Annotated in this window: 35 protein-coding genes (2 of these 35 cut by a window edge); 26 read left to right on the top strand and 9 right to left on the bottom strand. The window is 53.4% G+C overall.

Annotated features, from left to right (window positions below):
* The 7 genes from FRY98_RS07415 to FRY98_RS07385 all read left to right on the top strand — a co-directional run.
* Positions 1-689, top strand: partial view of a non-ribosomal peptide synthetase gene (locus tag FRY98_RS07415; RefSeq protein ID WP_148451034.1) — the 3' portion only. Its footprint begins 7,087 nt before the window's first position; the window shows 689 of its 7,776 coding nt (coding positions 7,088-7,776); its start codon lies off the left edge, out of view; the stop codon is at positions 687-689.
* A gap of 23 nt (positions 690-712) precedes the next feature.
* Positions 713-11,788, top strand: coding sequence for a non-ribosomal peptide synthetase (locus FRY98_RS07410; RefSeq protein WP_170287051.1), 11,076 nt, complete (start codon positions 713-715; stop codon positions 11,786-11,788).
* A gap of 14 nt (positions 11,789-11,802) precedes the next feature.
* On the top strand, positions 11,803-13,083 hold the full coding sequence (locus tag FRY98_RS07405) for an MFS transporter (RefSeq protein ID WP_148451031.1): 1,281 nt from the start codon (positions 11,803-11,805) through the stop codon (positions 13,081-13,083).
* 38 nt (positions 13,084-13,121) lie between these two features.
* Positions 13,122-14,381, top strand: a complete 1,260-nt coding sequence (ectB, locus tag FRY98_RS07400) for a diaminobutyrate--2-oxoglutarate transaminase (protein ID WP_148451029.1) — start codon at positions 13,122-13,124, stop codon at positions 14,379-14,381.
* A 588-nt stretch (positions 14,382-14,969) separates the two neighbouring features.
* Positions 14,970-16,070, top strand: a complete 1,101-nt coding sequence (locus FRY98_RS07395) for a hypothetical protein (protein ID WP_148451028.1) — start codon at positions 14,970-14,972, stop codon at positions 16,068-16,070.
* Positions 16,071-16,109: 39 nt separating this feature from the next.
* The gene (locus FRY98_RS07390) at positions 16,110-16,298 is read left to right on the top strand and encodes a hypothetical protein (RefSeq protein WP_148451027.1); all 189 of its coding nucleotides are present in this window, start codon (positions 16,110-16,112) and stop codon (positions 16,296-16,298) included.
* Positions 16,299-16,339: 41 nt separating this feature from the next.
* On the top strand, positions 16,340-17,164 hold the full coding sequence (locus FRY98_RS07385; RefSeq protein ID WP_148451026.1) for a tetratricopeptide repeat protein: 825 nt from the start codon (positions 16,340-16,342) through the stop codon (positions 17,162-17,164).
* A 55-nt stretch (positions 17,165-17,219) separates the two neighbouring features.
* Here FRY98_RS07385 and FRY98_RS07380 read toward each other — a convergent pair whose 3' ends face one another.
* Positions 17,220-17,861 carry a DUF1266 domain-containing protein gene (locus tag FRY98_RS07380; protein WP_148451025.1) on the bottom strand — a complete coding sequence of 214 codons (642 nt, stop codon included), beginning with the start codon at positions 17,859-17,861 and terminating at the stop codon, positions 17,220-17,222.
* A gap of 28 nt (positions 17,862-17,889) precedes the next feature.
* Complete coding sequence (locus FRY98_RS07375) at positions 17,890-19,866, bottom strand: J domain-containing protein (RefSeq protein ID WP_148451024.1); 1,977 nt, start codon at positions 19,864-19,866, stop codon at positions 17,890-17,892.
* Positions 19,867-20,230: 364 nt separating this feature from the next.
* On the opposite strand from FRY98_RS07375, the gene FRY98_RS07370 reads away from it, so the two are divergent.
* The 5 genes from FRY98_RS07370 to FRY98_RS07350 all read left to right on the top strand — a co-directional run bounded on the left by FRY98_RS07370 (position 20,231) and on the right by FRY98_RS07350 (position 26,193).
* Entirely contained in the window at positions 20,231-21,421 is a 1,191-nt protein-coding gene (locus tag FRY98_RS07370; protein ID WP_170286984.1) for an IS4 family transposase, read from the top strand.
* 565 nt (positions 21,422-21,986) lie between these two features.
* Entirely contained in the window at positions 21,987-22,304 is a 318-nt protein-coding gene (locus FRY98_RS07365) for a transposase (RefSeq protein ID WP_148451023.1), read from the top strand.
* On the top strand, positions 22,232-23,179 hold the full coding sequence (locus tag FRY98_RS07360) for an IS3 family transposase (protein WP_148451022.1): 948 nt from the start codon (positions 22,232-22,234) through the stop codon (positions 23,177-23,179). The genes FRY98_RS07365 and FRY98_RS07360 overlap by 73 nt, the downstream gene beginning before the upstream one ends.
* Before the next feature lie 373 nt (positions 23,180-23,552).
* Positions 23,553-25,541 carry a J domain-containing protein gene (locus FRY98_RS07355; RefSeq protein ID WP_148451021.1) on the top strand — a complete coding sequence of 663 codons (1,989 nt, stop codon included), beginning with the start codon at positions 23,553-23,555 and terminating at the stop codon, positions 25,539-25,541.
* 1 nt (position 25,542) lies between these two features.
* On the top strand, positions 25,543-26,193 hold the full coding sequence (locus FRY98_RS07350) for a DUF1266 domain-containing protein (RefSeq protein WP_170287050.1): 651 nt from the start codon (positions 25,543-25,545) through the stop codon (positions 26,191-26,193).
* Between the two features lie 46 nt (positions 26,194-26,239).
* Here FRY98_RS07350 and FRY98_RS07345 read toward each other — a convergent pair whose 3' ends face one another.
* Positions 26,240-27,178, bottom strand: a complete 939-nt coding sequence (locus FRY98_RS07345) for an ROK family protein (protein ID WP_148451019.1) — start codon at positions 27,176-27,178, stop codon at positions 26,240-26,242.
* Positions 27,175-27,879 (bottom strand): N-acetylmannosamine-6-phosphate 2-epimerase, encoded by a 705-nt coding sequence (locus FRY98_RS07340; RefSeq protein ID WP_148451018.1) that lies wholly within the window; start codon positions 27,877-27,879, stop codon positions 27,175-27,177. The genes FRY98_RS07345 and FRY98_RS07340 overlap by 4 nt, the downstream gene beginning before the upstream one ends.
* A gap of 222 nt (positions 27,880-28,101) precedes the next feature.
* Here FRY98_RS07340 and FRY98_RS07335 point away from each other — a divergent pair, with 222 nt between their 5' ends.
* The 5 genes from FRY98_RS07335 (at position 28,102) to FRY98_RS07315 (ending at position 34,705) form a co-directional block, all read left to right on the top strand.
* Positions 28,102-29,451, top strand: a complete 1,350-nt coding sequence (locus tag FRY98_RS07335) for an FAD-dependent oxidoreductase (RefSeq protein WP_148451017.1) — start codon at positions 28,102-28,104, stop codon at positions 29,449-29,451.
* 102 nt (positions 29,452-29,553) lie between these two features.
* On the top strand, positions 29,554-30,849 hold the full coding sequence (locus FRY98_RS07330) for a transporter permease (RefSeq protein ID WP_148451016.1): 1,296 nt from the start codon (positions 29,554-29,556) through the stop codon (positions 30,847-30,849).
* A 45-nt stretch (positions 30,850-30,894) separates the two neighbouring features.
* Positions 30,895-33,039 carry a hydantoinase/oxoprolinase family protein gene (locus tag FRY98_RS07325; protein ID WP_148451015.1) on the top strand — a complete coding sequence of 715 codons (2,145 nt, stop codon included), beginning with the start codon at positions 30,895-30,897 and terminating at the stop codon, positions 33,037-33,039.
* Between the two features lie 29 nt (positions 33,040-33,068).
* Entirely contained in the window at positions 33,069-33,776 is a 708-nt protein-coding gene (locus tag FRY98_RS07320; protein WP_148451014.1) for a hypothetical protein, read from the top strand.
* Between the two features lie 71 nt (positions 33,777-33,847).
* Complete coding sequence (locus FRY98_RS07315; protein ID WP_148451013.1) at positions 33,848-34,705, top strand: MurR/RpiR family transcriptional regulator; 858 nt, start codon at positions 33,848-33,850, stop codon at positions 34,703-34,705.
* Between the two features lie 681 nt (positions 34,706-35,386).
* Here FRY98_RS07315 and FRY98_RS07310 read toward each other — a convergent pair.
* A complete protein-coding gene (locus FRY98_RS07310) occupies positions 35,387-37,288 on the bottom strand; it encodes a serine hydrolase domain-containing protein (RefSeq protein WP_148451012.1) in 1,902 nt (633 codons plus the stop codon).
* 198 nt (positions 37,289-37,486) lie between these two features.
* On the opposite strand from FRY98_RS07310, the gene FRY98_RS07305 reads away from it, so the two are divergent.
* Together FRY98_RS07305 and FRY98_RS07300 are read left to right on the top strand one after the other, a co-directional pair.
* Positions 37,487-38,212, top strand: coding sequence for a response regulator transcription factor (locus FRY98_RS07305; protein WP_148451011.1), 726 nt, complete (start codon positions 37,487-37,489; stop codon positions 38,210-38,212).
* A complete protein-coding gene (locus FRY98_RS07300; RefSeq protein ID WP_249043346.1) occupies positions 38,209-39,261 on the top strand; it encodes a sensor histidine kinase in 1,053 nt (350 codons plus the stop codon). Before FRY98_RS07305 ends, FRY98_RS07300 begins: the two co-directional genes overlap by 4 nt.
* A gap of 327 nt (positions 39,262-39,588) precedes the next feature.
* On the opposite strand, the gene FRY98_RS07295 is transcribed toward FRY98_RS07300, so the two are convergent.
* Positions 39,589-41,595: a serine hydrolase domain-containing protein gene (locus FRY98_RS07295; protein WP_170287049.1), complete on the bottom strand. Its 2,007-nt coding sequence runs from the start codon at positions 41,593-41,595 to the stop codon at positions 39,589-39,591.
* Positions 41,596-41,787: 192 nt separating this feature from the next.
* On the opposite strand from FRY98_RS07295, the gene FRY98_RS07290 reads away from it, so the two are divergent.
* Together FRY98_RS07290 and FRY98_RS07285 are read left to right on the top strand one after the other, a co-directional pair.
* Positions 41,788-43,278, top strand: a complete 1,491-nt coding sequence (locus FRY98_RS07290) for a serine hydrolase domain-containing protein (protein ID WP_170287048.1) — start codon at positions 41,788-41,790, stop codon at positions 43,276-43,278.
* A gap of 64 nt (positions 43,279-43,342) precedes the next feature.
* Positions 43,343-44,701: a hypothetical protein gene (locus tag FRY98_RS07285; RefSeq protein WP_148451008.1), complete on the top strand. Its 1,359-nt coding sequence runs from the start codon at positions 43,343-43,345 to the stop codon at positions 44,699-44,701.
* A 998-nt stretch (positions 44,702-45,699) separates the two neighbouring features.
* On the opposite strand, the gene FRY98_RS07280 is transcribed toward FRY98_RS07285, so the two are convergent.
* Both FRY98_RS07280 and FRY98_RS07275 read right to left on the bottom strand, forming a co-directional pair.
* Positions 45,700-47,421, bottom strand: coding sequence for a M14 family metallopeptidase (locus FRY98_RS07280; protein WP_148451007.1), 1,722 nt, complete (start codon positions 47,419-47,421; stop codon positions 45,700-45,702).
* Between the two features lie 173 nt (positions 47,422-47,594).
* On the bottom strand, positions 47,595-48,344 hold the full coding sequence (locus tag FRY98_RS07275) for a GTP pyrophosphokinase (RefSeq protein ID WP_148451006.1): 750 nt from the start codon (positions 48,342-48,344) through the stop codon (positions 47,595-47,597).
* Positions 48,345-48,538: 194 nt separating this feature from the next.
* Between FRY98_RS07275 and FRY98_RS07270 the strand changes: the two genes are divergently transcribed.
* The 5 genes from FRY98_RS07270 (at position 48,539) to FRY98_RS07250 (ending at position 56,767) form a co-directional block, all read left to right on the top strand.
* Positions 48,539-48,850, top strand: a complete 312-nt coding sequence (locus tag FRY98_RS07270) for a DUF1806 family protein (protein WP_420819693.1) — start codon at positions 48,539-48,541, stop codon at positions 48,848-48,850.
* Positions 48,847-49,563 (top strand): PIG-L family deacetylase, encoded by a 717-nt coding sequence (locus tag FRY98_RS07265; protein ID WP_249043345.1) that lies wholly within the window; start codon positions 48,847-48,849, stop codon positions 49,561-49,563. Before FRY98_RS07270 ends, FRY98_RS07265 begins: the two co-directional genes overlap by 4 nt.
* A 163-nt stretch (positions 49,564-49,726) precedes the next feature.
* Complete coding sequence (locus FRY98_RS07260) at positions 49,727-54,595, top strand: S8 family serine peptidase (protein ID WP_170287047.1); 4,869 nt, start codon at positions 49,727-49,729, stop codon at positions 54,593-54,595.
* 440 nt (positions 54,596-55,035) lie between these two features.
* Entirely contained in the window at positions 55,036-55,635 is a 600-nt protein-coding gene (locus FRY98_RS07255) for an RNA polymerase sigma factor (RefSeq protein ID WP_249043344.1), read from the top strand.
* Positions 55,598-56,767 (top strand): DUF4179 domain-containing protein, encoded by a 1,170-nt coding sequence (locus FRY98_RS07250; RefSeq protein WP_170287046.1) that lies wholly within the window; start codon positions 55,598-55,600, stop codon positions 56,765-56,767. The genes FRY98_RS07255 and FRY98_RS07250 overlap by 38 nt, the downstream gene beginning before the upstream one ends.
* 112 nt (positions 56,768-56,879) lie before the next feature.
* On the opposite strand, the gene FRY98_RS07245 is transcribed toward FRY98_RS07250, so the two are convergent.
* Positions 56,880-57,671: the 3' portion of a LacI family DNA-binding transcriptional regulator gene (locus tag FRY98_RS07245; protein WP_148451001.1), read on the bottom strand. It continues 255 nt past the right edge of the window; only the last 792 of its 1,047 coding nucleotides appear in the window; its start codon lies beyond the right edge, outside the window; it ends in the stop codon at positions 56,880-56,882.

The following is a 57,671-nucleotide window of genomic DNA, read 5'->3' as shown; positions in this document are numbered from 1 at the left end:
ACAAGGTCTATAACACCGAAATCAACGACCTTCTGCTTGCCGCCCTAGGGCGGGCCGTATCGTTATGGACCGGGGAGGAGGACGTCCTTATCTGCCTGGAGGGCCACGGCAGGGAAGAAATTTTGAAAAATGTAAATATCAGCAGGACGGTCGGGTGGTTTACTTCCGTTTATCCCGTCGTCTTGAACGTTCCAAGCTCGGCGGATGTATCCTACCATATTAAATCGGTCAAGGAGGAGATCCGGCGGATCCCGAACAAAGGCGTCGGGCACGGAATCCTGAAATACCTGGCCGGGAGTCAAGACCTTGGCGATCTGCAGTTCAGGCTGGAGCCCGAGATCAAATTCAATTACCTGGGGCAATTCGACAACGACGTCAACACGGACCTGTTCCGGGCGTCCGACCTGTCTTACGGACAAACGGTCAGCCCGGAGGCCGAACGGGAAATCGCCCTGAACATTACGGGGCTTGTGGAAGACGGCCGCCTGATTCTGTCGATCGAGTATAACCTGACGGAATATGCGGAAGCGGACATTCGCGTCTTCGGAGAATTGTTCAAGACCCAGTTGACGGAAATCATCAAGCATTGCATGGAGAAAGAATCACGCGAACTGACGCCTTCGGACGTCGGCGGAAGCGATTTGTCCATCGAAGAGCTGGAAGCGATTATGGATTTTTATAAACAATAAACTGAATTCAGGGAGAGATGGTCATGAGCGAAAAGCTGTCGATCTCGGGGGTATTCAACCTAACGCCGATGCAAGAGGGAATGTTGTTCCATTCCTATTTAAATCCGGAATCTTCGGCCTATTTTGAACAGTTTTCCTGTACCGTCTCGGGACAACTGGATGTTGGATTGCTGGAAAGAAGTTTTAACGCGCTTATCGAGAAATACGATGTGTTAAGGCTGAATTTTCTGCATGAAAATATGAAAAACCCGAAACAGATTGTATTTAAAAAACGGGTCATGTCCGTCTTTTACGAAAACTTATCCCATTTGGGCGAAGCGGAGCGGGAGCAGTATATCCAGCGTTTCATTGAGGCGGATCAGAAGAAGGGCTTTGATTTGGCCAAGGATTTGCTGCTCCGCGCAGCCGTACTGCAAACGGAGGATCGGCGATATAAGCTGATTTGGAGCTATCACCATATCATGATGGACGGCTGGTGCTTGAAGACAATCGTGCAGGAGCTGTTCGAGGTATACAAGGCACTGAGCCGGGGCCAATCCTTGTCCTTGGAGGAGGCCCCTCCCTTCTCCAGATACATTCAGTGGCTGGACCGGCAAAACCGGGAGGAAGCCCGCTCCTACTGGGCCGAATATTTGCGAAACTATGATTCCGCGATCGAACTGCCGTCTTTTGGCATAAAAGGCCGGCATGATCGGGATCGCGGCGCCGTCCAGGTCGACCGCAGCTATAAAATCAGCGAGGAGACGGCGCAAAAACTGGAGCGGTTGGCCATAACCCATCAAGTCACACTAAATACCGTACTCCAGTCGGCCTGGGCTCTGCTACTGGGACGTTATAACGGAACCGAGGATGTGGTCTTCGGTTCCGTCACCTCCGGTCGGCCGGCCGAAGTGGAGGGAGTGGAGGACATGGTCGGGCTGTTTATCAATACAGTTCCGATCCGGATTTCCTTCCAGGGCCATCAGCCGTTCTCTTCACTAATTCAACAAGTGCAACAATCCTCCCTGGATACGCAAAACTACGATTTTTACCCGCTTGCGGAAATTCAATCCCTTACATCCAAGAAGCACAATCTGATTCAACATATTTATGCGTTTCAAAACTATCCGGTCAGCGCGGACCCGGAGGACGACATGGACAGCCCCTTCACGATGACCGACCTGGAGGACTTCGAGCAGACGCATTATGATTTCAACTTGATTCTGATGCCGAACGACGGGCTTGAGGTCAAGTTCAAGTACAATGCTTCCCGTTATGAGGAAGCCGCGATGGACCGTTTGTTCCGGCATTTCGAGCAGGTACTGACACAGATCAGCCGCAAGGCGGACGTGGCGATCCGGGACATATCGATCCTCACGGACGAGGAGCAAAGGCAAATCCTGCATCAATTCAACAACACGGCGGGCGAATATCCGCGTGATCAAACCGTGGTGCAATTGTTCGAGCGTCAGGCCGAACGAATCCACGGACAGACGGCTGTCGTCAGCTCCAATATCAGACTTACGTACGGGGAGTTAAACGCGCGAGCCGACCGGCTTGCATCCCGGTTGAGAAGCAGAGGGGTCGGTCCCGACCGAATCGTAGGCATCATCGGCGATCGGTCCGTGGAAACGGTCGTGGGCATGCTGGGTATTTTGAAAGCAGGCGGCGCTTATCTGCCCCTCGATCCGGAATACCCGGATGACCGCATCGCCTACATGCTGAGCGACAGTCAGGCGAAGTGGATCGTCTCGCCGAAGTGTTACGCCGACAAGCGGGTGGATGGAGTGGAGATGATTCTTCTCGAGCAAACGGAAGAGGAATTTTCCTTGGACCTTCGTCAGCCGGATCAAGGACCAGCTTCTAGTGAGGCAGGGGAGCCGACGCCCGGAAACTTGGCTTATGTCATGTACACGTCCGGTTCAACGGGGCGGCCTAAGGGGGTTATGATCCAACATCAGAATGTGGTGCGGCTTGTCCGGAACACGGACTACGTCCCCTTTCAACCGGGGGATCGCATTCTGCAAACGGGCGCCCCCGTATTCGACGCCTGCACGTTTGAAATATGGGGCGCGCTGCTGAACGGTCTGGAGCTCTATATAATCGATAAGTCCGCGATCCTGGATCCGCAGCGGCTGGGGGAGGCGCTTCGCGAATACGAAATCACGACGATGTGGCTGACCTCCCCTTTGTTTAATCAACTGGCCCAACTGCAGCCGGACCTGTTCAGCCCGCTTCGCCATCTGATTGTCGGGGGAGACGCTCTTTCACCCAAGCATATCAAACGGGTCGCCGAGCGCTGCTCGGAGACGACGATTATCAACGGCTACGGGCCGACGGAGAACACGGCGTTCTCCTGCTGCCATACGATCCGTTCGCTGGAGGATGCCCGCATCCCGATCGGCGGCCCGATCGCCCACTCCACGGCATATATCGTCGACCTCTACGGACAGTTATGCCCCGTCGGAGTTCCGGGAGAACTATGGGTTGGCGGCGATGGAGTCGCACGGGGATATATCAACAATGCGGCTTTGACTTCGGAGAAGTTTATCGCCAGCCCTTTTGCGGAAGGAGAGCGTGTCTACCGTACGGGAGATACCGCCGGTTGGCTTCCGGACGGAACGATTGATTTCATCGGCCGGATGGACCATCAGGTGAAGATCCGGGGATTCCGCATTGAAACCGGCGAAATCGAAAGCCGGATCCAGATGCATCAAGACGTAAGGGAAGCCGTGGTTGCGGTCCGGGATAAAGGGGAAGGCAACAAATCGTTGTGCGCTTACCTGGTCGGCGAGCGTCTGGATGCGGACGGCATGAAGCGATACTTGTCCAACCAGCTTCCCGAGTATATGATTCCTGCCCACTGGGTGTTTCTGGATTCGCTGCCGTTGACGCCGAACGGCAAAGTCAACCGGCAGGCGCTGCCCGAGCCGGTGGAACACGCCGCATATTCCGCGGAATCCTTTATTGCGCCTCGGACTGAGACCGAGCGGAAATTGGCGGAGATTTGGAGTTCGGTGTTGGACCTGCCCGCCGTCGGCGCAAGCGATCATTTCTTTGAACTCGGCGGTCATTCTTTGTCGGCGTTAAAACTGGTTACGGAAGTGAAGAAACAGTTCCAAATCCAACTGCCGCTGGCGGAGGTCTTCGAGGCACCCGTGCTCGCCGACATGGCTGTAAGGCTCGGCGGAACCCGGCAAGCGGATTATGCCGCGATCGAGCCCGCCCCAAAGGCTGAGTTTTATCCGGTGTCTTCCGCGCAGAAGCGGCTGTTTATTTTGAACGGGAAGGCGGGGATGGACACCGCTTATAATATGCCTTTTGTCATGCGGCTCGAAGGGAAACTCGATGTCGAACGGCTGGAACGGGCGTTTCAAATGTTGATTGCCCGCCATGAAGCGCTGCGCACATCATTTGCCTTCCATCAGGGCGAACCGATCCAACGGGTGCAGGAGAGCGTGCCCTTTGCCATGACCCGTTTGCGAATACAAGCGGGTCAGGAACCGGAGGACCTGGTCGATTCCTTCGTTGCGCCGTTCGATCTCGGGGAGGCACCGTTGCTTCGGGTCGGGCTCGTCCAACCCCAGGAAGAGCAGCATGTGCTGATTATAGATATCCACCATATCGCGGCCGACGGAGCCTCCATCGGCGTTATCGTGAAGGAGCTCGGTGAGCTGTACAACGCTCTGGGCAAGGATGACGGATCGGCCGAGCAGGTTGTCCGCGAGGTTCCGCGGATTCAATATAAAGATTTTGCCGTCTGGCAAAATGGGCTGTTTGCTTCCGGCGCGCTGCAGGAGCAGGAGCGGTACTGGCTCGAACAATTTGCCGGAGAGCTTCCCGTGCTACAATTGCCGACAGACTACCCGCGTCCGCAAATTCAGAATTTCGAGGGTGCGTATGTTTTCGCGGAAATTGACGAAGCGCTGGCGTCCCGGTTGAAACAGCTGGCGAGTGAAACGGGGACTACATTGTACATGGTTCTGCTCGCCGCTTACAGCATCCTGCTGTCGAAATACGCTTCCCAGGAAGATGTCGTTATCGGTTCACCGGCAGCCGGCAGGCCGAACGCGGATGTGCTTCATACGGTCGGCATGTTTGTCAATACGCTGGCTTTGCGCGTCAAACCGCAAGCGGGGAAGCCGTTTGACCGCTTTCTGGGCGAAGTGAAGCAAACGGCGCTCCAGGCTTTTGAACATCAAGAATACCAGTATGAGGATCTGATCGAGAAGCTCGGGCTAAAACGCGATTTAAGCCGCAATCCTTTGTTCGATACGGTGTTTACGCTGCAGAATCTCGACATCGAAGAGGTGGCCTTAGACGGGCTTGCCGCCCGCTCTTCTTCCTGGGACGGCCGTATGTCCAAGTTCGATTTGACGGTGACGGTCGTGGACAAGGGACAAGGAATGATTGTGGATGCGGAATACGCGGCCAGGCTGTTCCAGGCCTCGACGATCACGCGGCTGCTGAAGCACTATGTCGAGGTTTTGCGTGCGATTGCGGCGAACCGGACGATCCCGTTATCGGAGCTCGAATTGCTGTCCCCTGAGGAAAGGCGCCTGGTTTTGGAGCAGTCTAATGGTCTCAAAAAGAAAATTGCGGTTCACCGCACTGTGCCTATGTGTTTTGCCGAACAGGCAGAGCGGACCCCGGATCGGACGGCTGTCGTATTCAAAGATCAGCGTTTGACTTACCGGGAATTGGACCGGCAGGCCAGTCGTCTTGCATCCCTCCTTCAGGCCAACGGCGTCAGGCCGGGGCAAATTACGGCCATCCTCGTGGAGCATTCCGCCGAGATGATCGTGGCGGTGCTTGCGGTGCTGAAAACGGGCGGGGCTTATCTCCCGATCGACCACGAGTATCCGGCCGAACGCATCGCGTATATGTTGGAGGACAGTGGAGCGGGGCTGCTGCTCACCAAAAAACGGCTGCTGCAGTCCAAAGACTGGAACATAAATATCCCCAAGGTCGATCTGGAGGAAGCCCTGGCGCTTCGGGAGTCTTCTCCCTTACAAGAGCCGCCGCTGGCGCCGATTTCCGGTTCCGCTTCCGATTTGGCTTATATCATCTATACCTCGGGGTCGACGGGGAAACCGAAAGGCGTGATGATCGAGCACCGCTCCCTGATGAATATGACGGAGTGGTACCGGACTTATTACAAGCTGACGGCGGAGGATAAATGCACCAAATACGCCGGATTCGGGTTTGACGCCTCCGTGTGGGAAGTGTTCCCGACGCTGCTGTCCGGCGGAGAACTGCATGTTATTCCGGAAGAGATTCGGTACGACGTGCCGCGCCTCGCGGATTATTACGAGAGAACCGGCATCACCGTCAGCTTCCTGCCCACGGCTGTCTGCGAACAGTTCACCCAGCTTGGGAACAGCTCGCTGCGCGTCTTGATCACCGGAGGGGACAAGTTGAAGTCTTACCGTCCCGGATCTTACGAGCTCGTGAACAACTACGGGCCTACGGAGAATACGATTGTCACCACGGCCTTTAAGGTGGATGGCCATTACGACAATATTCCGATCGGCAAACCGATCGACAATGTCCGGGTTTATATCCTGGACGCCTACAACAAGCTGCTTCCGGTGGGGATTCCCGGCGAGCTGTGCATCGCCGGAGACAGCCTGGCGCGGGGGTATTTGAACCGGCCGGAACTCACGGCGGAGAAGTTTACGGCGGACCCCTTCTATCCGGGCGAACGCATGTACAGAACCGGAGACTTGGCGAGATGGCTGCCGGAGGGCAACCTGGAATACTTGGGCCGCCTGGATGAACAAGTCAAAATCCGCGGCTATCGCATTGAACTGGGTGAAATCGAAAAGGTGCTCCTGAAGCAGGAAGGGATCGGGGAAGCGATTGTCACGGTCGTAATGAATCCGAAGCAGGAAAAGGAACTATGCGCCTACTTCACGGCGTCGCGGGAATGGACCGTTCGCGAGCTTCGTGAAGGCTTGGCTCGGGAGCTGCCGGAGTATATGATTCCGGTCCACTACGTCGCTCTGGACAGCATCCCGTTAACATCCAACGGCAAGATCGATCGCCGCGCGCTGCCCCAGCCTGATTTTTCCGCCACGCCAGGGGATCACCATGTACCGCCGCGCAGCGAAACCGAACGGAAACTGGCCGGGCTGTGGTCGGATGTATTGGGGGTCGCCGGCATCGGGGCATTCAGCCATTTCTTCGAGTTGGGCGGGCACTCGCTGAAGGCGGCAACGCTTGCGGCGCATATCCAGGAAAGCCTACGCGTCGATTTTCCGTTGAGCGGGGTGTTTCATCACCCGACGCTGGAGCGAATGGCGGCGGCCGTGGACGCGATGGAGCCGATGGGCTACAGCTCGATTGCACGCGTTCCGGAACAGGCGTATTATCCGGTTTCGTCCGCGCAGAAACGCTTGCTGATCCTGAATGAGCTGGAGGGGACCGGAACGGCTTACAATATGCCATTTGCCTTGCAGTTGTCGGGGAGTCTGGACCCCTCGCGGCTGCGGCAGGCGTTTATCGACTTAATTCGCCGGCATGAGGCTTTCAGGACGTCGTTCCACATCCGCGAAGGGGAATTGGTACAGAAGGTGCATTCAAAGGTTCCCTTCGCCATTCAGAATCTGGAAATCCCGGACGATCCCCAGCTTATTCGGGAAGCTCTGCGGCATTTCGTGCAGCCGTTTGATTTACAGGCAGCCCCGCTGATCCGCGTTGGGTTGGCGAAGCTCCGTGACGACAAGCATATGCTGATGATCGACATCCATCATATCGTTTCCGACGGGGCATCGATCCGCCTTCTGGTCGAAGAATTAGGCCGGTTGTACCATGGTGAAACGGCGGATGCGGAGCGGGAGCGAATTGAATACAAAGATTACGCGGTATGGCAAAACGATAGGTATCGGACGGAAGCTTACGCGAAGCAAGAGCGGTATTGGCTGGAGCGGTTCGCCGGCGAACTGCCCGTTCTGAATCTGCCTACGGATGAACCGCGGCCGCAAATCCAGAGCTTCGAAGGGGACGCCTTCTCCCTGGAAGTCGACAGCGAATTAAGCGCCCGAATTGTGGATGCCGCCGCCCGGACGGGAACCACGTTGTACATGTTCCTCCTGGCGGCCTATCACATTCTGCTCTCGAAATACGCGAATCAGGAGGATGTTATCGTAGGCACCCCAGCAGCGGGCCGAACGCATAAAGAGTTGGAAAACGTCATAGGCATGTTCGTCAATACGCTCGCGATACGCTCGCAACCCGAGGGGAACAAGTCGTTTCTCGCCTATTTGGAAGAGGTCAAAAAGCTCTCTCTCGAGGCGTTTGAGCATCAACAGGTTCAATACGAGGATCTGCTCGAAAAGCTGAACCTTCAACGGGATATTAGCCGCAACCCGCTGTTCGACACCATGTTTGCGGTGGATAACATCGGTGTGGGGGAAATCCGGCTTGAAGGACTGGTTATTGAGCCTTACCCGTTTGACAACGGCACGTCCAAATTCGACTTGATGGTTACGGCGGCCGAGGAGGGGGCCCGAATCCGTCTGGATGTGGAGTACGCCCGAAGGTTGTTCAGGAAAGACACGGTGGAGCGGATGATGGCCCATTACCTCCAAATCCTGCGTACCGTTACGGCGAACTTGGAGGTCAGGCTGTCGGAGATCGGCATGCTGCTCGAGGAAGAACGCCGCCGGATTGTGGTTGATTTTAACAATACCAAGACGGCGCACCCCCGGCAAACGATCCACGAGCTGTTCGAGGAGCAGGCCAGCCGTCATTCGAAACGAATCGCTCTCGTTTGCGATGGGACCGAGCTGACATACGGCGAGCTCAACGCCAAGGCCAACCAGCTTGCGCGAACGCTTCGCGCCAAAGGGGTCGGCCCGGACCGCGTCGTGGCGATCATGGGCGACCGCACCCTGGAGATGATCATCGGGATGCTGGCGATTCTGAAGGCGGGAGGCGCTTATCTTCCGATCGATCCTGAGCATCCGAAAGAGCGGGTGGACTATTTCTTCCGGAACAGCGGAGCCCGCTGGCTCCTCGCCCGAAGCTGTTATGCGGACCGCGCTGTTCAAGAAGCGGAAGTCATCATCCTGGATCATCGCCAGTTGGATGACTGCAGCGCTCCGAATCTTTCGCACGAGACCGGCATCAACCACCTTGCTTACGTAATGTATACATCGGGTTCCACCGGAATGCCGAAAGGGGTCATGGTCGAGCATCTCGGCGTGGCCCGGTTGGTCAAAAATACGAATTATGTACGGTTCACGAAAGAAGATCGCGTTTTGCAAACGGCGGCCCCGGTATTCGATGTCAGTGTTTTTGATATCTGGGGGGCGCTGTTGAACGGAGCCAGGCTGTACCTGGTGGACAAATTTACGCTGCTGGATCCGGAGCGACTGGAAACAGCGCTGCGCAAGTACCATATTACGGCCTTATGGTTGACATCGCCGCTGTTTACCCAGTTTGCCCAGCATAATCCGGATATGTTTAACTCCGTCAGCTACTTGATCGTCGGCGGAGACGTCCTCTCTCCGAAACATATTCAGCTGGTCAGGGAGCATGCCGGGCACCTGATTCTGGTGAACGGATACGGGCCTACGGAGAATACGACGTTCTCCTGCTGCTTCACGATCGAGCAGGCTTACGAGAAAAGCGTGCCGATCGGTCCCCCGATCAGCAATTCAACGGCCTACATTGTCGATAAATACGGCAATTTGAATCCGGTTGGCGTTCCCGGGGAACTCTGGGTCGGCGGAGACGGGGTCGCCCGGGGATATATAAACAATGAAGCCTTAACGGCGCAAAAATTTATCCCCAATCCATTTGTGCCGGGAGATCGGGTTTACCGGACCGGAGATGCGGCCAAATGGCTTCCGGACGGAACGATCGAGTTTATCGGAAGACTGGATCATCAGGTGAAAATCCGGGGATTCCGGGTGGAAACCGGCGAGATTGAAAACCTGCTTCTCAGTCATCCCTCGGTCAAAGAGACGGTCGTTCTGGTGAAGGATCAAGGGGATGCGTCAACCAAATTCCTGTGCGCCTATGTCGCGGCCGAGGTGGAATTGACCGGTTCGGTTCTTAAGGAGTATCTGGCCCGGCAACTGCCCGACTATATGATCCCCTCCGTCTTCGTCTTTATGGAGCAGCTTCCGTTGAACGTTAACGGTAAAGTCGATCGCAAGGCGCTGCCCGAGCCGGAATATGACGGGAATGAGGTGGAGTACACGCCGCCAAGGGACGGGGTTGAGGCCGCAGTTGTCCAGGTGTGGTCGGAAATTTTGGGGATCGACCGCATCAGCGTCCACAGCAATTTCTTTGAGTTAGGGGGACATTCGTTAAAAGCGATGCAAATGGTGACAAGGCTGGCGGATCTCGGCTGGAAGCTGAGTATCAATCAGGTTTTCACCCATCAAACTCCGGCGGAATTGGCGGCTTATGGAATACGGTCAAACCATGCGGTAATGTCCATGTCCGGGCATCGGGATCACATCGCGGATGTCCGGGCGGCGGAGCAATGGCTCGGCGCGCAGTTGGGGCGGACTTGCCAATGGCGCACGTATTCCGTTGAAAAGGAGGAGTATCAGGTCGTCCACATCGACGGGCTGGACGAACCCCTGAAGCAGGCAGCGGAGCGACTGATCGCCAGCCGGATGGATGAGCGCCTGCATCCGCATTACATTGCGGGGGCCGAGGATCGGGCGGCTCATACCCTGAACCTGAGCATGAGCCGGGAAACATGGATGGAACGATTGAATTTGCGGCAAACGGTTGGTTCGGCTTGGGTGGCTAACCGGCTGGAATCCATCGCCAAAATGCAGGCGGAGTACGCCAAGGGAATTACGGACCAATGGGTGGTTAAGGATTACAAAATTTCACCGTCCCAAATGTACCATTTCCAACATAAAGATGTCTCGGGAACGATGGTGAAGTGGAACAAGACCATTCAGCCGGAATTGCTGAGTCAGGCGCTGCAGCAAATTGTATCCGTCGAGGAGGTGATGCGAAGCGTATTTGTGGAGGAGACGGATGCCGGAGCTGGATTTTGGCGGCTGTACGAGGGCCCGGATCGGCTTGAATTGCCGATGATGGATATTTCCCCTTTCGAGCCCGGCACGCAGCGCGATATCCTCAAGGCCCTGATGGACAAGTTCTTTATCGAGCCTTACACAAGCCGGGATCCCTTGATGTACCGGGTATTGCTGGTCAAGCAGAGCGTAAAGGAATATATCCTGCTGCTTCCGTTTTCCCACACGATTTTTGATTATATGAGCAATGAGGTACTTCGGAATCGGGTCATCGAACGGTATGAGCTGCTGAGCCAAGGGAAAAGCGCCGAAACAGGAAAAACGCATGCGACGTTTACGGACTTTATCGATCGGATCTGCCGAGGGCCGGAAGGAATAGCGGCGCAGCGATTCAATGAACTGTTTGACATTCCGTCCTTCGCGGGTGCCGCCAAAGAGGTTGCCGTTAGTATGCGTCTGCGGAATATCGGCGACGGAGAGCCGCTCAAGACGACCGTTGTTAACCATTCCATCAGTATAGATTCACGAGCGGGTGCCGCCCATGATGCTGAAGACAAATGGATAACGGCGCTAGGAATCTTTGCGAGGTTCTTCGGTTCTTATTTCAATATGAAGCGGATTCCGATGTGGATGACCCATTTTGGCAGACAATACGGGGATCAAGCCTTCTACGAGCTCGTGGGCGAGTGCGTCGATTATATCCCGATGCTGCTGGACTGTGAAGCGGACATGGACAAGCAGGCCGAGGCGATCAAACAGAAACTGAAGCTGGTTTCCGATCATAACATCCATTTTGCGAATTTGCTGTATAACGAGTCGAGCGACCCGGGTTTCACCGACGTGGGCGTTCGTTTGGCCGCTGCCCATCATGAGATGCCTGTCAATTTCAATTATCTTGGGGAACTTGGAGAAGATACGGAATTGGACTACCTGGACGGGGACGGTGTGAACTGCGATGATCCGAATCGGATTCTCTTTATGGCCTGGCAAAGGGCAGACCAGATTTGCGTATCGCTGATTATCCCTGCCGCGGAGGATTCGGACAAGGTGCGGAACATGCTTGATGAGGCCGCCGGAAAACAAATCAAGGGTTATACTCTGCACGACTGAAAGGTGTTAACCATATGAGAGACTCCAAAAACATTGTAATCTTCAGTCTCAGCAGGCTCATTACTGAGCTGGGGACATCCATTTTTCGCTTTGCGCTAAGTCTGTACATTTTAGATCTCACCGGATCATCAAGTATGTTCGCGCTTGTATTGAGTTTTACCTATATTCCCGGCATCATCGTCAATATGGTCGCAGGTGTGCTCGTCGACCGCAGCCGCAGCAAAAAACGGATATTGGTCATTTCCGATTTCCTGTGCGGAATTTCTATTCTGCTGCTTATGTTCATGTTTCATTTTTATCATGACAGCATTTGGCTGTTCGTTGTTTACGCCGTGATCCTAAGCGCCCTCCAAGCGCTTTTTACCCTGACGATTAACTCGTCCATTCCGAATATCGTGGCCCCTGAGCGGGTGGCGACGGTCAACTCCAGCACGCAAAGCATCAGTGCCCTAATCGGGATATTAGGGCCGGTGCTGGGGGCGGCGGCTTACAGTCAATTCGGGTTGGAGCGGATTTTTTTGATCGAGGGGGCCGCGTTCATTCTATCCGGGTTTCTTAATTTGATGCTGCGGTTCTCGTCCCGCAAAGTCGAGGGCGAGGAGCCCAAGCCTTATTTCGAAAGCTTGAAGGAGGTTTACGGATATATCCGGCAGCGCGCCGCGATCAAGTATTTGCTGATGATTTTCGTCTTTATCAACTTTGTAATCGGTCCTGCGGTTTCCCTGATCCTGCCGTTTATCGTTTATCAGGCGCTGGATATGACTCCGCAGCAGTTATCCTTTATCGAAGCGGCTCTGGCGGTCGGTGTGATTATTGGAGCCATTCTCGTGTCGCTGCCGGCGGTAAACCGGTTTATCACCAACAAAATATTCATTCTTATCCAGTGCCAAGCTTTAATGATCATCCTGTGGATGTTTCCGGAATGGTCGATTTTTGAGAAGAGCGCGACCGCGCTGCTTATGGCCGGTTTTATGATCGTCCTGTCGTTAACCGGAGCTCTGAACACGATGGGAAATATCCCCATGCTCTCTTACGTCCAGCTTTACATCCCGGAGCGAATCAGGGCCAGTATTTTAGGGGTAGTGAGCACGGTGACGACGATCGCTGTGCCCGTCGGTATGTGGGTTTACGGAGCACTTCTGGAGATCGTGGACTGGTACTATATTACGGTGATATCGGGTATCGGAATGCTTGCGGTCGGCATTTTGGCGCACCGCAACCGGGACTTGAGGGAGTTTTTTACCCAAGGCAAGGAACCGGAACCGATTAGAGTTGTGGAAGCACACGAAGCCTGACATGTTATAGAACGGAAAAAGCCGAGGAGGAATGAAAAATGAAAGCATTCGAAATCCTGGAGTCCAACGTTAGGTCTTATTGCAGAAGCTTCCCGGTCATCTTTGATAAAGCGAAAGGCGATCACTTGTATTCGGAGACGGGGGAGAGCTATATCGATTTCTTTGCGGGAGCGGGCGCACTCAATTACGGCCATAACAACGAGTATATGAAAGCCCAAATCTTGGAGTATGTCTCCCAAGACCGGATTATGCACGGACTCGATATGTATACCAAGGCAAAGGAAGACTTTATCCTCGCGTTCTCGGAGCATATTCTCCAACCGCGAGCCCTGGACTATAAGCTGCAATTTTGCGGCCCGACGGGGACGAATGCGGTCGAGGCCGCATTGAAACTGGCCCGAAAGGTCAAAGGCAGAACCGGTGTCTTTGCCTTTATGGGCGGATTCCACGGGATGTCCCTGGGGAGCCTGTCCATCACCAGCAGCAATTCGATGCGCGAAAGTGCGGGACTTCCGCTCAGCCACGTCACTTTTATTCCATACGAGGCTTCGGTGGAAGGCCTGGATACGATCCGTTACATGGAGCGGCTTCTGACGGATACGCATTCCGGGACCGCCAAACCGGCGGCGGTTATTCTGGAAACCGTTCAGGCGGAGGGCGGGATCAACGTGGCCGGAATCGAATGGCTCCAAAACCTGCGCCAGTTTTGCGACGACCACGACATTCTGATGATTGTCGATGATATTCAAGTCGGCTGCGGCAGAACCGGCCCGTTCTTCTCCTTCGAACGTGCGGGAATCGTACCCGATATCGTCATTTTGTCCAAATCGATCAGCGGGTACGGACTGCCGATGTCGTTGCTGTTGATCAGACCGGAGCTGGATATTTGGAGCCCGGGAGAACACAACGGTACTTTCCGGGGCAATCAATTGGCCTTCGTGACGGCCAAAGCCGCCCTGGAATTCAGAGCGGCGGAGAGACTCGGGGAGCAGGTTCGGGAGAAAGAGGCCTTTGTCGCCCAATATTTGAAAAATGAAATCGAACCGCTGGGCCCTGGACTTCATATCCGCGGCATCGGGCTGATTTGGGGAATCGACGTCGCCGTGCTGGGCGAGGAGGCGGCGGGGGAGATCGCCAGAAATTGCTTTAAGAACGGCCTCATCCTGGAAAGAGCCGGCCGGAATGATACGGTGATCAAGATTATGCCTCCGCTGACGATCAGTATGGACAATCTGAAGCGCGGGTGCGAGACGATTAAGGAGTCGATCAGCAAGGTTTGTTACTCGTATAGCGTTTAAACAACGAGAGCCGGGGTTCACAGGACCCCGGTTTTTTTAATGCCTTTAGCCAGTTGAGCACGCGAAGCGTGCGAAACAAAAACCACCTGATGGGTTCGTTATAGTAGGAGTATTCAAGCTGCTATGTATAACGAAAGGAAAAGGTAGCTTAATGGCTAATCGAAGTGATATGTCACATCCAAAGAGGCGCCTGGAGTGCTTCCAAACTTCCAATTCCAAAAAAATGCAAATCTGCAGGTGTTTTAGGCCGATTCCCGAGGGAATGCGAAAAAAGATGCAAATCTGCAGGCATTTCTAGCGATTTTAGAGAATCGAGCCGGTTTCGTCGAAAATTCCTGCAGAATCGCAGGAATTTTAAAATTTTGGCCCCGAACGAGAAAAAAACATGCACATATGCAGGAATTCTATATTATCAAGGTTGTCTGAAGCGGGACTAGTAATAAACGCACGCTTATGATTGTATGTGACGTTGGTGGTAAGCCGGGTGCGACGGCTGAACCAGTTTTTATGGCATGAACCGGGAAAATCTGTTAAAACAGAGGAGGAGGCAAGTTTGGCAAGGCAGACAGGACAGGAGAGGTACATACGATGATGACAAAATTCGGGCGGGTGGTTTCCATTTTGGTTCTGACCGCTTTGGTCGGCTGCTCCAAAGCGGCTCCGGGCCAAAATGCGAACGCCGGCGCTCAGGCGAACGTAGAACCGGTGCAGAGGACGGCGGCGTCTATGACGAACGAGGCGAAAGCCAAGGATGGAGCGAACGAGCCGGACACCACCCCGCTGTTTAAAAAATTCATGACAGAGAAAGAGAAGGCGCTTGGGGAAGATCGGAAATTATTCTTTTTTGAAAAAGAGGATCTGGACCGGGATGGGCTGGAGGAGGCGGTGGTGGCTTACGGTCCTTCCAACGACGATTTGACAGACATCTATGTCCTCAAAAACCGGGACGGCCAAATTGTCCAGTTGGGGGACAATCTGAATTCGGGCGGTTACGCTGTCGACGACATCAAGCTCATTCAATTGGATGGACGCGACAACCCTATGATTTACCTGGGACTTACCAATTGGGACAGTATGACCGGCTTCAACCTATTCGAGTTGGCGGGCGACCGTTTAGAAAATCCCGTATATAGCGCTTCGGCAACCGGTGCGGGCGAGGACGTTTTGCTGGACACCGACAATAACGGCAGATTCGACCGATATGAGCAGCGCCGCTATAGTTACGACGTATTTTACTATGAAGTAACCAGAACTTATACGCTCCAACAAGGGGAATTCGTACATACCGATACGTCCGTCCAATTGCCCGATTACCCGGCGAGCCCGGAGGAAGTTGTAGAGGAGTATTTGGCGCTGGGCAAGATCGACGAAAAACTGCCGCAGAATGTTATTTCGCGCCGGGCGGAACTATGCCGGTACTGCGGCGTGCATCCCGGGAAGAACGTGCCTCAAGTGGATGACGGCACTATGCAGAGCTTGATCTTGGGCCTAGAAGAGGAAGGGAGCGCTTTGAAGGTCAAGGAAGGCGGAAGCGGTAAGTCCGCAACCGCTACGCTGGTGTGGACAGACAAGAGCGGAAAGCAGAAGGAGACCATTTTCGAATTGGCCAAGACGGGGGACGGGAACGGCGGAAGGTGGACGATTACCGATATGTCCGCGGGGGAAAAGGTGGCGGGCGGTTCCTCATGATATAATAGTTTTTAAATCATCATTTCAGGGGGCGTTCATTTGAGAGGATACAATGTTTGGCGACCGGTGATGCTGATTCTGGTGGCTTTGCTGACCAATTCGCTCGTAACCAATCTGTGCTTGCTGTTCGGTCTGGCGCCCGCGATGGCCAAAGACATCGGTTTTATCGCCATGATGATTGCGGCTATCGTGATGTACATGCGGATGACGAAGCAGCGGCGGAAATAAGTCGGAAATTTATGCAAAGTTGAAGGAGACTCGTCAAGGGTATGAAAATGAAATGGCACTGGGCTATCGTTTATCTGGTGGGGTTCTTTTTTCTGCTCGTTTTTTTCCCGAGTAATCACAAGCCTCACAGTCGCATTGAAGAGGATGGATCGATTGTGCAAGGCGACAGTCTTGTGCGTGTGGGGGATTTTGAACAGGCGGTCGAGGTGTATGCCGAGGTTCTTCGCAAGGACCCGGAAAACCTGGAAGCCCGGGATAAGAAGGAGCAGGCCGAGAAAATTATGGCTTTGACCGCCGAGCTGATCCGGGAAGGCAATGCGGCGGCTAGGAAGAATCATTTGGATGAAGCCCTGGGGCTATTTGAAAGCGCCAAGGAACTGGCGCCCCATACACCGAACGAGAGTTACCAGAAACTGATGGGAGTTCTTGAGGCCAGGCAAATCAAGGAGTTCTACGGAAATATGCTGGAGTTGGATGCCAAGTGGGAACAAGTTAAGGAAGAATTAAAGAAGGGCGGGACGCTCTCATCAAAAAAGATATCCGAGTCGATCGCCGCGATGCACCCGTTGGCCCAAAAATATTACACCGGCAACAAGCGCCTGCCGAATAAACCCGCAACTCCAGAAGGCATTCGATTGTATGAGGAATATCAGGAGATGGAGGAACATTATCATACCGAATTCATCATTTATCGAATCATTCCCGAAATAGATGTAGAAACTTTTGAGGAAGACGTAGATAAGTACGTAGAAAATGTAAAAATGAACATACAAGTTTTCGGGTTGGATTACCAGCCGGAGCAAGGAAAGCTTAATTATAAAGAACTGTTTTACATTAGGCATCCCGAACTTAAGGGATATCAGTAAATTATTCAGCGGCTGCCCCGAAAGAGGCAGTCGCTTTTTCGGCCGCCAATCGATTTCAATTTAGCTTATGATCCCATTCGATCAGCGGAGTATGGCGGGTTGCTATAAGCAAATCCAGAGAGTATTGGCTGGTGAGCGACGCCGGGTCGGCCGGGGAATTGGCGAAGTAGGCGCCGGCGATACATGCGGCATGGAATTCGCTCCAGCTCACATACATTTTTTGCACAACCTCAGCGAATTGAACGCTGAAGGAACGAGCGGCTTTTCGAGTCATGAATTTGACACGGACGCCCATCCGAAACAAGGCTACCATTAGTGCATAGTCATAGGCAGCGATCTGGGAGGGAGCCAATACATCCATGAAGGTTCGGACACAATACAGCCTGGACTTATTTTTATGTTCTTCCCCCGTCGTTTCCATATATTGTTGTCGTGCAGGATGAGATAGAGCGGAAAGCAGCCGGGCATAGTTGTTAAATTCATGCCGATAACCCTTATGGTGCAGCCAGTTCAGAAAGTGATCGAAGGTTTCTTCATTTTTAATGCCATGAAGGAGCATGAAGTCGGTGATCGCTTGAGAAGGACAGGTTTGGATATGGCGATAGCTACCTATCCCTTCACTAAAAGAAAGCCCGGTATTAAACAGCGTATAAGTCATAGAATCATAAAATGACAATCTGTCCCATTGCCTTAGCATCCTTCAGTATACTCCTTTCGTAAATTTATCATCGAATCCGTCGAATTCTTATGTATTCGAATACCGTTTTGTATACGCCGAGAATCCCGAGAAAAACCAGGATGCCAAGCTGGAAGACGAATTGTCTGTTATAGGGCGTTTCGACTATCGGTCCCCTGACCTCGAAATACGTTTCGACGAAGGGGGCAAGCTCGGAAGGCGCAAGCTCTTCAGCCGCTTTGGCATCGAGATTGTTCAGGCTTCGCGAGTAAGCTGCCAGTCTCCCTATCGCGTCGTCGGAAGAATAAAGAGACTCCCACTGGAGACTTTGGGCGACCGCCAAGCCCAATTCGGGATTGCTTGGATACAGGTATCCTCTTAATGGCGTTTTGCGTTTTTCCTTTGCAAGCTCAAGCGGTGTCTCGGATAAGAAAATGATCGGCATTCCCGAAATTTCCCCAAGATAGATGTAGCGCTCGGGATCACCGTATTGATCGAAACGAAGAAAAGCATAGGGTTTGTATTCGAAAACGCGTTGTTCGTTTAAGACATACTCCCCCACCTCCAATTTTTTTAAATCCAGATTGGGCAGTTCGACATATCTTTGTTCGCTTATAAGGTTCGGAGCCTGGAGATCTTTTACACTTATCGGTATTCTGGCGTTGGCCGTGTTCCAAGACGATATGAGCAGTCCGATCAGAAGCAAGTGGGCCGTCAGTGCTAAGACAAAACCGGTTACTATTTTGCGATTAACGAATCGCCTCCATTTGGTCCGATTCGGAATCGATTGAGTTCCGGATGCGGGATGATGGACTTCCGCCATTCTTTGGACCAAGGAGATTCCTTCCACTTTTTTGCCGAGTGCCAGGAAGGCGTGCGCCATTAGCAGACGGGCTTGCTCATGATCCGGCCAGCGGGCAAGGATCGATTTACATTCCTCCAGCAATGGAGCATAGTCCCGTTTATAGTGCAGCAATTTGGCACGATACCAATATCCGTCGATTTCGTCAGGCATGATCTCAATCAACCGGTTGAAGTAATCCAACGCTTTCTTGTAGTAGTTTTTGCGAAAACAACATTCCCCCAGCAGCCTGAGCAGGTCAGGATCATCGGCAAAAAGGGCATAGGCGCTTTGCAGATATTGTTCAGCTTGCGGGATATGGTCCATGACCAGAGCTTGGTGCCCGAGATCCCGAAGTTCCAAAAACCGGTCTATCTCGACATTTTCCGTCCGGAGCAGGGAATCGAAACGGAACCCCGATTGAAGCTGCCTTTGGTAAAAAAGCAGAAAGGAATCGGCATGGAGGTCAGGGTCGTACTCGTCCGATGCTTCCATGATGCGGAGCCAGCCGAAACTCTTTTCGAGTATTTGCCAGACTTCGGTCGGCAGATAGCGGCGCGTCTGTAAAAGCGATAATAACTGTGCGCTGACAACGGGGGCGGTGTCCAGATTCCACACGGTTTCGGAATGAAGAAGCTCCTCCCACTTCACTGCCGATATCCGCGCAGGGAAGTCATCGTATAGGGCGGCCGCGCGATCGATCCATTCCGCGACAGCCCGAAGATTCGCTTCGGCCGGATCGGTTTCGGCGACGGGAGGCATTTCCATCACTCGTATTTTTGGGAGGACAAGGTCCGGCTCCCGATTCGAGTTGGGTTCCGGGTATGCCTCCGGGTTCATCAGGCGTATTTTTGGGAGGACAAGGTCCGGTTCCCGATTTGAGTTGGGTTCCGGGTATGCCTCCGGGTTCATCAGGCGTATTCTTGGGAGGACAAGATCTGTCTCCCGGGTAGGCTCCGTTTCCGTTTCCATTTCCGCATTTACCCAATCTTCATCGTTCTGCGCAGTTTCAAGCGGCGCTCCTTTTTTCGCATACCCCACGGCGGCGTCAAAAGCTTCCCGCAAGGCTTGATATCCGGCGGGATCATCCTCCGGGTGGTATACTTTAAGCTGCCGGGCATACGCGCGCTTAATGGCTTTCATATCCGTCGTTGGGGGGAGTCCCAACCGTTCCCAAATGGTCATCTAAAAGCGATCCACCTTCCAAACGAAATCTAGATAGGTTGAACTAAAGAATTGGCGCTGGTCAATGTGATACGGTTTCGGCAAATACGTCACCAGCATCGACAATTTCCCTAGACCCTCGCGGTTGCTGCAATAGCGGCCTTTTGGGCCGTTATTTCGGCCAGATTCGCTTTAACCGAGAAAATAGCGGTCAAAAAAGGCCTTATTTTCTGCCTCGGGGTCCAATAATCAGGTTTTGGCTCTCTTTTTCCTAAAATAAGCACTAGCGTTGCATTAAATTTCGCAGACAAAAAAGAAGACATCTCCTATTGTTGAGTTACCCTCGCGTTATCCATAAAAACGCCTCAACAATAAGGAGATGACTATGGATAACGTACCTAATCAAACTGTCATTTGTCAATGTCTAAAGTTATTAAATGTGGACCCTTCTCGTAATACATCTTTGGATTATCGTGCCCGGAAATTTTTTGTCGGTTCTGCGACTCTTCTGTTTATTGAGGCTCAGTTGCACCAGCGCGGTTCCTATAAAGTGATAGCAGAGCATTTAGCCGCCAATCGCGATTTTCAGAAATTCCTTCAACTCGAAAGTATCAGTGCTGCCCAGTTATCACGAAAAATGAAGCAACTGCCTATGGCAAATCTTCAAACGCTCTTTTTCTCGATCATGGAACGAATCAAGCAGCAAACGAAGAACTTGAAGGGAATTACTCCGGGTATTGGTAAACTAAATCTCTTAGATTCGACGGGAGTTACTCTGCCACCTATTCTCGCAAAATGGTGCTACTGTTCAGAAACCAATCACGGCGCGAAGATGCACACCTCCTTGGTCGTGGTGGACTCCAAAACCATGTATCCGGGTAAAATCATCGCCTCCACCAAGGATATCGCGGACCATGAAGTGGCTCTTGAATTCACGGTCGACAAAGACGCGACTTATGTGATGGATCGTGGTTACCAAGTGTACGAGCATTTTCAACAATGGCTAGAGGACAAGATCAAATTTGTATGTCGCGTCAAGGAAAATAGCCGGCTAACGATCATCCGGGAAAGGGAACTGCCCAAAAGACAGAAGGGTTTCATCCGTGATGCTGATGTGAAGCTTCCGGGCTTGCCTGGGGTTTTTCGCCTAATTGAGTTTTATGATGACCAGAAGCGTACTTATCGCCTTGTAACGAACCGTTTTGACTTGTCTGCACACCAAATCGCTGAGATTTACCGAAATCGTTGGCACATCGAGTTGTTTTTTAAGTGGGTCAAACAGCATATTCGATTAGTTAAACCACATGGATATACGCCAGAAGTCATCTGGAACCAAATGTATATCGCTTTAATCGCCTATGCTTTATGCTTGCTCGTCAAGTTGACCCTGGACTGTAAAAAATCGATGTGGGATCTTCTTCAACTGATTCGTATCTATGCGGAAAAGCCGTGGGAAGATCTGATGAAAGCCCTCTACCGCAAGCCAACACGAACCTCGAAGGGGCGAACCAAGCGAAATGGCAGGCCACCAAAAAAAGCAAAGAAGTCAATGGAGCCGAGACTGATCATACGCTAATGACAAATGAACAGGAATAGTAATTTTCAAAAAAAAGGATAATGCGTAGGGCCTTTTCCCCCTTAGCTTTTTTTGTTTAACCAAGAAAAACATAATGTAAAAATATTGATTAAAAGTAAATTTAGGGGAATTATTCATAATCAAATTACTTAATGCAACGCTAGTGTAAAATAAGACCCTTAAAAGCGGCTATTTCCCAGAATTAAGGCGAATTCGACAAAATAGCGGCGTAAAAAGCTCTTATCACGATTCATCTATTAGCTTTCAAAGGGAAAAAGGGCTCCGTCGAATAGAAAGGTGTTGCTCAAGAGTTGTAGATGTGCAGAAATTCTACGCAAACCAAGGTTGTCTGATGGGGCGTCTAGATATAACGGGAAAATCTCCCGCTAATGTACCGCTTTTGGCTCTTGAGCAAGATTTAACGGGAAAAGCTCCATCTATTTTGTGGCCGAATGGCCGATATGCATTATTTCAAGCGGATTAGCGGGAGGTTTGCAACTAGAATTAAAAGTGGACACCTTATAAAAGAACCTTAATAATAGAGTTTAAATTAGGAGGTGTTCACATGGGTGAACAGCGGCAACGATTTAATGAGGAGTTTAAGAGAAAGACGGTGAAATACATTCAGGAACAGACGAAATCCATGCCGGAGATCGCTGAGGAATTGAATATCCCTGCAAAGACCTTGCATCAATGGAAAGCAAAGTACAGAACATTTGAAAACGAACCTTTGGCAAGTCAAGAGAAACTCCGTGAAATGGAGCGACTCCTGAAAGAGAAGGAGAAAGAACTGAAGCTCAAGGACCAAGAATTGGCGGATACGAAAGAGGAGTTAGCAATCGTAAAAAAGGCGGTTCACATCTTCAGCAAACCAAAGAACTGAGGTTCCAATTCATTGAAGCTCATAGCTCCGAGTTTTCGGTGGAGAAGATGTGTCGAGTCCTGGAAGTATCCCGGAGCGGTTATTACAAATGGAAATCAGCTAAACCAAGCCAGCAGGAGTTACGTAAGGCTCGAATCATGGAGCGGATTAGGTTTCACTTTTACGATAACAAGAAACGGTATGGCAGCCCCAAAATCACGAAATTACTCCATCAAGAGAACTGTGAGATTACGGAGCGTACAGTAAGCAACTACATGAACGAAATGGGATTGCGTTCTTGTGTAGCTAGGAAATTTAAAGTAAGAACAACGGACTCTAATCATGACTTTCCGATTGCACCGAATGTATTGGACCAAAAGTTTAAAGTCAATGAACCTAATAAAGTTTGGGTAGCGGACATTACCTATATTCGATGCACCGAACGCCGGCTGTATTTGGCCAGTATTATGGATCTTTGTACGCGTGAAATTGTAGGATGGCGCTTAGGAGAGCGAATGACAACAGAATTAGTACTAGGAGCGCTGGATGATGCGTATGCAGCTAAAAAGCCTAAAAGAAAAGTGCTTCACCACTCAGATCGTGGATCTCAATATGCTTCGGATGAATACAGAAAGAGACTAAAAACCTTACGGATGAAAGCCAGCATGAGCCGCAAAGGCAACTGTTACGATAACGCTTGTATTGAATCGTTCCATAGTATTCTCAAAAAAGAACTCATCTACTGCACCAAATTTAAGACGCAGCAGCAGGCATACGAAGAAATATTTGAATACATTGAGTTCTTTTATAACCGGAAACGAATCCATGGAGCATTGGGATATATGTCCCCAGTACGCTTTGCGGCTCAATTGCAAAAGAAGAAAAAGTCGGCTTAACATGAAAGCCAAAAAAATAGTGTCCACTTTCTTGACGGAGGTCCAGTTTTCCAGCTAAATCGCCTCCGCAACCGTATAGGCACCGAATTAACGGGAAGAATTCCCTTTAATTTGACCAAACCATGAGCTGTATACCAGGAGTGCGAAAAGAATCCCCATACCCACCTGCCTAATAGGCAAATCAATAGTTCAACCTAGAAAGTTACTATTAATACATTTATCGGAGGCCCATTTCAGGATTGTTAATTAGGCATCCCTCCGCCGGAGAGCAACGGATGGCAGGCATTAAAACCCAAGGGCTCCTTGTCGATAATAAAACTAGCTATTCATCAAGAGAGAATCAAAAATATAACATCAGGTGGTGGGCTACAGCTTGAATATTTGGACAATTCTGGATCTTCGTCCGACGGAGGACGAGAAGCAGATCCGCAGAGCTTACGCCCGGTTGCTGAAAAAGCATCATCCCGAGGATGATCCGGAAGGCTATCAACGCCTGCGGGAAGCGTTCGACGAGGCGATGAAGCTAGCCAAACAAAGCCTTTCCGGGATGGAGGACGGCATCGGATTTACGGACGATAACGAGGAAGACGATGGGGAGGACAACTGGGGAGACTCGGAAGACTCGGAAGATACAGAAGATGAGTACGGATCAGGGGAAGAAACGGAGGAGGATCTCCTGACATCGCCGCTTTCCCGGGCTCTGCCGAAACTTCGCTGGGAACCGGAGGATCGGCTGCCCAAAAAGTCGCCTGCGGAACTCGTTGAAGAGTTCATGGATGCGCTGGACGATTTGTACCGGAACTTCCCGTCCAGGTTCGATCTTTCGCTGTGGACCGGGCTGTTGAACAGCGATGTGCTTTGGCAGTTGGGCAGCCAGGGCCGGTTGGCGGACGAGGTGCTGGAGTATCTGGAGGAACATTATTTTCTCTCCGGCGAAGTATGGGCCTTGCTTGACGGCACTTTTGGAATCAAAGAGCGGATGGGGCTGGACCCCGCCGGTTTTCGGGAGCAATATCCCAAAGTTTCCGACTATATGTTTAGAGGCTCGCTCGCGGCGAAACTCGGTTATGCCGATCTGCTTGCGGCTGAGGAGGTGGAGGACCACGAGGCCTACCTGCTCTACCGCGAAGATTTCGCCCTGGCCATGCAGGATCACAAGATGGAGGATGCACGGTGGGCCTTGGAAAAAGCGCTTGATATTTTTGACAAAGATACGCAGATCCTTTATTTGCAAATTGAGTTTTTCCGGCAGGTTGAAGACTGGGGGAAGGCGTTGTCGGCTTGCGACCGGATTCTGGGGATTTTTCCCGAGGACGAGGAAATACGCATGATCCGGGCGGGGCTTCTCCTGGAGATGGATCGCTCGGCGGAGGCGCGGGAGGAATTGGACCGGCTGCGTCAGCTCAGACCCCGCGATCCGGAGGTATTATCTTTATCCGGGCAGTGCTGTATGCGTTTGAACGAGCCGGAGCGGGCAAGGCAGTTCTATATGCTGATGCTGGAGCTTCGCGAGAATGACATGGAGGCCATTGTAAATCTGGCTAAACTCGATGGATATGTCCACGGCCTTCCCAAATCGAACAAAGAGCGGCGGAGCCAAATGCGGCGGATTCAACGCGAATGGGGGAAGCATTCCCCGGCCAGGACGGTCCGCAGATTCGGCCAACTGCTGCTCATGAAGTGGATGAGCCTGGCGTTGATCGCGGTATTGCATATTTTATTGGCCATCACTTGGAATAAACATGTGCAAATGCCGGTGTGGACTTATGTGAACCAGTGGGTCCATCCTCCCGAGGCGCCTTTGGTTTTAACGGCGGACGAGTTGGAGCAACTGCCTCCGGGAAGCCCGGTGCGGCTGAACATGGACAAAGCGTTTTACACCGGTACATTGGAGCTGGAACTGAAGGAGAAGGACGGGGACGGCAACAACCTGATTTCCTATATGGCTCAAAAAGAAGCCGAGCAAAGAGACTTGTTCGACCGGTTAACCGGTTATATCTGCCGAGGGCGAATAGGAGGGATGTCCGTCATCCTGCTTACCGATTACAAGCAGAGCAAGCAGATTTTCGAAAGCGGCTCGATCGAGGCGGAAGGCATTGTCAGGGAGATATCTTCTCCCGCATTAAAAGCGTTCAAGGACAGTTGGGCCAAACAGGGAAACTACGGCACCTTGTCCTCGAGGGATTTTTACGTCAACATCAGGGACGGCTTGAAAGGCAGCGATTTGCACCGGGATGTTCCCGTGATCGCGTGGTTCTATATCGTGGCCTTATTTTTGCTTTATGTCCGGCTTATCAAGAACATTATCCGAAACAAACGGTTCCTGTTGTATGACGGAGACACAGACAGGGGGAACGCATAGTATGACGCCAACCGTTGAAGAAATGCGCAAGAAATGGAAGCCGTTGGCGCATGCCATGCTTTCCTTCATCAATATGGGGCCCAATGCGGAATATTATATTGCGCATCCCGAGAAAATGTATCTCGGCACCATCAAAAATAAAAGGATCCTGTCCGAGCAGCACCATATCGACACGCCGGAGCAATTGAAACAGCATCTCGAATGGCAGATGTCCGTAGGTCTCCGCGAAGAGTTCGATAATATGTATCAGGAGTTGATCCTGCTTCCCGAAGCGGAACGCGGCCGCCGTATCGCATCGGGTTCGGACCCGCTCATCCGGCACAAAATGTCGGTCGTGAACCACTATTTGCGCCGGATGCCTGCCGGCGGATTAACGGGATATGATTGTTCGTTCATTGTGCTCAAATCGCTGATGGCGGAACAATTGAAATGGCTGACCGGCGAGGAAGCCTGGAACTATGTGGGGCAGGCCGTAAAGCTCGCCAGAACGCGGTACGGGGATTGGTACGACTACTGCATGAGCTTTGCCGTCGGCTTGGAGTTTTATGCCATCGATGATCCGGCTTATTACGTGAGGGATGCACAGGGGCGGTTGAGGAGGCTGCTGACGGTCCAGGACAGCCCGCTGGTTCAAGTGAAACTGCATCATTAGTCAAAAAACAAGCTGACAGGCTTCGGCCCCGTCAGCTTGTTTTTACTTAATCTTTTATGCCCGCCACGGCGGACGCCGCGCCGACCACGCCCGCGTGCTCACCCAACTCGGCGGCGTGAAGGGAAATCCCGTCGCCCCAATAGACGGGCATCACGATCCGGCGGAGGTGCCCGCCGATTCGCTCCAGCAGGAAATCGCCCTGGGCGGTAATGGCTCCCGCCAGCAGAAAACGGCGGGCGTTGAGCGTGTGCGCCAGATTGGCGAGGCCCACCGCGATCCGTTCCGCATACCGGCCGACCAGATCGAGCGCCTGCCCGTTCCCCGACCGGGCTTCCGCGAACAGCTGTCTCGGGTCCCGGATCCAGAGGTCCGGAGCTTCTTGTTCGCGCATCAACGTTTTAAGCCCGGTTACGGAGGCGTAGTTCTCCCAGCAGCCGCGGTTGCCGCAGGTGCAGGGGAGGCCGTCCATAGCGACGATATGGTGGCCGAAGCCGCCCGCATACCCGTCGTCCCCCGGAAACATGGCGCCGTCCCTCACGATACAGCCTCCAATTCCCGTGCCGAGGGCGACGCATACGAAGCTCGGGAGTCCCTGCGCGGCCCCCATCCATTGTTCTCCCCGCGCGATGGCGTGCACGTCGTTCATCACCGCGACCGGAAGGCCGGTCTCCCGTTCAAGCCGTTCGCGCAGCGGCGTGCCCGTCCAGCCGGGCAGATGCTCCGTCGCATAGGCGACCGCGCCGGACGCATCGACCGTCCCGGCCGTCCCGACGCCGACGCCCAGCAGCTCCATTCCCTCCTGCGCGGCGGTCCGGCGGTGCTCCGCGATCAGGCCGGACAGCTTCGCCAGGAGGGCCTCCCGGCCCTGCGCCGCCTCTGTCGGCACGGTGCGGAAGTGCCGGACGCCGCCGTCCGTGCCGATCAGCGCCGACTTGATGCCGGTGCCGCCGAGATCGATGCCGATCGCTCCGCGCGTTCGGTTCATCGGCCGTCACGGGCCGATCCGGCCCCCAGTATGGCGCGGGCGAACTGTTCCGTCAACGTGTGCGGTCGGGTGATCGCCGTGCCGACGACAACGGCGTAGGCCCCGGCCCGGAAGGCTTCGGCGGCCTCCCCGGGGGTGTGGATCCGGCCCTCGGCGATGACCGGAACCTGCACGGCCGCGGCCAGTTCCGCCACCAGCCGGAAGTCCGGCCCGTCGCTCTTCGGGCTGTAAGGCGTATAGCCGGACAGCGTCGTGGAGATCAGATCGAAGCCGAGCGCGGCCGCGGCGATCCCTTCTTCCACGGTCGAAACATCGGCCATCAGGAGCCGGCCCGGCTGCCTCCGGATGCCGGACACCAGCCCTTCCAGCGTTTCCCCTCCGGGCCGTTCCCGCCCCGTGGCATCCACGGCGACGATGTCGGCGCCGGCTGCAAAAATCAGCTCCGCATCGGACAGGCAGGGCGTAATGTAGACGTCCGAGCCCGGATAGCTCCGCTTCCAGATCCCGATGACCGGCAGGCCGCACCCTTCTTTAATCGCCGTCACATCCTGCGGCGAGTTGGCCCGGATGGCCGCTGCCCCTCCGTCCTTGGCGGCGTTGGCCATGGCCGCCATGATATGGCTGCCGTACAGCGCCTCGCCGGGATAGGCTTGACAGGATACGATCAGCTGTCCTTTCAACTGCTCCAGTAGTTTCTCCATACTCCGTTCCCTGGCTCCTTTACTTGAATTCCGAAAAAAATAAAACGCATACATGTAGCTATTTCCCAGTATAAAAACATATACCTTACATGTAAAGAAAATAATTTTCGTATTTTACGGATATTTAGAAAAAAATAAACAAAATCATTTACAAGACGATTTTGTTCTGCTAGTTTAGTACACAAGAAACAGCCAAAACCACATATAAGGAGGAAGTACAGGATGGAGTCTTTTGACGTCATAGTGATGGGCGGTGGCATCTCCGGGACGATGGCCGCGGTAGCGGCGGCCAAATCGGGCGCCAAGACGCTGATCGTGGAGTCGCAGGGGTATTTGGGGGGCACCTTGACCGCCAACGGCGTCGGTCCGATGATGACCTTTCACGCCGGGGAGAAGCAGGCCATTCAAGGTTTAACCGACGAGCTGATCGAAAGGCTGAAGAGGGAGGGGAAATCGCCGGGGCATATTTTCGATACGGTCGGATTTACGTACTCGGTCACTCCGTTCGATGCCGAAGCGATGAAGGTGGAGCTGGAATCCATGGTTCTGGAGAACGGGGGCCAAATCCTGTACCACACGATGCTCGCGGAGGTGCATACGGAGGAAGGGCGGGTTACCGGCATTACGGTCTGCAATAAATCCGGGTTGAGCCGTTTGTCCGCCAAAGTGTTTATCGATGCGACCGGGGACGGCGATTTATCGGTTCGCGCGGGAGCGGCTTTTACGAAGGGGCGGGAGAGCGACGGGGCTGCCCAGCCGATGACGCTGAAAATGAAGATGATCAATGTCGACATCGCCAAGGTCAAGGAGTACATTCATGCCCATCCGGAGGATTTCCCGCTGTACAACGGCGATACCTCGATCATCGAGAAGGCGCCGAGACTGTCGACCGCCGGCTTTGTCAGCTTGTTCAAGAAGGCGAAGGAACGCGGCGAAATCTCCATTCCGCGGGAAGATATCCTGTTCTTCGAGACGAATACCCCCGGCGAAGTGATCCTGAATACGACGCGCATTCTCGGCCATGACGGTACGGACGCCTGGAGCCTCAGCCGGGCCGAAACGGAAGGGCGGAAGCAGTGCAGGGAACTGGAGCGTTTCGTGAAAAAATACATTCCCGGTTTTGAAAACGCTACCGTGGAATCGACCGGTCCTTCCATCGGAGTCCGCGGCTCCCGGCAGATTATCGGGCTTTACACGCTGACGGCCGCCGATATTTTGTCGCAGAAGAAGTTTGAAGATACGATTGCCCATTCCGGCTATCCGATCGACATCCACAGCCCGGACGGCGAAGGGACCAAGCATGAGAAGCTGGAATGGGGCGGTATGTACAGCATTCCGTATCGTTGTCTTGTCACCCCTGCGCTTAGGAATGTCATCGTTATCGGCCGGTGTCTCTCCGCTACATTCGAAGCTCAGGCGGCGGTCAGAACGACGCCGACGACCGGGGCCATCGGGCATGCGGGCGGGGTCGCGGCCGCGCAGGCGGCGCTGGGGAACCTGGATGTCCAGCAGGTCGACGTGGCCAAGGTGCAAAGCGTGCTGAAGGAGCAGGGCGCATATCTGGAGGTTTAATCTGACAGCGGAACGCTGGAAGTGGAACGCTGGAAGCCGCGACAAGCAACACGGCAGTTCAATTCATGTAGTTTTAATTTGAACGGTAAAGGGGACTTGAACATGAGTTCAATCATGTGGGTACAGGCAATTGGCATTTTACTCGTATTTCTTCTTTTTGCGGGGCTGATGATGACGCGGAAGCTGCCGACGATTCTGGCGCTGCCGAGCATGGCGATTTTGTTTGCGCTCATTGCGGGCGTGCCTTGGTCTTCCGGGAATCCCGAAACGGCGACCCTTAGCGGCACGATTCTGGCCCAGGGGTCGATGCGGCTGTCCACGGCGATCGCCGGACTGATCTTCGGCGCCTGGTTTGGACAAATCCTGAATAAAGTCGGGGTTACCAAAGCGATCATCCGCAAGGCCGCCGAGCTGGCCGGGGATAAACCGGTGCTGATCGCGCTACTGTTCTTCGTGACGGCTTCGGTGATCTTTTCCGCGGCGAGCGGTCTGGGGATGGTCATCCTCGTAGGGACGATCATTATTCCGATTATGCTGACTGCGGGTATCAGCCAGTTTTTGGCTTCCGTCGTTCTGCTGTCCGCCGTCGGCGTCGGCGTGCTGTTCAACGTTTCGAACTGGGCGGTTTACGTGGATGTCATGGGACTGCCGGTTTCGACCGTGGCCGACTACACGTTGATCGCCGCCCTCCCGCTGATCGTCATCAGCATGATCATGATCGTATTTTATGCCCGCCGCGACGGGCGCGGCCGCAAAGCATGGGCGATGCCGGCCACCTCGCCGTCCGCGGACGGCCGAAAAGTACCGGCGATCGCGCTGATCAGCCCGCTGGTCCCCGTCATTATGGTGTTCGCCTTCAAGATGGATATCGTGCCCGCCGTTATTATCGGCGCGGTGGCGACGCTGATCTTGTCCTGGCCGAAGCGTCCGGTGCATGTGCTGTCCAGCTCCTTGGTCGAAGGGATTCAGGACGTGGCCGGAGCTTTGGGGCTCATGATCGGGATCGGTATGCTGGTCAACGCCGTCATGGCGCCGCAGGTGACGGCGATTATTTCGCCGCTGATCGAAGCGGTGCTGCCGAACAGCCCGCTTATGTACATTTTGTTCTTCACCATTTTGTCGCCGCTGGCGATTTATCGCGGTCCATTGAACGTATGGGGACTGGGAAGCGGCATCGCCGCACTGTTCGTCGGGGCGGGCATGACGCCGATCGCGGCCATGCTGGCGCTGCGGGTGGTCAGCAATGTGCAGTCCGTCTCCGATCCGACCAACTCCCATAACGTTTGGGTGGCCGATTTTACGAAGAGCGACATTAACGACATTTTGAAACGGACCCTGCCTTGGATGGTAACGGCCGTGTTGATTTCGATGATCTGGGGTGCGCTTGTCGTCTTTTAGGCAGGAGAACGGCACGGTTTTAGAGAGATAGGAGGGAGCTATGAAATGGGCAGAAAAGTAAGGGTCGGCATCGATGTCGGCGGTACGTTTACCGATGCGGTCGTGCTGGATAACGAAACGTTTGAAATTGTTGAAAAAATGAAAATTCCGACCACGCACCATGATGAGGACGGCGTGGCCAAAGGGATCGTGCAAATTTTGCAGACGATCCTGGAGAGTAAAGGAATCGCTCCCGAGGACGTGGCCTTCATCGCTCACGGAACGACGCAGGCGACGAACGCTTTGCTGGAAGGGGATGTCGCCAAAGTCGGCATCCTCGGCATGGGCTCGGGAATGGACGGATTGAGCGCGCGCAGCGAGTCCAATCCGGGCCAAATCGAGCTCGCGCCCGGCAAAAATCTGCAAACCTACCATACGTACCTGGATTCCAAAAATCTGAAGGATGAGGCCGTGGAACAAGGTTTGCAGGATTTGCTCTCCCAGGGGGCGGAGGTCATCGTCGCTTCGGAGGCGTACAGCGTGGACGACCCGGCCAACGAGCTGCGTGTCGTCGACGCGGCCCAGCGGCGCGGCGTGTTCGCGACCGGCGGACACGAAATCTCACAGCTGTACGGGCTGCGGACGCGGACGCGGACGGCGGTCGTCAACGCCAGTCTCATCCCGAAGATGATGGAGACGGCCAACATGACCGAAAAATCGGTGAAGAACGCGAATATCTCCTCACAGCTGATGATCATGCGCTGTGACGGCGGGGTGATGAGCATCGACGAGGTGCGGAAGCGCCCGATATTGACGATGCTCTCCGGGTTGGCCGCGGGCGTGGCCGGAGCGCTGATGTACGAGAAAATTTCCGACGGCATTTTCTTTGAAGTAGGCGGCACGAGCGTGGACATCTCGGTCATCAAGAACGGCAAGGTCATGATTCAGAACGCGCAGGTCGGGGGCCACCGCACCTATCTGCAATCCCTCGATGTCCGGACCTTGGGCATTGCCGGCGGCAGCATGATCCGGGTGGCCGGCGGCAAAATCGTCGACGTCGGCCCGCGAAGCGCCCATATCGCCGGCAAAGCCTATGAATGTTTCGCCGATCCGGCCCAGTTGCGGGATGCGGGGGTTCTGTTCATCAGCCCGCGCGAAGGGGACGCCCCCGAATACGCCATCGTGAAAGGCGGAAACGGCGAGGAATTCTCCTTCACCCTGGCGGGAGCGGCCAACCTGCTCGGCTATGTGCCGGAAGGGGACTATGCCTACGCCGGGAAGGAGAGCGCCCGGTTGGCCTGGGACGCCCTGGGCGCGCACCTTGGCATGACCGGGGAAGCTGCGGCCCGCCAGGTCTTGGACATCGCGATCGACAAAACGATGAAAACGGTCAATGAAATGATCGCGGACTATGAACTGGACCGTTCCTTCGTCACCCTGGTCGGCGGAGGCGGGAGCGGAGCCGTCCTCGTGCCGGCCATGGCCGAGAAGGAGCGGATGAAATGGCAGATCGCCAAGAACGCGCCTTATATCTCGACGATCGGGGTCGCGCTGGCCATGGTCAAGGAGCAGATCGAACGGACGGTCATCAACCCGACGGAGGACGATATCAAGCGGATTCGCAGCGATGTGATGGATAAAATCGTCCAGTCCGGCGCGAGCGAAGAAACCGTGGAGATTACGATTGAAATCGATAACCAGAAAAATATTTTACGCGCGATCGCGACCGGTTCGACGGAGCTCCGGTCCAAGGATTTGGGACAGGCGGCCCTGTCCGAAGAGGAAATGCGGAGTATCGCGGCAAGCTCCGTGGACGCGCCGGTCGATTCCATGAGACTGGCCGCCCAGACGGGGAGATGGCACTTGTTCGCCAGCGAAGAAATCCGCAAATCCTTCTTCGGCCTCCTCAAGAAGAAACGCACCTCCGTGAGCGTGGTCGACCGGGAGGGCGTGGTCCGGTTCAAGCAGGCCGGCGTGCATTACGGCCGGTTTGCCAAGAAGGAGCGGCACGAAGCGTTCGTCGCCTTCTTGGATGAGCATACGATTTATTCCGACGCCAACGCGACGATCCCGAAGGTGTTCCTGTTTTTCCGGGAGAAGATGCTTGACTTGACGGGGATGCAGACCAAAGAGCAGTTGCTGTCCATTGTGGATCTGGAGACGGAAATGCTGGGCGAAGAGGAGGTCTGGCTGGCGGTGGCGTATCAATAACGGTTGAAAGAGGAAGGAGGTTGATTCTCATGACGAACGTACGGGAAAAGGAGCGGATCTTTGACCTCCGCGGCTTGGAGCTGGATGACGAGGTGCTGGCTCTGGCCGAACTGGAAAGGGACCCGGTTTTTCATAAAATCGAACCCGGCATGTACGGTTATTATCTCTCCGGGTCCCTAGGGATGGGACGGGAAGCGGCGGGGCGGCTGCGGGGGAAGCAGATCCGGGCCCTCCTGGAGGACGCGGGCGTCCGCTTTCGCTTGGCGGAGTCGGCGGGCGCGGGGGCTTTCAAGGTGGCGCTGCGGGCGCAGCTGGACTGGAGCGGAAAGGTTCCGGAGATCACCGTCTACCGGGAATCCATGCACCAGCTTCACATGGCGGCCGCGGCAGCGGACGGGGCGCTGGGTCCCGTGACTTTCGAGCGGATCGTGGACATCCATCTGGCGCATGAGTACTATCATCTGCTGGAATACCGCAGCGGGCGGTTTACGAACGAGCTTCTGGAGCCGGTGGAATGCCTGAGAATCGGCCCCTTCCGCCGTAAGGCCACGGTGCTGCAGACGAGCGAGATCGCGGCGCACGCTTTTTGCAAGGAACTGCTCGGGCTCCCTTACCTGCCCAGTTTGCTGGATAATATATATCTCATGCAGACCGAACGAATGGAAATGGAGCGGTTTGTGGAAAATGTGAAAAAGTGGAAGAAGATTTTGGGCGAGAGTGGACTCCATATGCTATAATAAGTAAATCGTTTACTGCGATAGATCGTTTCTTCGGAACGGTTGAATCGCAAAATGCAGGAGGACATATCATGGCTTCGCAAGTACCCGCGGTGATTGCAAAAATCATTTCGCTCAAACAGAAGTTTACCTACGGCGAAAACCAGATCGCTCAATTCGTCATTCATCATTCCGAATTTATTACCCAGCATACGATTACGGCGCTTGCCAATGAGATCGGCGTTTCGGAGACAAGCATCAACCGTTTTTGCAAAAAGATCGGGTTTAAGGGCTTTAACGATTTCAAGATCGCCATCGCCCAGGATACGTTTTACCGGGAAATGCAGACGCGTAAAAAAGAACGCCGCGAAATCACGCCCATCGACGGACTGGCGCTCGATTACAACGAGCTGGTCGTCAACACCTCCGCGATGATCTCCGAGGAGACGCTGCTCGGTGTCGCGGAGATGCTGAAGCAGGCCAGGCGAATCCATATTTTCGGCATCTTCGATTCCTTCCTCTCGGCCATGGCCTTGAAGAATCGCCTGACGCTGATCGGGATCAGCGCGGAAGCCAGCAGCGACAGCCGCGCGATGAAAATCGCCGCGTCCCAGGCCACGTCGGAGGACATCGTCATCGCGTTCACCCGCTCCGGCGCGACGCCCGAAATTATCGACGCGGTCTCCACGGCGCAGATGAACCAGGCGAAGACGGTGGCCATCACCTGTTACGATTCTTCCCCGGTCACCGAGGCCGCGGAGATCAACATCATCGTACCGGACAAAATGTCGGTCAGCAACAGCGCCATGATGTCGAACCATATCACTTTTCTGTTTGTGGTCGACGCCGTCATGAGCCTGCTCATTTCCTCGGACAAATCTTACCTGAAGAAGAAGCTGGACAGCGAGGGCATCATCTCCAGCCGGCCTTCGGTTACGGAGTATTATTGATCGTCAATCAAAAAGCGGCTTGCCTCATCGGCAGGCCGCTTTTTGATTGAATCCATTAACGGAAATCCCTCCCGTTAAATTGGCTCGTTTCGGCGATACCGCACCATTTAGCCACTGGCGTTGCATTGAAACGGATATGGGTGCCGCCTATCCGCAATCTTTCTTGCCGCCTGGTATAATAGCGGCATTTTGGGCTGTTATTTCGACCCGATTTGCGTTTTCGGGAAAAATAGCGGCCAAAAAGGGCCTTATTTCACTGATGCGGGTCCAAAAATCAGGTTTCGGCCCACTTTTCCCTAAAATAAGGCCCCAAAAGACCGCTATTTCTCACCGAAGGGACGAATTCGACAAAATAAGGCCGCAAATGGCCCTTATCCACCCGCCCGGCTTCAAAGGGAGGCGATTACGGCCATTGGACCCTTCGGGTTAAGGCAACGCTAGCACCATTTAGCCGGAATTTCTCTGCTAATCCGGCCTCAAATGGGCGATAAGAGCCTCTGCCCCGAGATTAGCTGGAGGTTTTCCCGCTAATTGCTAACCGTGGGCGGCAAGGGCGAATTAACGGGAGGTTTTCCATCTAAGTGATAGCGCCGGCTATTGTTCCGGTTTGCGGACAGGTGGCCAGGTGGTCTGGTGGAGTAATCTAAAAGGAATTTCCGGAACTTCCGGAATTTCCCCGCCCTACCAGGCATGAACGGACAGCATATTCCAATAGAACAGGAACGCCGTATAGGCGATGCATCCGGCGGCAAGCGCGCATCTGCCGAGCGCGGCGCCGTTTTTCTTGCCGGGGCGGATGCCGTCCCGCCATAGCAGGTGAACGGCGATCAGCACGGCCGCCAGCGGCAGGGAGGAAATGCCCCAGGTAAACCAGCCCGGATAACCGTACGTAATTTCGGCGTTACCATATACCATTTGTACGACCAGAAAAATGGACATCAGCAGCGTGATGGCGGTTATGTGCATGGAAACGGGCTTTTTTGTTCTCCGGAATAAGCGAACGACGTAACGAACAAGCCAGACGGCCAGCAGGGCGATGAACAGCAGTCCCGAGCCGGCGTAGACGGCGAGCAGGAAGACCGGCCGATGCAGGAGGCCGGGCCGTTCCTCCATCGTAATTTCCTGTGGGATGGTCATGTGCCAACCGTGATCCCCTTGTTCAAACCATAGCTTTCCTCCGCCGCCTTCCTCCTGGAACAGGCCTTCCGCGATCGGTACGTAGCTTAACTCCTTGCGCTCACCCGTCCCGTCGGGGAATACGCCCGCCAGGATCAGCCGGCCATCGGCGGCCGTCACCTCGAAATCCTTGCCTCCGAGAAAATAAAGCCATTTGCCCCATCCCCGCTTGGGAGCGACCGAGATGGAATAAGTCCCTTCGTACGGCTGCAATTGCTCTCGGGTATAGGGCAGCGCTCGGCCTGTTTTCTCCGGTCCGGCGATCAGCCCGGTAAGGGTTTCTTCGATTTTTTGACCCATCGGCGTGGTTCCTTCGATCACCGCATTGCTGACTACCAGGATGCCAAGCCGTTTCGCGGGGATCAGCAGCATTCTGGCGTGAAAGCCGTCCACGTCTCCGGTATGAGACAGCGTCTCGATTCCGCCGGCCAAACGTCCCCGGTAAAAACCGTAGCCCATCCCGGGCAAATCCGGATGTTCGGCGAACTGCTGCTCATGCATGGTTTCAATAGTGGAAGGCTTCAGAATCGACTTACCTTGATATCGCCCGTCATTCAGCTGGGCGATCATAAAATGGGCGAACTCATTCGGCGTGACACTAAGACCACCGGCACCGGGTATACTCAAGAAAGTATAAGGGACCTCTTCATAATGTCCGTTCGTATACGTGTACGATTTGGCCAACTGCGGGTTATTTTCGGGTACGGTCAGATTTGCGCTGGGCATATCCAGCGGCGTAAATACATGCTTGGACATATATGCATTAAGGTCGGCAACCGAGTTCTGTTCGATCAGATTCCCCACCAGTCCGAGCCCGGCGTTGCTGTAAGCGTATTGTTCGCCGGGCTCCCGCACGGGGGACTGGTCTTGGAAGTATTGGCGCAAAAATGCTTCCGCCGACAACTGGCTTGATCTGGAGAGCGCGTTGATTTCGTAGACCGTTTCATCCAATCCGGCGGTGTGGGTCAGCAGATGGTGCAGAGTTATCGGATTTTTTCCGAAAACGGGCACGTTGTAGCCGGTTAGAAACCGATTGATGTCGTCGTGAAGCGTCAGCTTCCCTTGCTCGACCAACTGCATAGCGGCGGTGGCGGTCACCGTTTTCGTAATCGAGCCTACCCGCATAAGCGTTTCCGCGGGATCGACAGGCCGCTTGTTGTCCACATCGGCATAGCCGTACCCCTTGCTGAACAAGATGCGTTCCCCTTGGGTAACAACTACCGCCGTCCCATGGATATGCCCCTTGCGGATTTCCTCTTCCATCAGAGGATCGAGGAGTTGTTCCGCCCGCTCCGCCGTGATGGAGAAGTCGGACGAGCCTGCCGCCGCCGCTTGGGCGGACGGAAGGGAATGAAGCAAAGGGAGGCCGAGAGAGAGGAGCAGCAGAATAGTGATTGTCTTTTTCATATAAGAACCTCCGGCGGTATCAATTTGGACAGTAAAAACATCTATTCCAGCATACCGCCGCACTCTTTCGTCGAACTATCGCAAATCTTAAATCCATCTTAAAAATACCGGAAATTAGGCCGGAAAGTGCTAAACTAAAGAAATCGGGGATGGATGATATCACAATTGCCGATGAGAAGGACGGGGGAGCGGAATTTGATGAGTAAGACGATACTGCTGGCGGACGATGATCCGGATATCGTTGCGCTGTTGAAACTTTTTTTGGAAAAGGAAGATCTGGTCGTTATAGAAGCCTATAATGGCGCGCAGGCGTGGACATGTATCCGGGAGCGCCGGATCGATCTGGCGGTCATTGACATCATGATGCCCGGACTCGACGGCATTCAACTGCTCAAGCAGCTGCGCACGAACTATAAGATGCCGGTCATCATGATTTCGGCGAAAAGCCAGGACAGCGATAAAATTCTCGGCCTGCAATTGGGAGCCGATGATTTTTTGGCAAAGCCCTTTAATCCGCTGGAGGCGGTAGCCCGTGTACAGGCCATGCTCAGACGGACCTATGAGTTCAATGAGCCGCCGGCGGAACCTCCGATCGAGGAAATCGGGTCGGAGTCTGTAACCATCGGGGAACTGCGGCTGTGCAGCCGGAATTGTGCCCTGTATAAGCAGGGGGAGGAAATTCCGTTAACCGCCATTGAATATAAGCTGCTGAAGGCATTTATGGATGCTCCGGGCCGGGTTTTTACGAAAAAGCAGCTGTTTGAGCAGGCCTGGTCCGACTATTATTATGAGGACGCCAATACGATCATGGTGCATATCTCCCGGTTGCGGGATAAGATTGAGGACAATCCACGGCAACCGGCCTATATTCGGACGATTCGCGGCTTAGGTTACAAGTTCGCCAGGAAAGAGGATTTCTCGTGAAGAAAAACACCCTGTTCCGCCGGTTGGTGAAAACCCATATTTTTTTCGCCTGTACCTTACTCATGTCTCTTGTCGTCCTGCTGATATTTGCGATTGATACGGAGCGGGAAACGATCGAGATCGGCGTGTCCGAGCTGTTGCTGCTGCTGTTTATGTTCGGTGCCAATATCACGGTTTACAGCTTGTGGACGGCGAAGCGGATTACCGGACCTTTGGAGCAAATCGCGGGAGCGATGGGGGAGATGGGGCAAGGGCGGTATGAAGAACGGCTTGCTATTCAGGCGACGGACGAGTTTGCGCTTGTTGAGAAGTATTTTAATAAGATGGCCGAGTCTCTGCAGCAGGCGGAGACGGAGAACCGCAAACTGCAGGAGAGCAAGCGCCGGATGCTTGTCGATCTGTCCCATGATTTGAAGACGCCCATCACTTCCATTCAAGGGTATGCCAAGGCGCTTCAACTGGGATTGTTTGACGATGAGGGGGACCGAATGAAGGCGTTACAGTTGATTTACAACAAGTCGATCCAGGTCGCCGCATTGATCGACGACATTTTTGAATTGTCCAAGCTAGACAGCCCTGATTTTCCGCTGCGAGCCGCTCCGGGCGATCTGGCCGAGCTGCTGAGAGAGACCGTGGCCGACGGTTATGATCAATTTGAAAAACGCGGGTTTTCCTTGAATCTGGACATTCCGACGCGTCCCGTAACGGTGAAGTATGAAGCCGGATTAATACGCAGAGCGATCTCCAATCTGTTATCCAATGCCCTCCGCTATAACCCGCCGGGGACGGAAGTCACCGTACGTCTGACGGATGCGGGACCTGCCGTGAAGCTAGCCGTGATCGATAACGGGGTCGGGATTTCCGATGCTTTGAAAGCCGTGATCTTCGATCCTTTCGTACGGGGAGATTCGTCCCGGCAAGGGGATGGGGGAACCGGGCTCGGCTTGTCGATTACCAAGCAAATTATGGAGCGGCATGGCGGCGAATTGCGTCTGGATAACGGGAACGGAAAAACCTCGTTTGAACTCGTACTGTACCGCCGCTATTAAGGTGCGTGCCTAGCGCACTTTCCAACACACTTCCCACTGCAAAAAGATGCAAAACTGCAGGTATTTTAGACCGATTCACGAGTGGATGCGAGAAAAGATGCAAATCTGCAGGTATTTTTAGCGATTTTAGAGAAACGAGCCGGTTTCGCCGGAAATTCCTGCAGATTTGCAGGAATTTTATGTGTCCAGTTCGTCTGACGAGGCACTACGTTCTTTCGATCGCAGACCGCGACCGGGCACTCGCTACCCGCCACCCGACACAAAAGAGCCCGGTTCCCCACTTAGGGAACCGGGCTCTTTTGTGCTGTTCAGCCGGGAATAAGATCATTAAAGGGACAGTTTTTTGCAAAAAAGGTTCAGCAATACGGCGGCTTCTTGCCGCAACAGGGGTTGCTTGGACCGATAGTCTATGCCGGCGGAGTCCTTGGTGATTTCCGGCCCGTACATGCCATGATTCACAATATACTGTACCGCCTCCGTGGCCCAAGGGGCCGTCTCCCCAAGCAATTTTACGTCCGAAGAATTCGACGTATTCACTCCGGCCATCATCGCGGCTCTCCAAATCAGGACCGCGGCTTCCTGCCGTGAAATGATTTGGCTAGGATCGTAAACCTGTTTACTTTTCGCGTTTCCTTGAACAAACCCGAGGTCCAAGGCACTTTGCACAAATCCCAGGTAAGGAGCATCTCCGGCTTTCCCCGTTAGCGTCGTTGTTTTTGCCGGGGCCAATCCTGTCAAACGCATGAATTCGGCAATAAACTCGGCCCGGGTCATTTCTTGCTCAGGGTGAAAGGCGCCATCCGCCGAAGGGTTTAAAAATCCGAGTTGATCCGCTCCATAAATCCATGGCGCATAGGGATGCTGCTTACTAACATCCGTATACTCTTTAGGCTCGGGGGCTTTTTTCGCCCAACTATCCACTTTGTTATAGTACAAATATTGCGTTCCGTTTGAATTCACTTTAATAGCGGCCTTAATCCCCTGCTCATCCTCAAACAACATCGGCTCGATTTCCCGGAGGGTATGCGATCCATAGGGATCCACAATGTTCAGCAGCCCGTCGTCGGTCACCGTAACTTGAAATACCCAAAAGGGGATTCTTAGATCTTGATAAACCCCCGTCAGCTGGCTTAGCTCCGTTTTGGACGGTTTAAGGTACGATTTTTGTTTCGGCGTTTCGGGATAGAAATGATCCATAAAGGCTGCGAAAAAGTTTTCGCGCAAATTCGTGCCGTCTCCGTTTACGACGATAAAACCGCCTACTTTCTGTTCGGGCATAAGCCACATCCAGGAGTGGTAACCCGACAAATCCCCGCCTTTGCCGATGACCGATTGACCATTATAGTTGTTGCTGTAAAAGGTTTCAAACCCGTAAGCGGTGCCGGGGATCTGCGGGTGAATCCGGTGATGGATTTGCTGCATGTTCTTCACCGATTCTTTGCTTAAAATTCGGGCGTCCGCCAGTTGTCCGCCATTGAGCTGGGCGATCATGAATTTGGCCATATCTCCCCCGGTGGAGAACATCCCCCCGTCCGGCGCCTCGGCCGGGTAGGAAAGGTATTCGGGGATCGGCTCCTTCTTCGCCGTGTAAGGGGTAGCCAGATGCTCCCGCAGTTCGGGCGTCATTTGGAAGCTGCTGCTCTCCATGCCAAGCGGTTCCAGGATATGTTTTTGCACATATTGACTAAAGGGAACACCGGACAGCCGCTCCACGATATATCCCTGCAAGTTAAAGGCGTAATTGTCATACCGATAGGCTTCACCCGGATCGCGGACAATCGTCGGTACCTGTTCCTTGATAAACTGGTTGTTCGGAACTTCTTTCTCGGAAAGATTCGGACTATCCGTATAGTCAAATCCGGTAGTATACGTCAACAAATGCTCCATCGTGAGCGTTTTGCCGGTTTTGTTGGGAATTTTCAAATCGCCCAAATAAGCCTGGACATCTCCCTGCAAATCGATTTTCCCTTGTTCTACGAGCTGCATGACGGCTGTGGCCGTGAATAATTTGGAGATCGAGGCGACGCGAAAGACGGAGTTTTCCGCATCTATCGGCTTTTTGCTTTTGAGGTCGGCATAACCGTATCCTTTTTGAAACAGAACCTGGTCCCCCTTGACGAGAACAACCGCTGCGCCTGTTAACTGCGCTTTGTTTTGAGGCTGGTTAAAGAACCCGTCCACAAAAGCCTCCACTTGTTTAGCTTCCAAAGGGACGGCCGCTTGCTGATTGGTGGCCGAGGCAGACACTTTCGGCTGAAGAGCCGCAGATGCGATGAGCAACCCGCACATCACCAGCGGAATTATTTTTCGAGGTTTGGATTTAAATAAAAACAATGCGATGACCTCCTGTTTTGACGATTTCATGTTACGAACTTGATTTAATCCGCGCGTTCAATCAGCAATAGTGTAACAGGCTTTTGGCTGACTTTGAACAAATCTGCGACGATCTTAAGGTAAATGTAAGACTGGGGTTATTTCTCATTTGATATGCTTAAAGTAATTTGTCAGTGGGAAGAGGATAGAAGGATGAAATTGAACCAATCAAGAGTTTTTCCGGTCATCATGATTCTAATCTTTGGAATCGTCAATATCTTTGTGCCAAACGGTGCAGTACAAGCAACTGGAGGGTTCCAAGCTTCCGCGGAGGAGACAACTCAAATCGATAAATTTGTCGAAACGATGATGGACAAGCTTCAACTCCCCGGGGTAGCCATAGGTATCGTTAGGGGGGATCAGCCCCTTTATTTGAAGGGATATGGGGTAACAGGCCCCCAGGGACAGCCTGTTACCGCGCAAACTCCCTTTATATTAGGCTCGAGTACCAAGTCGTTTACGGCTCTGGCAATCATACAATTAGTAGAACAGGGGAAAGTGGACCTGGAAGCGCCGGTCCGGGACTATTTGCCTCAATTTGAAATAGCCGACCGCGAGGCGTCCGGTAAAATTCTGGTCAAGCATTTGCTCAATCAAAACAGCGGGTTGTCCACTTATACCGGGCGGCTTGGTTTTGCCGGCACCGAGCCAACCATTGAAGAACTGATCCGGGGGTTTAAAGATACCCCTCTAAGTGAGCCGGTAGGGACAACATATCAATACTCCAATGCCAATTACGATATATTGGGCGGGATTGTTCAGAGCGTCTCGGGGATGTCCTATGCGGATTACGTCCGGAAGAATATCTTCGAGCTCCTCGATATGAAGAACAGCTTCACTTCGACATTAGCGGCCAAGAAGCATGGTCTAGCATCAGGTTACCAATCCATCTTTGGGTACATGTTCCCCACGGAGCAGCCGGACAACCCTTCCATGCTTGCCTCCGCCTACCTGATTTCCAGTGCGGAAGACATGGCCCATTATCTCATTTCACAGCTGAATGATGGGAATTTCGGTGATAGCTCGGTAGCTTCCGCCGAGAGCATTCGTCGCATGCATGAGCCTGCGGTTCCCGACCCTACGATTAACGGACATTATGGAATGGGGTGGGAAATCGCGGATGGGGTAGTCAGGCATCAGGGCGATATCGAGAACTTTCACTCTTCTATGGTGCTGGACGGCGACACAGGGATCATCGTATTGATTAACGCGCATGATTATCTGGTCCGCGGCGGCAAATTCGAAATGATTACGGACGGGATTCGCGATATTTTACACGGCCGCCAACCGCAGACAGATGTAGGCAGTGTTATGGGGACACACCTCATCCTTGATCTTGTATGTCTAGCCGTGGCTGTGCTGCTGGGGATATCCGTTGTGCGCCTGTTCAAGCGGAAGGTTAGAATTGCGTGTACTCCGCTGCGAAACTTGTTATTTGTCCTGTTTCTGCTATTGTTTAATTTCGCAATACCCGTTGTGGTGCTCTACGGGGCTGGCCGTTTTGTAGCCTCATGGCGTGTGGTGTGCTCCTTTTTGCCGGGGCTTGGTCATCTCGTTTTTCTGTTATGCATCCTCGCACTAGGCATCGGTGTGGTTAAATTGATTCTGTTTGTCGGAAACTTAAGAAGGGTCATCAGGATCTAGTGCTAATGGGGTTATTGTTATAATATCTTCTTATGCGCGTTTGTTGCACTGGGAGGGAAAAGGATTGAAGAAGCTGACGGTTATGCTGTGTGTCATCGGTTTATTGTTTACGGGATGTTCGACATCCGCGGGCAAAAGAAAAGCCAAAGAAAACGAAATCAGCCGGATGGCCATAAATTACGTGAAGGAAAAGTACGGGATGACGGACGCCGAAGTCATTGAAGTATCGCTGGCTTCCTCGCCAAACGGGCCTATTCCTAGTTTTAAACGGAAAATTCCGAATGAGGGCGTAGTTCGTATGACGAAAAATGGCGAGGTTTTTAACGTATTGGTCAGTACAAACGGGGGCAAGCTCATCGGCCAACCCAACCCATTGATTGCCGATAACTATCAGGCGGCGGATATCAAACGCGGTATTGAGGAACATATCATCAGAGCATACGGCGTCTCGAAACAATATCATATCCGAAAATTTGACGTGTCCAGCCTGATCGGTGAGGGGGAGAAATTGGGCTACTTCTGGATCTCCCATTATTTCAGCCATTACAATTCCGGCGACAGATATAACAGTTATTTCACGCTCTCGCAAAAATACGAAGGGGATATCGCGAAGTTTTTGAAAGAGCAGGATTACAGCATTCAGCTGGAGATCTTTTTCAAAGGGGAAGAAAAGGACGGCCGCAACCATGCGGAGCAAAGCAAAGCGTTTTTGGACAAAATGGTCGAGATCTTCGGCAACGGCGAAAGTGAAATTCAGGTGTATGTAAATAAAGAACAAAAATTCATGGACGAGAAGATGAAGGACATTTTCAGACAGGCGGATGACTACGGCGAAAATATCGATCCCGTCCTTTACGGGCCGGTATACAATTTCTGCAATATTTCAGTCAGAACGCACAGCGAGGACTACATCGCTTTTAGGAAAAAGCAGTCTCCGTACACCGAACTGGAGCGTGTGGATTTTCATGGAAACCGCTACCGGTTTATTGCGGCCGATCAGGGAATCAGCCTGGCTTCGCTGGTGGAAGACGTTGATTTTGCCGACGAAACGGACTTTATCTATTCAGCCGTACCGATGGGCGAGGACGATCCTTTTCGCACGGCCGACTTTAAGGAATTGGACCGCAGAGAAAAGGGGCGTTACGAATACCGCTTGCTGAATGACCGCGTCTACCGGGTCGATTATGCCAAACCGGAGCAGAAGGGCGAGAAGAATTACGGGAACGATGCGATAGCCGTAAAAATCGCCAAAAGCCTGGTTCCGCAGCCTACGGATGACCTCCTTATCGTAGAAAAATTACAAGACGGAAGTCTGGCCGTGAACTATTACAACGAATATGTTATGGAAAGTGGGGACTCGCTGATCGGCGAAGTGCTGGCGGGGAAAGATTTCGCCCTGGTGCGCAGAACAAAAGTAGAGTAGGGCTACTATTTCCACTAGATTACAGAAAGAGCCATTTTTGGCAAAATAGCGGCTATGATGTCCGTTAGAACGGAGGTGGAAGGGGCGGTTCGTGATTCCCGGCGGACCTCCTGGCACTAAAGTAAGCCATAGCGGCTATTTCGGCATTTCGGAGCGGATCGGAATTCTAACGGAAGCCATAGCGGCTATTTCGGCATTTTGGGGCAGATCGGAATTCTAACGGAAACCATAGCGGCTATTTCGGAAAAATGAGGCCATTTTGGAGGCAAAGGGGTCAAATAGGCGCTACTATTTCCGTTAGAATGCAGAAGGAGCCATTTTTGGCGAAATAGCGGCTATGATGTCCGTTAGAGCGGAGGTGGAAGGGACGGTTCACGATTCCGACGGACCTCCTGGCTCTAACGGAAACTATAGCAGCTATTTCGGCATTTCGGAGCGGATTGGAATTCTAACGGAAGCCATAGCGGCTATTTCGGAAAAATGAGGCCATTTTGGAGGTAAAGGGGTCAAATAGGCGCTACTATTTCCGTTAGAATGCAGAAGGAGCCATTTTTGGCAAAATAGCGGCTATGATGTCCGTTAGAGCGGAGGTGGGAGGGACGGTTCACGATTCCCGACGGTCCTCCTGGCTCTAACGGAAGCTATAGCGGCTATTTCGGCATTTCGGAGCGGATTGGAATTCTAACGGAAGCCATAGCAGCTATTTCGGAAAAATGAGGCCATTTTGGAGGCAAAGGGGTCAAATAGGCGCTACTATTTCCGTTAGAATGCAGAAGGAGCCATTATTGGCAAAATAGCGGCTATGATGTCCGTTAGAGCGGAGGTGGAAGGGGGGGGGTTGTGATTCCCGACGGCCCTCCTGGCACTAACGGAAGCTATAGCGGCTATTTCGGCATTTCGGAGCGGATCGGAATTCTAACGGAAGCCATAGCTAATAGCTGCTATTAATATCATTTCGGAGCAAGCCGTCAACAGAATAAAGGGACCGGCCGCTTCATCTACGGGACGATTTCCCCCTCGACCGTCACTATGCCCCGGACCGGTTCCTGCGGGTTTTGCGGTGCGTGATCCGGCGCTTTTTCCGGCGTTGAATCCGCCGGAGGAGGAGGCTGGACCGGTGTGGGCTCCGCGGGAGCCTGATTCTCGGGCGTAGGCTCCGCGGGAGCCTGAGTCTCCGATGCTGGCCCAGCAGGAGCCTGATTCTCGGGTGCGGGCCCCGCAGGGGCCTGAATCTCCGGCGCGGGTGCGGGCTCGGGCCCCGGCTCCGAATTTTGAAGCGGTGCCTTCAACTCCAAGCCCTGGCCGCGGATCCAAAGCGGGCCCGTTTCCGCCGCGATTTGCAGCCACTCGCCCGATTGTCCGGTGACTTGAACCGTTTGCGGCGATATCGCCGGGCCTTTGGGGGCAAAGGCATCCGGATAGCGGTAAGTCTGAATAACCTCCGGCACATCGGCGGAAGCATCGAGCGGTTCGACGACCGTCAGCATCCCCGGAGAGGGGTGGATCCAGCCGCTTCCTTCGGCCGCGCCCACCTGAACCCAGTCCCCCTTGCGGGCGGTGATGGTAAGCTTCTGCGGCGCGAGGGAGGCGGTGGCGGTTGCGGCGCCGCCGCCGATGTTAGGGTACAGCGGCGTGCCCGCCAGCAGGTCCATCGGCTGCTCGAAGTACTGGACCTTTTGCTTTTCGAGCCAAAGGTCATAGGATTTCTTGGCCGTGTACAGGCCCACCAGCCGGTTTTCGGACCAGATTCCGCCGAATTTGCTCAGCGGAACGCTTCGTTCTCCGGCATAATCGGCGATCTCGATCGTAAATCCGGGGCGGCCAAAGGTCTGAACAAACCAGTCCTTATAACCTCCGCCCGACGGATTTTTCTCCGGCTTCACCAGGGAATATCCGGTAAGATTGGCGAGTACGGTGGCGATCGATTTGTCGCGGGCGACGTTTTGGCTCGGCGTTCTGTAATGCCAAAATATAATTTCGCCCGAGCTGTGATAGGAAATCGTGATCTCCGGATCGATTTGCTTGGTGAACGCCATCATCATTTGAACTTCCGGCGCTTGGGCCGGTTGTTTTCCTTTATAGTTTTGATACCAGGGGGTTGCCGCGGAATTACGGATCGTGCTCCAGCCGGCCGGGTACTGACGGTTCAAGTCGATCCCTTCCATCGTGGCTTTCCAGCGTGCGAAATTGCTGCTGTTGCCGTTGTATCGGCGCAAGGTGTTGGCCAGATTGGCCGGCAATCCGGCCGTTCCTTGCTGGGCAAGGGTGACGCCGTCCGGATTGACCATAGGGACGATCCAAATCGTCACGCTGTCCAGCAGGCTGCGCACATCATAACTGGAGATCGTGGTATTGGCGGTGTAGGCCAGAGCGTAGGTTTCTATCATTTTCATTAACAGCGAGGTGGTCATCCATTCCCTGGCGTGATGCGAACCGTTCAGAAAAAGGACGGATTCGCCGCGCCCCAGTTTGACCGCCCACAAATCGCGGCCATATTTTGTTTTACCGAGAGATTGATAGGAAATAAGGTCGGGATAGGCTTCGGCCAGCCGTTCGATATCCCGCTGCATCACCTTGTAGGAATAAACCTGATTGGGGTTTACGATGCCGGTGGAAGCATGAGCCGACGAGGGGATGATAAATAGAGGAAGCAAAAGCAAGAAGCTTAGAAACGTAAAGACGCCTTTTTCTAAAATCTTATTAGCCTTGGTGGGTGTCATGATGACGATGCTCTCCCCTATTCTATGTATAAATATGAAGTAACTTGAGGGAAGTATAAAGGGAATCTAGCGACTTCGTCAATTCATTTTTCATAGAAAACGGGAAAATAGTCATAGGCGCAAAGAACCGCTCCCCAGCAGGGCTAACCCAGTCCTGGAGAGCGGCTCTTTGCTCATTCCTTTTCGTCGCCCGACAACAGCTGCAGCAGGTTATCGGGAATCTTTAGTTTCTGATTGTCGAACAGCAACTGAAATTCACCCTCGCCGGCATGTTGATGGGCCAGCTTGATCTCTTCCATCTCATGGTGCAGCTGCTCCATTTTCGTGTCCAATTCGTAGGCGGTGTCCGCCGCTGTTTTTAAATCCGCAAGCAGCCTTTCCGGGACGGACTCATTGTACTTGTAGAAGATTTTGTGCTCGAGGCTGGCCCAAAAATCCATGGCGATCGTCCGGATCTGAATTTCCACGCAGACCAGTTCCTCCCGGTCGGACATAAAGACCGGCACTTCCACCAGCATATGCAGGCTTTTGTAACCGTTGGGCTTCGGATTTTTGATGTAATCCTTGATGGAAATGATCTTCAAGTCTTTCTGTGCCTGAAGCATCCGACTGATCCGGTAAATATCCGAGATGAAGGAGCAGGTGATCCGGATGCCGGCGATATCGTGAATCGTGTGCCTGATATCTTCCAGCGAGCGGATTCCGCCCTTGCGGTACAGCTTTTTCATAATGCTTTCGGGCGATTTCAGCCTGGACTTCGTATGCTCGATCGGGTTGTAGTCGTGCAGGAGCTGGAATTCTTCCTGCAAAATTTCGATCTTCGTCTCCACTTCGTGAAGCGCGAATTTATACATCATCAAGAAGCGGGTGAGTTTCTTTTGTAAGGCCTTTACTTGTTCCAGGGGATGGGAATGATCTATCATATCTAACCGTCCTTCGTACAAAGTTGTCTGGATCTTTCATACGTTCATTATACCTTAGGTTGCCGACTTGCTTCCAGAAAGGCAAGGCGATACTCGCGGCGGTTAGGGACCAACGGGCCCCATTACGGCTTTCCTCCCAAAATCCTGCTATAATGAGTGGGCTTGAATTTTAAGATAAAGAAGGTTTGATGGTCATGAAAAAAATAGACCTGGCGCAGGTGCAGAATGAGCTTCGCGCCTTTGTCGGAGACGCTGTCTATGTTCACAGCGAAGCAACGTCGTACGTCTTTGTCCGCAATTTCAAAATCCGCCTTGACGAGGCTTTTATCGCCGGCGGCCATCCCTATCGCGCTGCCCTGCGGTTTGACGGCCACGGCTGGCTGCGCATGGAGGCGCTCACCCACTACGAGGTCGATGAACAAGGCCGCCTGCTGCTGGCCGGTTTTGACGACCGCGGGCGGATGGATGTCGCACTCCATCTGGGAAAGGAGCCGTTCCCGGAATGATGAACCACACGGAACAGCGAGGGGTGCGCAAGCTGCTTGCGGTGTTTGCCCACCCTGACGACGAAACCTTTATTTGCGGCGGGACGTTGGCGAAATACGCGGGGGAAGGGACGGAGATCACGCTCGTCAGCGCGACCCGGGGAGAGATGGGACGACGCATGGGCAACCCGCCTTATTTGAACCGGGAGACGATCGCGGCGGCCCGGGAACGGGAGCTTCGGGAGGCTTGCCGGATTTTGGGCGTTCGGGAGCTGAAGTTCCTGGACATACGGGACAAGACGGTCGAATTCATCGACGAGGAATTGCTTGCCGGGCGGGTCGAAACATGGATCCGCGAGATCGATCCCGACGTGATCCTCACGTTTCATGAACAATGGGGAGGTCATCCCGACCATTGCGCGATCGGCAAAGCAACGACGGCGGCCTGCAGACGAGCCGGGCTGGAGGAGCGCCTGTTCTTTATTTCTTTCGGCGACATGATGGAGCGTCCCGAGCTCTTCGGTTACACCCGTACGGATGTTGTCAAAATCGATGTTTCGGCTCAACTCGAGCTCAAGCTGGCCGCTTTTCGCGCGCACCGCTGCCAGTCGGAAATCGATGAATGGGTATGGCTACCGGATCGGGAGGCTGTCGCGCGTTTCGGCAAGTACGAGTACTTCATAAAGGCCGGCCAGACCGGCCAGGTCCGTCCCGGAGTTCAACGTTCTTTTTAATCGATATCCCTCATTTTCGCTTATGAGCGAAGAATGGGGGATTTTTTATGAAAAAAATCATGTTTTTTACGAAAATCAAAAGGTAATTTAATCCACTTCTAGAATAGATATTGTATTGCAGCCTTGACGGTACATAAATACTAAATAAAGGGAGATGAGAGTTTTGAGCAGGAAATTCATCGCTGGATTTTTAAGCTTCCTGTTAACGTTTACGCTGTTGTTGCCTGCAGCGGGAGCGCAGGAGCCATCGCTCCAACAGGAAGAACGGGCCGTACAAGTCTTATCCGGTTTGGACCGGAACGCCGTATCGCTGGATACCCTGAAACCGGAACGGAATTTGAACCGGAATCAGCGGCAAAGTCAATTCTCTCGGTCATCTTCCCAATCTCTTTTATCTGATGAGGCCACTAAGATTGAAATGCAAGAGACTTCTCCATCCGCCTCATTTCAACCCGAAAATTACGTCCCTCTGACGGACAGTCCAGAACCCGTTACCGTCATCGTAGAATTACAGCAGACCCCGATAAAAGTGTTTGAGGCCGAGGCGGAACAGGTTCAAAGCAAATCAAGCCTCATGGCGCCGTCTATCTCCTCGCATCTCGCCAAGATCCAACTGGAGAGGAGCACCTTCAAAAAAGCGGTGCAGCGCGAGTTGGGCGCAACTATAAAACGCGAGTTTACCCAAGTGTTCAACGGATATTCGTTGACTCTGGCGGCAGACGAGGTCGAAGAACTGCTGACGCTGCCCGGAGTCAAGGCCGTATATCCGAACAACCCGGTTTATGCCACCGCCGAGGCGGATACCGTGCTTACCCCGCAGGGCAGCGTCCCTTTTATCGGGAGCGAAACGCTTTGGAGGGAAGGTTTTAAGGGCGAAGGCATCAAAATCGGCGTTCTCGATACCGGGGCCGCGAAGGACCACCCCGATCTGGAGGGGGCCATCGTCCAAAATCCGGACGGTTATTGGGGATACGACATCGTCAACAATGACGACGAACCGTACGAAACCACGAAGGAGGATTTTTATAAGGCCCGGGAACAAGATCCGACCCTTCCCGAGGTGAACGAACTAGGGAAGACCTATTACACCTCGCATGGTTCCCACGTCACCGGTATTATTGCCGGCCAGGGCGTCGGCGCAGCCGGGATGGAGGGAGTCGGGGGTGTAGCACCCGAGGCGGATATTTACGCCTATAAAGTGCTGGGTCCCTATGGAGGAGGATCGAACGAAGGCGTGATCGCCGGGATCGAGAAGGCCGTCGTGGACGGGATGGACATCATCAACCTTTCCTTGGGCTCGGTAGGAAACAATGAAGCGTCCGCGGATTCCGTCGCCGTCAACAACGCGGTAAGAGCGGGCGTCATTGCGGTCGTAGCCGGCGGAAACGACGGCCCGGACGAAGCGACGCTCGGCGATCCGGGATCGGCCGAGCTGGCGATTACGGTAGGAGCCTCCAAACACCCGACGGAGACGCCGATCGTTAAGGTAGGCGGTTCGGACGACAGCGCTTTTTTCATGGAGACCTTCGATAAATCCCAGGGCATAGAAACCCTGACGGAAGAATACGGATTGGTGGACGTCGGTCTCGGCAGAGAGGCGGATTACGAAGGAAAGGACATGAACGGAAAAATCGCGCTGATCAAGCGCGGGGAGTTCTCCTTTGCAGAGAAAGCGACGAATGCCATAGCTTCGGGAGCTACCGGCGCCATTATATTTAACAATGTGCCGGGTGAACTGGAAAGCGGTACGCTGGGGGAAGCCGACGTGACGATTCCGATCTACGCCTTGTCCGGTGTAGCGGGGAATCGAATCCAAGCCGAATTGGCCGCAGCCCCCGAACTGCGCGTCTCTTTTGGCAGCACCGTTGAACAGGATATCATGGGGGAATTTAGTTCGCGGGGGCCGGTGAAACCATCGTTTGATATCAAACCGGATATTAGCGCACCCGGAGTCCGAGTCCTTTCCAGCGTGCCCGAGTACGTAGGATGGTATGCGGCGCAAAACGGCACAAGCATGGCGGCGCCGCATATCGCCGGGGCGTCGGCCCTTCTCAAAGGGAAGTACCCCGATTTGACGCCGTCCGAAATCAAGGCTTTGATGATGAACAACACGGTCAAGCTGAAAGACCGGCTTGGAGCCCGTTATAAACATATGGAGCAAGGGGCCGGACGCGTTTCACTCGAAAAAATCCTGAAGGCCAAAGCGGTCGCCATGACCGAGGAAACGACCTATAATGTAGACGGAGCGGATTCGCTTACCCACTATACCGGCAGTATCTCTTTTGGTTATATTCCCTGGAGTTCGACCGGGGAACGGCAAATTACGGTCAAGGACATCGCCGGACAGGATTCTTCTTACGTCTTGAGTTCCGAATGGTATGGCTCCTCTCCGGTTCAAATCGAACTGTCCCGCACGCAGGTGGATGTTCCCGCGGGGGGACAGGGAGATTTTACCGTTACCGTAAAAGTACCCGAGCAAACGGATGCCACCTATTACGAGGGCGAACTGAAATTGCGGGATACGAACAGCGGCCATGAAATTCAAATGCCTATCGCCCTGTATATTGGGGAGGCGCCGAAAACGCATGCGGTTTCCGACGTCACGCTGGATCCGGACATTTTTTCTCCAAATGGAGATACATTGTCGGACGTTACGAAAATTTCATTTACGGTGAACACTCGAATATCGCTGCTCGCCATGGATGTACACGCGGCAGACGGCACCTTGATAGGGAATTTGTTCACCTTGGAACAAGAGCTGAATCCGGGCACCTATAATCTGAATCAGCCTTGGGATGGCTCGGGACTGGACGAAGGTTTATACTATTTAGTACCATGGGCGGCCGAGAAAGGAAAAGAACCGGTGCCGCTCGATGATCAGGCAGTGCCTTTCATTATTGATCGGGGCGCGCCTCTCGCGGAATTCGGGGAACCCGACATCGTCGTGGACGAATCCGGTTTCTCGGGGACCATCAGCGGCAAAATTACTCAGGATCTTTTGATCGATTTACTGGTATCTCAAGGGAACTTGTCCATTCCCGACGTGATCGGCGTGGCGGTTCTTTACGATAGCGCCAACGGCGAGAAAAAAGTACAGATTGACGGAACAGTGGATGAGAGCGGGAATTTCTCCATTCCGGTTCCCGTAACCCCGGGGGAGAACGTCTATGAGGTTTACATCTACGATCTCGCCGAAAACGGCATGATTGTACCGGCCCGTGTCGTCAAATATAAATCCGATGTTGAAAACGCGGTTGTTCTGACGGCCCTGCCTAGCCGGGTACCCGCGGATCAACCGTTCACGGTGGACGTTGATTTTGGAGTTACCGAAGCGGTATATTCCGCTAAATTCGATCTGCTGTACAGCAAGCGGCTACCGGCGCCGGAGGTTTTGACAAGTGCGCAGTTGAGCGGACATCAGGCGAAATGGAATCCAGACGCCCAGCTGTCCGTATCGGAAGCGGTCTACGAGCATTCTCCGGAAATCAGCCGGTACGAATACTCCGTTGCCTTGAACGATACCCCCGGCTATACCGGAATCGGGTCCTTGGCGTCTTTCCGATTCGGACCGTCACCGCATGGTGAGTATGCTTTTGAGTTGACGAATCTCGTGCTGCTCGATCAGAACGGTTGGGAAATCCAGGCGGATTCCAAGCTTCAGACCAAAGTCACCGTGTTGGAGAAGCCCGCGCTTCGGGTCGAACCTCAGGCGCTCTCCCTTCGGGAGGGGACTAGCGGAAAGCTGACCGTCACTTACCGGAATGCCGAAGGGAAGGAGACCGACGTGACGGCGGCAGCCGAGTATACGCCGGCCAATCCGGCACTGGTTTCCGTAGACAAAGGGGTGGTGACGGGAAAGCAGGATGGCCGCACTTCGATAGAAATCAAATACGGCGAATTAAAAGCGACGGCGGACATCACCGTTACGGACACACCGGAGCCCGGTGGCGGCGGCAGTAACAGTGGCGGCAGCAGCGGCGGTGGTGGCGGTACTTTTACGCCGGCACCCGTAACTCCGAAAGCCGAAAAGGCGCCGGCCGGAGCTGTGAGAGCGGAGGTCAAGAGCGGAGAACCTACCAAGGTTTCCCTCGAGAACGGCTTAACGCTTACCGTGCCGGAGGGGGCGCTGCCCGGAGAGGCCGCGTTTGTTGAAGTGACGGCCGCTTCGGATGAAGCGACGGCCACATTGCTCACCGGGTTGAACTTGGATGCCGCGCTTAGACCGGCGGGCAAGTATTACGACTTCGCCTTGTTGGATAAGAACGGAAAACCGCTGAACAGCGCGGCGTTCCGTCAACCGGTGACCGTGTCGATCCCGGTCGAAGCGCTCGCCGCAGCCAAGCTAAATCCGGCAAAGATCAGCTTGTTCAAGCTTCCGGAGCAAGGGCAGCCCATCCGGCTGGCGACCCGGCAGAAGGACGGCAATCTCGTGGCCGAACTGAGCGGCTTTAGCCGATACATGTTTATGGCGAAAGAGGTTAAGTTCCTGGACGTGACGGAGATGAATTATCCATGGGCGGTCAACGCGATTGAAGTGCTTGCCGCGAAGGACATCGTGACGGGAAGAAGCGGGAATCTGTTCGGTCCGAAGGAACAGGTCACCCGAGCCGAGTTTATCTCCCTGTTGGTACGGGCGTTGGATTTGCAGCCGAGCGGGTCGGCCCAAGTATCCTTCCGCGATGTCCCGGCCGGCAGTTGGTATTACGATGCCGTCCAAAGCGTTGTAACGGCCGGAATCGTGACCGGGTACGACAACCAAACGTTCGCGCCGGATCAAGCCATCACCCGTTCGGAAATGGCGGTAATGCTGTCCAGAGCGTTGAAGCATGCGGAAGGGAAGTCGGCAGCCCCGGCAACAACCTTATCCTTCTCCGACCAACTAGCGATTCCGTCTTGGGCGAAGGATGCAGTTGCCCATGTGGCCGGTCTGGGGCTTCTGCAAGGCAAAAGCGGGAATCGGTTTGAAGGAGAAACGCTCGCCAGCAGGGCGGAAGCCGCTGTAGTGATGTATCGTTTATACGGAAATCTATAATACCAAGGGTTTGGTTCGAATTAAAAGGAATTCTTCCCGTTAATTTGGTACGTATACGGCTGTAAAGGCGAATTAGCTGGAAAACCTCCCGCTAATTCGCCTGGAATAGTGCACATCGGCAATAGGGCCGCGAAATAGATGGAGCTTTTCCAGCTAAATCCGATCCAAGAGCCATAGAGCGGTACATTAACGGGAATTTTTCCCGTTAATGATGTAGACTCAGACGGTGGAACTCTATATCTACAATTGTGGGTGTTGGCAACGCATATCCGAAACCCTATCACATCCTTGCCAACGCCAATTCTTTAGTTCAACCTATCTAAGGAAATCATAAAAGTTTTGGCCGCTGGCATGGAGCCGGCGGTTTTTTTATTTTCATGTCACAAATCGCGAAGTAACGGTTGTCATATATGCGAATTCGGAACACGGGAGGTGATGGAGTGGATAAAAGAACAACGGTTGACGCAAACAGGGAGGAGCGCAGAGCGCTGATTGATGAATGGGCTCGGCAGGCGCAGGCGGGCTCCCAGGAAGCGTTTATCAAGATCACCCGCCACTTTGAGAGACAGTTGTATATCTATTGTTATTATCTCATCAAAGACCCTGAGGAGACGAAGGATGCGCTGCAGGATATTTTTATCCGGGCCTATCGAAATATCGGTGAATACCGGGGGGCCTCCTTCTCGGCATGGCTGTACAGAATCGCCTACACACACAGCATGAATGTGTTGAAGAAGAAAAAACGGGAGCAAAGGCTGGCGGACAGGTATCGGGATGAAGCCCGCCTATACACCCATACCGAACGGGATTCCGCCGTCATGGAACTGCTGGAGCCTTTGACGCCCGACGAGCGAAACCTGGTGCTGTTAAAGGCGGTGGAGCAGTACAGTTTCGAGGAGATCGGGCAGATTATGGATTGTACGGCTGTCGGATTGCGAAAAAAATATGAACGCATCCGTAAAAAACTGGTTCAATATGAACGAAATAAGGGAGGCGCGAAAATTGAAACGAACATCGGATCCAGCAGAGCGGGTTATTGAAAATTTGGAGTATATGATAAATCTTACGGAAGTGCCGGAATTAAACCTGGAAGAGAGGATTGTGGAAGAAATGAACAAAACAAATACAGTCAATCGTCATCGTCATCGGAAGAGCGGCATGATGAAAAAAGCGGCGGCAATCTCGGGAATCGCCGCGGCCTTGGGACTCGGGGTCGTCGGCAGCGGCTTTGTTTCCCCGACTATGGCCAGCGCGTTAAGCCAGGTCCCGTTGATCGGCAACGTATTTCAGCAATACGGGGATGCGGGGCTTCAGGCAGGGGTAAAACAGGGGCTGTATCAGCCCGTTGACGCCGCAGACAGCCACGGGGGCATCACCCTGAAAAGTACAGGTTATATCTATGACGGGACGCGTATCTCCGTTGCCCTGCAAAGAGAAGGCAAAACGGGTGACGGACTGCTGGGCGAAATTCTTTCCAACGGCGACAGAGTTACCGGCGGCAAAGGTGTAATCAAGGACATCAAAATGTTGGTCAACGGTGAGAACTATTTTGTCGGACGTTACATTTTGGAAGAAGGGGAAACCGGGGATTCGGCGATTCTGAACTTCAATGACTCCCTCCCTTTCGGTACCGGTACATCGGGTCATCCTGGAGACTTGGGGCGGCCGGCACTGGGTGAGTCTTTCGAGTTGACGCTTCAAGTGAACATGACGGGGGGCGACCAACCTTATGTGCTGAAGTTTCCGGTGAAGAAGAACACCGAAAATCTCGTCTTGAACCCGCAATCGGTCAAATCCCATGACGGCTTCAGCCTCACCTTGGATAAACTGGAACTGACGCCGATCAGTACACGGTTGACCATGACCGGTGAAGGGGAGTTCAAGAGCCTCGGAGAAGAATACAAAATTCCTGACAAATATCTGTATGCGGGCAAGCATGCATTCGGGGTTCATATCTTCGATGAGAACAACAACCGGGTGGACGATCTTTACGATAACCGGATGAACATCATCGATGGAAAATATCATATCGACTTCCTCTTTACGCCATTCAAAGAGAAACCGAAATCCGTTACGATTAAACCTTATGTACAAAAAGTGGACCGTACCTCAGGCAAATTTGGGGAAAAGAAATATATCAGCGAACTGGAGTTCAAGGTGGATCTGAAATAGCGGTAACCCTTCTGAGAATCGGAAGATACAAGCAAGCTCAAATCTAAAAAACGGCCGGGTAAGGGATCCCCCTTACCCGGCCGTTTTGCTTTGCTGCCGCCTTGCGGCGGGACTATTCAAGTTTCGGGGTGGACTCCCGGAAAATCGGTTTCGTATAAATGTGGGACACTTGATGGGGTTGATTCGGATCATGAATCCGGGACAGCAGCATTTCCGCCGCTTTAACTCCCATCTCATTACTGTAAATATGAACAGTCGTTAAATGGGGCTCGACGATTACGGACTCCGGTCCGTTGTCAAAGCCGCAGACCACAATATCGCCGGGAATCGACAGGTTCCGGTTCTTGAGCGCCTTGATAACGCTTATGGCAATGTAATCGTTCGCACAAATAAAAACGGAAGGCAGCTTCTCCATCTCGCCCAGCCGCTCATCCATCCAACCGGGCTTGGAGGAAAACAGGCGGTCATCGTCTACGACGCATTGAGACAGCTTAAGCTCGAGGCCGGCCTCCGTCAAAGCGCGGTTAAAGCCCACCCATCGCTCGTTAAAACTCCGGCAGTGATTGTAATCCCCGATAAACCCCAGTTCCTTGTATCCGCCTTCAATCAGTTTCTTGGTCAGCTGGTATGTGCTGTGTTCGTTCTCCATCAACAGGACGTCGGCCTGAAATTCAGGGAAACATACATGGGCCGAGCAATCGATGAAAATGGTTGGAATTCCGAGATCGGTAATCAGTCTGCTGTATTCCAGATCAAACAGCTCGATGCAGACAATGCCGTCGACATTCGCCTTATCGAAATTGTTCGGAAGCGATAAAGACTCCAGTTCAATATCCCTGACGATATGAATCGACAAATTATAGCCCTCCGAACTGATTCTCTTCTCCAGGCCGCTGATCAATGT

The sequence above is a fragment of the Paenibacillus faecis genome (genome assembly GCF_008084145.1).
Classification (GTDB): domain Bacteria; phylum Bacillota; class Bacilli; order Paenibacillales; family Paenibacillaceae; genus Fontibacillus; species Fontibacillus faecis.
The sequence above is the reverse complement of the archived record's forward strand: the minus strand, read 5'-3'. Positions and strand labels throughout refer to the sequence as shown.

Coding starts and splice junctions, on each gene's coding strand:
- FRY98_RS07410 (WP_170287051.1), top strand. CDS start 713: ATGAGCGAAAAGCTGTCGATCTCGGGGGTATTCAACCTAACGCCGATG.
- FRY98_RS07405 (WP_148451031.1), top strand. CDS start 11,803: ATGAGAGACTCCAAAAACATTGTAATCTTCAGTCTCAGCAGGCTCATT.
- ectB (WP_148451029.1), top strand. CDS start 13,122: ATGAAAGCATTCGAAATCCTGGAGTCCAACGTTAGGTCTTATTGCAGA.
- FRY98_RS07395 (WP_148451028.1), top strand. CDS start 14,970: ATGATGACAAAATTCGGGCGGGTGGTTTCCATTTTGGTTCTGACCGCT.
- FRY98_RS07385 (WP_148451026.1), top strand. CDS start 16,340: ATGAAAATGAAATGGCACTGGGCTATCGTTTATCTGGTGGGGTTCTTT.
- FRY98_RS07380 (WP_148451025.1), bottom strand. CDS start 17,861: ATGCTAAGGCAATGGGACAGATTGTCATTTTATGATTCTATGACTTAT.
- FRY98_RS07375 (WP_148451024.1), bottom strand. CDS start 19,866: ATGACCATTTGGGAACGGTTGGGACTCCCCCCAACGACGGATATGAAA.
- FRY98_RS07370 (WP_170286984.1), top strand. CDS start 20,231: ATGGATAACGTACCTAATCAAACTGTCATTTGTCAATGTCTAAAGTTA.
- FRY98_RS07365 (WP_148451023.1), top strand. CDS start 21,987: ATGGGTGAACAGCGGCAACGATTTAATGAGGAGTTTAAGAGAAAGACG.
- FRY98_RS07350 (WP_170287050.1), top strand. CDS start 25,543: ATGACGCCAACCGTTGAAGAAATGCGCAAGAAATGGAAGCCGTTGGCG.
- FRY98_RS07345 (WP_148451019.1), bottom strand. CDS start 27,178: ATGAACCGAACGCGCGGAGCGATCGGCATCGATCTCGGCGGCACCGGC.
- FRY98_RS07340 (WP_148451018.1), bottom strand. CDS start 27,879: ATGGAGAAACTACTGGAGCAGTTGAAAGGACAGCTGATCGTATCCTGT.
- FRY98_RS07335 (WP_148451017.1), top strand. CDS start 28,102: ATGGAGTCTTTTGACGTCATAGTGATGGGCGGTGGCATCTCCGGGACG.
- FRY98_RS07330 (WP_148451016.1), top strand. CDS start 29,554: ATGAGTTCAATCATGTGGGTACAGGCAATTGGCATTTTACTCGTATTT.
- FRY98_RS07325 (WP_148451015.1), top strand. CDS start 30,895: ATGGGCAGAAAAGTAAGGGTCGGCATCGATGTCGGCGGTACGTTTACC.
- FRY98_RS07320 (WP_148451014.1), top strand. CDS start 33,069: ATGACGAACGTACGGGAAAAGGAGCGGATCTTTGACCTCCGCGGCTTG.
- FRY98_RS07315 (WP_148451013.1), top strand. CDS start 33,848: ATGGCTTCGCAAGTACCCGCGGTGATTGCAAAAATCATTTCGCTCAAA.
- FRY98_RS07310 (WP_148451012.1), bottom strand. CDS start 37,288: ATGAAAAAGACAATCACTATTCTGCTGCTCCTCTCTCTCGGCCTCCCT.
- FRY98_RS07305 (WP_148451011.1), top strand. CDS start 37,487: ATGAGTAAGACGATACTGCTGGCGGACGATGATCCGGATATCGTTGCG.
- FRY98_RS07290 (WP_170287048.1), top strand. CDS start 41,788: ATGAAATTGAACCAATCAAGAGTTTTTCCGGTCATCATGATTCTAATC.
- FRY98_RS07280 (WP_148451007.1), bottom strand. CDS start 47,421: ATGACACCCACCAAGGCTAATAAGATTTTAGAAAAAGGCGTCTTTACG.
- FRY98_RS07275 (WP_148451006.1), bottom strand. CDS start 48,344: ATGATAGATCATTCCCATCCCCTGGAACAAGTAAAGGCCTTACAAAAG.
- FRY98_RS07270 (WP_420819693.1), top strand. CDS start 48,539: ATGAAAAAAATAGACCTGGCGCAGGTGCAGAATGAGCTTCGCGCCTTT.
- FRY98_RS07265 (WP_249043345.1), top strand. CDS start 48,847: ATGATGAACCACACGGAACAGCGAGGGGTGCGCAAGCTGCTTGCGGTG.